General features: G+C 71.7%; 52 protein-coding genes and 3 tRNA genes (2 of these 55 cut by a window edge). 16 read left to right on the forward strand and 39 right to left on the reverse strand.

From position 1 onward, the window contains the following. The 7 genes from ACIGXW_RS27100 to ACIGXW_RS27130 all read right to left on the reverse strand — a co-directional run. Positions 1 to 1,299 carry the 5' portion of an MFS transporter gene (locus tag ACIGXW_RS27100; RefSeq protein WP_399575354.1) on the reverse strand. 120 nt of this gene lie to the left of the window's left edge, so only the first 1,299 of its 1,419 coding nucleotides appear in the window; its start codon is at positions 1,297 to 1,299; its stop codon lies beyond the left edge, outside the window. Positions 1,300 to 1,376: 77 nt separating this feature from the next. Further along, complete coding sequence (locus ACIGXW_RS27105; protein WP_399575355.1) at positions 1,377 to 1,925, reverse strand: TetR/AcrR family transcriptional regulator; 549 nt, start codon at positions 1,923 to 1,925, stop codon at positions 1,377 to 1,379. An 86-nt stretch (positions 1,926 to 2,011) separates the two neighbouring features. Continuing rightward, positions 2,012 to 2,446: a MaoC family dehydratase gene (locus tag ACIGXW_RS27110; RefSeq protein ID WP_071965748.1), complete on the reverse strand. Its 435-nt coding sequence runs from the start codon at positions 2,444 to 2,446 to the stop codon at positions 2,012 to 2,014. Next, the gene (locus ACIGXW_RS27115) at positions 2,446 to 2,898 is read right to left on the reverse strand and encodes a MaoC family dehydratase N-terminal domain-containing protein (protein WP_071965747.1); all 453 of its coding nucleotides are present in this window, start codon (positions 2,896 to 2,898) and stop codon (positions 2,446 to 2,448) included. Before ACIGXW_RS27115 ends, ACIGXW_RS27110 begins: the two co-directional genes overlap by 1 nt. A 91-nt stretch (positions 2,899 to 2,989) precedes the next feature. Next, positions 2,990 to 3,154, reverse strand: a complete 165-nt coding sequence (rpmG, locus tag ACIGXW_RS27120; RefSeq protein ID WP_030986111.1) for a 50S ribosomal protein L33 — start codon at positions 3,152 to 3,154, stop codon at positions 2,990 to 2,992. An 85-nt stretch (positions 3,155 to 3,239) separates the two neighbouring features. Then, positions 3,240 to 3,312, reverse strand: a tRNA-Met gene (locus ACIGXW_RS27125). 51 nt (positions 3,313 to 3,363) lie between these two features. Then, positions 3,364 to 3,436 (reverse strand) — tRNA-Thr (locus ACIGXW_RS27130). A 255-nt stretch (positions 3,437 to 3,691) separates the two neighbouring features. Here ACIGXW_RS27130 and ACIGXW_RS27135 point away from each other — a divergent pair. Together ACIGXW_RS27135 and ACIGXW_RS27140 are read left to right on the forward strand one after the other, a co-directional pair. Beyond that, positions 3,692 to 4,963: an amidohydrolase family protein gene (locus tag ACIGXW_RS27135; protein ID WP_399575356.1), complete on the forward strand. Its 1,272-nt coding sequence runs from the start codon at positions 3,692 to 3,694 to the stop codon at positions 4,961 to 4,963. 21 nt (positions 4,964 to 4,984) lie between these two features. Beyond that, the gene (locus tag ACIGXW_RS27140) at positions 4,985 to 5,647 is read left to right on the forward strand and encodes an NAD(P)H-binding protein (protein WP_399575357.1); all 663 of its coding nucleotides are present in this window, start codon (positions 4,985 to 4,987) and stop codon (positions 5,645 to 5,647) included. Between the two features lie 86 nt (positions 5,648 to 5,733). On the opposite strand, the gene ACIGXW_RS27145 is transcribed toward ACIGXW_RS27140, so the two are convergent. Next, a tRNA-Tyr gene (locus tag ACIGXW_RS27145) sits at positions 5,734 to 5,815 on the reverse strand. A gap of 183 nt (positions 5,816 to 5,998) precedes the next feature. Here ACIGXW_RS27145 and ACIGXW_RS27150 point away from each other — a divergent pair. After that, complete coding sequence (locus ACIGXW_RS27150; protein WP_071965857.1) at positions 5,999 to 6,487, forward strand: YajQ family cyclic di-GMP-binding protein; 489 nt, start codon at positions 5,999 to 6,001, stop codon at positions 6,485 to 6,487. A gap of 104 nt (positions 6,488 to 6,591) precedes the next feature. Here the strand turns inward: ACIGXW_RS27150 and ACIGXW_RS27155 are convergent, their stop codons facing one another. Beyond that, positions 6,592 to 6,984 (reverse strand): YccF domain-containing protein, encoded by a 393-nt coding sequence (locus tag ACIGXW_RS27155; protein ID WP_399575358.1) that lies wholly within the window; start codon positions 6,982 to 6,984, stop codon positions 6,592 to 6,594. 174 nt (positions 6,985 to 7,158) lie between these two features. Here ACIGXW_RS27155 and ACIGXW_RS27160 point away from each other — a divergent pair, with 174 nt between their 5' ends. Continuing rightward, positions 7,159 to 7,593, forward strand: coding sequence for a MarR family winged helix-turn-helix transcriptional regulator (locus ACIGXW_RS27160; protein WP_399575359.1), 435 nt, complete (start codon positions 7,159 to 7,161; stop codon positions 7,591 to 7,593). Between the two features lie 106 nt (positions 7,594 to 7,699). After that, positions 7,700 to 7,927, forward strand: coding sequence for a hypothetical protein (locus tag ACIGXW_RS27165; protein ID WP_399575360.1), 228 nt, complete (start codon positions 7,700 to 7,702; stop codon positions 7,925 to 7,927). A 23-nt stretch (positions 7,928 to 7,950) separates the two neighbouring features. On the opposite strand, the gene htpX is transcribed toward ACIGXW_RS27165, so the two are convergent. From htpX to ACIGXW_RS27220, 11 genes are all read right to left on the reverse strand, one after another. Then, on the reverse strand, positions 7,951 to 8,817 hold the full coding sequence (gene htpX / locus ACIGXW_RS27170; RefSeq protein WP_399575361.1) for a zinc metalloprotease HtpX: 867 nt from the start codon (positions 8,815 to 8,817) through the stop codon (positions 7,951 to 7,953). A gap of 132 nt (positions 8,818 to 8,949) precedes the next feature. Then, entirely contained in the window at positions 8,950 to 10,491 is a 1,542-nt protein-coding gene (locus ACIGXW_RS27175) for an NADH-quinone oxidoreductase subunit N (protein ID WP_399575362.1), read from the reverse strand. Next, on the reverse strand, positions 10,491 to 12,086 hold the full coding sequence (locus ACIGXW_RS27180; protein ID WP_399575363.1) for a NuoM family protein: 1,596 nt from the start codon (positions 12,084 to 12,086) through the stop codon (positions 10,491 to 10,493). Before ACIGXW_RS27180 ends, ACIGXW_RS27175 begins: the two co-directional genes overlap by 1 nt. Before the next feature lie 2 nt (positions 12,087 to 12,088). Then, positions 12,089 to 14,080: an NADH-quinone oxidoreductase subunit L gene (locus tag ACIGXW_RS27185; RefSeq protein ID WP_399575364.1), complete on the reverse strand. Its 1,992-nt coding sequence runs from the start codon at positions 14,078 to 14,080 to the stop codon at positions 12,089 to 12,091. Beyond that, positions 14,077 to 14,442, reverse strand: a complete 366-nt coding sequence (nuoK, locus tag ACIGXW_RS27190; RefSeq protein WP_071964465.1) for an NADH-quinone oxidoreductase subunit NuoK — start codon at positions 14,440 to 14,442, stop codon at positions 14,077 to 14,079. Before nuoK (ACIGXW_RS27190) ends, ACIGXW_RS27185 begins: the two co-directional genes overlap by 4 nt. Next, complete coding sequence (locus ACIGXW_RS27195) at positions 14,442 to 15,011, reverse strand: NADH-quinone oxidoreductase subunit J (protein ID WP_071964464.1); 570 nt, start codon at positions 15,009 to 15,011, stop codon at positions 14,442 to 14,444. The genes nuoK (ACIGXW_RS27190) and ACIGXW_RS27195 overlap by 1 nt, the downstream gene beginning before the upstream one ends. Next, a complete protein-coding gene (locus ACIGXW_RS27200) occupies positions 15,008 to 15,583 on the reverse strand; it encodes a NuoI/complex I 23 kDa subunit family protein (protein WP_399575365.1) in 576 nt (191 codons plus the stop codon). Before ACIGXW_RS27200 ends, ACIGXW_RS27195 begins: the two co-directional genes overlap by 4 nt. Next, positions 15,583 to 16,554, reverse strand: coding sequence for a complex I subunit 1 family protein (locus tag ACIGXW_RS27205; protein WP_071964462.1), 972 nt, complete (start codon positions 16,552 to 16,554; stop codon positions 15,583 to 15,585). Before ACIGXW_RS27205 ends, ACIGXW_RS27200 begins: the two co-directional genes overlap by 1 nt. Beyond that, entirely contained in the window at positions 16,551 to 17,885 is a 1,335-nt protein-coding gene (locus ACIGXW_RS27210) for an NADH-quinone oxidoreductase subunit C (RefSeq protein ID WP_399575366.1), read from the reverse strand. Before ACIGXW_RS27210 ends, ACIGXW_RS27205 begins: the two co-directional genes overlap by 4 nt. Beyond that, on the reverse strand, positions 17,882 to 18,493 hold the full coding sequence (locus ACIGXW_RS27215; RefSeq protein WP_399575367.1) for an NADH-quinone oxidoreductase subunit B: 612 nt from the start codon (positions 18,491 to 18,493) through the stop codon (positions 17,882 to 17,884). The genes ACIGXW_RS27210 and ACIGXW_RS27215 overlap by 4 nt, the downstream gene beginning before the upstream one ends. Further along, positions 18,484 to 18,900, reverse strand: coding sequence for an NADH-quinone oxidoreductase subunit A (locus ACIGXW_RS27220; protein WP_071964060.1), 417 nt, complete (start codon positions 18,898 to 18,900; stop codon positions 18,484 to 18,486). Before ACIGXW_RS27220 ends, ACIGXW_RS27215 begins: the two co-directional genes overlap by 10 nt. Positions 18,901 to 19,072: 172 nt before the next feature. Here ACIGXW_RS27220 and ACIGXW_RS27225 point away from each other — a divergent pair, with 172 nt between their 5' ends. The 8 genes from ACIGXW_RS27225 to ACIGXW_RS27260 all read left to right on the forward strand — a co-directional run bounded on the left by ACIGXW_RS27225 (position 19,073) and on the right by ACIGXW_RS27260 (position 30,543). Continuing rightward, the gene (locus tag ACIGXW_RS27225) at positions 19,073 to 20,287 is read left to right on the forward strand and encodes a sensor histidine kinase (RefSeq protein WP_071964061.1); all 1,215 of its coding nucleotides are present in this window, start codon (positions 19,073 to 19,075) and stop codon (positions 20,285 to 20,287) included. 149 nt (positions 20,288 to 20,436) lie between these two features. Further along, a complete protein-coding gene (locus ACIGXW_RS27230; protein ID WP_399575368.1) occupies positions 20,437 to 21,789 on the forward strand; it encodes a sensor histidine kinase in 1,353 nt (450 codons plus the stop codon). A gap of 149 nt (positions 21,790 to 21,938) precedes the next feature. Then, positions 21,939 to 22,598: a response regulator transcription factor gene (locus ACIGXW_RS27235; protein ID WP_071964098.1), complete on the forward strand. Its 660-nt coding sequence runs from the start codon at positions 21,939 to 21,941 to the stop codon at positions 22,596 to 22,598. 269 nt (positions 22,599 to 22,867) lie between these two features. After that, a complete protein-coding gene (locus ACIGXW_RS27240) occupies positions 22,868 to 24,817 on the forward strand; it encodes a 2-oxoacid:acceptor oxidoreductase subunit alpha (RefSeq protein ID WP_399575369.1) in 1,950 nt (649 codons plus the stop codon). Beyond that, positions 24,810 to 25,880: a 2-oxoacid:ferredoxin oxidoreductase subunit beta gene (locus tag ACIGXW_RS27245; protein ID WP_399575370.1), complete on the forward strand. Its 1,071-nt coding sequence runs from the start codon at positions 24,810 to 24,812 to the stop codon at positions 25,878 to 25,880. The genes ACIGXW_RS27240 and ACIGXW_RS27245 overlap by 8 nt, the downstream gene beginning before the upstream one ends. Positions 25,881 to 26,007: 127 nt before the next feature. Beyond that, positions 26,008 to 27,975, forward strand: a complete 1,968-nt coding sequence (locus ACIGXW_RS27250; protein WP_399575371.1) for an APC family permease — start codon at positions 26,008 to 26,010, stop codon at positions 27,973 to 27,975. A gap of 36 nt (positions 27,976 to 28,011) precedes the next feature. Continuing rightward, a complete protein-coding gene (rarD, locus tag ACIGXW_RS27255; RefSeq protein ID WP_399575372.1) occupies positions 28,012 to 29,076 on the forward strand; it encodes an EamA family transporter RarD in 1,065 nt (354 codons plus the stop codon). Between the two features lie 111 nt (positions 29,077 to 29,187). Beyond that, a complete protein-coding gene (locus ACIGXW_RS27260) occupies positions 29,188 to 30,543 on the forward strand; it encodes a M28 family metallopeptidase (protein WP_399575373.1) in 1,356 nt (451 codons plus the stop codon). Between the two features lie 66 nt (positions 30,544 to 30,609). Here the strand turns inward: ACIGXW_RS27260 and ACIGXW_RS27265 are convergent, their stop codons facing one another. The 6 genes from ACIGXW_RS27265 to ACIGXW_RS27290 all read right to left on the reverse strand — a co-directional run bounded on the left by ACIGXW_RS27265 (position 30,610) and on the right by ACIGXW_RS27290 (position 37,756). After that, positions 30,610 to 31,491: an ABC transporter permease gene (locus tag ACIGXW_RS27265; protein WP_071964068.1), complete on the reverse strand. Its 882-nt coding sequence runs from the start codon at positions 31,489 to 31,491 to the stop codon at positions 30,610 to 30,612. Beyond that, positions 31,478 to 32,440, reverse strand: a complete 963-nt coding sequence (locus ACIGXW_RS27270; RefSeq protein ID WP_399575374.1) for an ATP-binding cassette domain-containing protein — start codon at positions 32,438 to 32,440, stop codon at positions 31,478 to 31,480. Before ACIGXW_RS27270 ends, ACIGXW_RS27265 begins: the two co-directional genes overlap by 14 nt. A 32-nt stretch (positions 32,441 to 32,472) precedes the next feature. After that, on the reverse strand, positions 32,473 to 33,762 hold the full coding sequence (locus ACIGXW_RS27275) for a DUF2092 domain-containing protein (RefSeq protein ID WP_071964070.1): 1,290 nt from the start codon (positions 33,760 to 33,762) through the stop codon (positions 32,473 to 32,475). Positions 33,763 to 34,000: 238 nt separating this feature from the next. Next, on the reverse strand, positions 34,001 to 35,011 hold the full coding sequence (locus ACIGXW_RS27280; RefSeq protein WP_399575375.1) for a polyprenyl synthetase family protein: 1,011 nt from the start codon (positions 35,009 to 35,011) through the stop codon (positions 34,001 to 34,003). Positions 35,012 to 35,224: 213 nt separating this feature from the next. Further along, positions 35,225 to 36,430, reverse strand: a complete 1,206-nt coding sequence (locus ACIGXW_RS27285) for an NAD(P)-binding domain-containing protein (RefSeq protein WP_399575376.1) — start codon at positions 36,428 to 36,430, stop codon at positions 35,225 to 35,227. A gap of 57 nt (positions 36,431 to 36,487) precedes the next feature. Further along, complete coding sequence (locus ACIGXW_RS27290) at positions 36,488 to 37,756, reverse strand: ATP-grasp domain-containing protein (RefSeq protein ID WP_399575434.1); 1,269 nt, start codon at positions 37,754 to 37,756, stop codon at positions 36,488 to 36,490. A 229-nt stretch (positions 37,757 to 37,985) separates the two neighbouring features. Here ACIGXW_RS27290 and fahA point away from each other — a divergent pair, with 229 nt between their 5' ends. The 3 genes from fahA (at position 37,986) to ACIGXW_RS27305 (ending at position 40,477) form a co-directional block, all read left to right on the forward strand. Next, on the forward strand, positions 37,986 to 39,167 hold the full coding sequence (gene fahA / locus ACIGXW_RS27295; protein ID WP_399575377.1) for a fumarylacetoacetase: 1,182 nt from the start codon (positions 37,986 to 37,988) through the stop codon (positions 39,165 to 39,167). Positions 39,168 to 39,172: 5 nt separating this feature from the next. Beyond that, positions 39,173 to 39,892 carry a GPP34 family phosphoprotein gene (locus ACIGXW_RS27300; RefSeq protein WP_399575378.1) on the forward strand — a complete coding sequence of 240 codons (720 nt, stop codon included), beginning with the start codon at positions 39,173 to 39,175 and terminating at the stop codon, positions 39,890 to 39,892. A gap of 63 nt (positions 39,893 to 39,955) precedes the next feature. Next, a complete protein-coding gene (locus tag ACIGXW_RS27305; RefSeq protein ID WP_399575379.1) occupies positions 39,956 to 40,477 on the forward strand; it encodes a hypothetical protein in 522 nt (173 codons plus the stop codon). Positions 40,478 to 40,568: 91 nt separating this feature from the next. Here ACIGXW_RS27305 and nuoN read toward each other — a convergent pair whose 3' ends face one another. The 13 genes in view from nuoN to ACIGXW_RS27370 are tightly spaced (at most 38 nt apart) and all read right to left on the reverse strand, a layout consistent with a single transcriptional unit that may run on beyond the window. Further along, positions 40,569 to 42,224: an NADH-quinone oxidoreductase subunit NuoN gene (gene nuoN / locus ACIGXW_RS27310; protein ID WP_071964079.1), complete on the reverse strand. Its 1,656-nt coding sequence runs from the start codon at positions 42,222 to 42,224 to the stop codon at positions 40,569 to 40,571. Then, on the reverse strand, positions 42,221 to 43,843 hold the full coding sequence (locus tag ACIGXW_RS27315; protein ID WP_399575380.1) for an NADH-quinone oxidoreductase subunit M: 1,623 nt from the start codon (positions 43,841 to 43,843) through the stop codon (positions 42,221 to 42,223). Before ACIGXW_RS27315 ends, nuoN begins: the two co-directional genes overlap by 4 nt. Before the next feature lie 2 nt (positions 43,844 to 43,845). Beyond that, positions 43,846 to 45,738, reverse strand: coding sequence for an NADH-quinone oxidoreductase subunit L (gene nuoL / locus ACIGXW_RS27320; RefSeq protein ID WP_399575381.1), 1,893 nt, complete (start codon positions 45,736 to 45,738; stop codon positions 43,846 to 43,848). Positions 45,739 to 45,751: 13 nt separating this feature from the next. Then, the gene (gene nuoK, locus ACIGXW_RS27325; RefSeq protein ID WP_071964083.1) at positions 45,752 to 46,051 is read right to left on the reverse strand and encodes an NADH-quinone oxidoreductase subunit NuoK; all 300 of its coding nucleotides are present in this window, start codon (positions 46,049 to 46,051) and stop codon (positions 45,752 to 45,754) included. After that, positions 46,048 to 46,869, reverse strand: coding sequence for an NADH-quinone oxidoreductase subunit J (locus tag ACIGXW_RS27330; protein ID WP_399575382.1), 822 nt, complete (start codon positions 46,867 to 46,869; stop codon positions 46,048 to 46,050). Before ACIGXW_RS27330 ends, nuoK (ACIGXW_RS27325) begins: the two co-directional genes overlap by 4 nt. Then, positions 46,866 to 47,486 carry an NADH-quinone oxidoreductase subunit NuoI gene (gene nuoI / locus ACIGXW_RS27335; RefSeq protein ID WP_399575383.1) on the reverse strand — a complete coding sequence of 207 codons (621 nt, stop codon included), beginning with the start codon at positions 47,484 to 47,486 and terminating at the stop codon, positions 46,866 to 46,868. Before nuoI ends, ACIGXW_RS27330 begins: the two co-directional genes overlap by 4 nt. After that, entirely contained in the window at positions 47,479 to 48,807 is a 1,329-nt protein-coding gene (gene nuoH, locus ACIGXW_RS27340) for an NADH-quinone oxidoreductase subunit NuoH (protein WP_399575435.1), read from the reverse strand. Before nuoH ends, nuoI begins: the two co-directional genes overlap by 8 nt. 38 nt (positions 48,808 to 48,845) lie before the next feature. Beyond that, positions 48,846 to 51,356, reverse strand: a complete 2,511-nt coding sequence (locus tag ACIGXW_RS27345) for an NADH-quinone oxidoreductase subunit G (RefSeq protein WP_399575384.1) — start codon at positions 51,354 to 51,356, stop codon at positions 48,846 to 48,848. Beyond that, positions 51,353 to 52,723 carry an NADH-quinone oxidoreductase subunit NuoF gene (gene nuoF, locus ACIGXW_RS27350; protein ID WP_399575385.1) on the reverse strand — a complete coding sequence of 457 codons (1,371 nt, stop codon included), beginning with the start codon at positions 52,721 to 52,723 and terminating at the stop codon, positions 51,353 to 51,355. Before nuoF ends, ACIGXW_RS27345 begins: the two co-directional genes overlap by 4 nt. Then, positions 52,720 to 53,529, reverse strand: a complete 810-nt coding sequence (nuoE, locus tag ACIGXW_RS27355) for an NADH-quinone oxidoreductase subunit NuoE (protein WP_399575436.1) — start codon at positions 53,527 to 53,529, stop codon at positions 52,720 to 52,722. The genes nuoF and nuoE overlap by 4 nt, the downstream gene beginning before the upstream one ends. A gap of 17 nt (positions 53,530 to 53,546) precedes the next feature. Then, a complete protein-coding gene (locus ACIGXW_RS27360) occupies positions 53,547 to 54,890 on the reverse strand; it encodes an NADH-quinone oxidoreductase subunit D (protein WP_399575386.1) in 1,344 nt (447 codons plus the stop codon). Next, positions 54,890 to 55,639 carry an NADH-quinone oxidoreductase subunit C gene (locus ACIGXW_RS27365; RefSeq protein WP_399575387.1) on the reverse strand — a complete coding sequence of 250 codons (750 nt, stop codon included), beginning with the start codon at positions 55,637 to 55,639 and terminating at the stop codon, positions 54,890 to 54,892. The genes ACIGXW_RS27360 and ACIGXW_RS27365 overlap by 1 nt, the downstream gene beginning before the upstream one ends. Continuing rightward, a protein-coding gene (locus ACIGXW_RS27370) for an NADH-quinone oxidoreductase subunit B family protein (protein WP_071964089.1) crosses the window boundary here: on the reverse strand, positions 55,636 to 56,134 show its 3' portion. Its footprint extends 56 nt past the window's final position; the window shows 499 of its 555 coding nt (coding positions 57-555); the start codon falls outside the window, past its right edge; its stop codon occupies positions 55,636 to 55,638. Before ACIGXW_RS27370 ends, ACIGXW_RS27365 begins: the two co-directional genes overlap by 4 nt.

Here is a 56,134-nt window from a genome sequence, read left to right on the forward strand (position 1 = left end):
GTCCAGAAAGGTCGCGGCGGACTCGTAGCCGCCCTGCGCCGAGAAGACGGAGGCCATGACGGCCACGCCCAGGGCGCCGCCCACTTCGCGCAGGGCGTTGTTGGCGCCGGAGGCGATGCCCTGTTCGGCGGGGCGGACGCTGGACATCACCAGGTTCGCGGCGGGCGCGAAGTACAGGGCCATGCCGACGCCGCTGACGATCAGTGCGGGGAGCTGGGCCGCGTAGGAGACGTCGGCCTCGATCACCACGGCGAAGAGGGCCAGGCCCAGGGCCTGGAGGGCCAGTCCGGCGGTGACCACGGGGCGGCCGCCGATGCGGTCGGAGAGGTAGCCGGCGAGCGGCGCGACGATCATCGGCATGCCCGTCCAGGGCAGCATGCGCAGGCCCGCCTCCGTGGGCGAGTAGCCGCTCACGTTCTGGAGGAACTGGCTGAGCAGGAAGATCGACCCGAACATGCCCAGGAACATCAGGAGGCTCGCCGCGTTGATCGCGCTGAAGGCACGGTTGCCGAAGAGGCGCATGGGGAGCATGGGGGCCTTGTTGTGGAAGCCGTGGTGGACGAACCCGCCCAGGAGCGCGGCTCCGGCCAGGAAGCTGACGACCACCGGGGTGCTGGTCCAGCCGTCCGAGGGGGTCTTGACCAGGGCGTAGACGATGCCGAAGAGGCCGCCGCTGACGAGGAGCGTGCCGGGGACGTCGAGGCGGGCGCCGGGGGCGTACGACTCGTTCAGGCGGAAGCGGGCGAGCGGCAGGAGGACCAGGCCGAGCGGAACGTTCAGCCAGAAGATCCAGTGCCAGGAGACGTGCTCGGTGAGGCCGCCGCCGACGAGGGGGCCGCAGGCGACGGCGAGGCCGTTGACCGCGCCCCAGACGCCGTACGCCATGCCGCGCCGTGCGGCGGGGACGGCGGCCGTGAGGAGGGTGAGGGTCAGCGGCATCATGATCGCTGCCCCGGCGCCCTGGACGGCGCGGGCGGCGATGAGGCTGTCGATGCCGGGGGCCGCCGCCGCTGCTGCGGATGCGGCGGTGAATATCGCAAGGCCGGTGAGGAAGAGCCTGCGGCGGCCGAAGCGGTCACCCAGCGCCGCGCCGAGCATCAGCAGGACCGCGAAGGTGAGGGTGTAGGCGTTCACCGTCCACTCGAGCTCTTCCAGCCCTCCCCCGAGGTCCTTGCGGAGGGAGGGCAGCGCCGTGGTGACGACGAGGTTGTCCAGGGCCGCCATGAAGCCGGCGACGCTGGTGATGATCAGGGCCCAGATGGCGCCCGTGCGGGAGGTGGGTGGGTGCTGGTCCTGCACTGGATTTCCCCCTGTGATTAGTTATTGATTACTAACTCCTGTGGGCGTGCGGAGGCCGCCCCCTCCCCTGCTCCCGCCTAGTGGGGCTTGGCCAGGTGGAAGCCGGCCCAGACACGGTGATCGGCCGGGAAGCCCAGGGACAGCAGGGTGTTGATGAGCATCCCGTAGGCCCAGAACTCGGTGGTCTGCTTCTGGTCCGCCCCGAGCGAGAGGTGGACGGAGTCCCAGAACTCCAGCCAGCTCTCCCTGATGGTGCGGCCGAACTCGTGGTCGCCCGCGGCCTCGGCGGAGGCCACCGCCACGTAGATCTGCATCTGGAACAGCAGCTGCTCGGGATCGGTGTCCACCAGATAGGCCTCCGCCATCAGGCGGTGGGCCTCTTCGGGCGACGCGGCGTCCTTGCGCGCCTCCTCGAAGAGCAGCCGGGTCTCCTCCAGGCAGCGGTTGGCCGCGGCCAGGAAGATCGCCTGCTTGCCGGGGAAGAGCCGGAAGAGGTACGGCTGGGAGACCCCGACCCGGCGGGCGATCGCCTCGGTGGAGGTGCCGTGGTAGCCCCCGCGCGCGAACTCGGACATCGCGGCGCGGATGACACTCTCGCGGCGCTCTTCGGCGGTCATCCTGGGCATGGAGAGCAAGTTAGTGGCCACTCACTAACGAGTCAATGAGTAAGGGGCGCCCGCAAATGCGGGCGCCCCTTACTCGTGCCTGCTGATCAGGCGAGCTTGACCACGGCGCGGGCCATGCCCAGCACCTTCTGGCCGTCGCTCATGGCCACCAGGTCCACGCGGACCGTACGGGCCTCGTCGTCGAGCTTGGCCGCGACCTTGGCGCTGACCTCGACGGTCGCGCCCTTGTCGTCGTTCGGTACGACCACGGGCTTGGTGAACTTCGTCCCGTAGTCGATGACGGCGGCCGGGTCGCCGACCCAGTCGGTCACGACGCGGATCGCCTCGGCCATGGTGAACATGCCGTGCGCGATGACGTCCGGCAGTCCGACCTCCTTGGCGAACTTCTCGTTCCAGTGGATCGGGTTGAAGTCGCCGGAGGCACCCGCGTAGCGGACGAGGGTGTCACGGGTCACAGGGAAGGACTGGGCGGGCAGCTCGGTGCCGACCTCTACCGCGTCGTACGACATCGTGGCGGCCATCACGCCTCCTCGGCGGCGCGCGCCACCAGCTTCGTGTGGACGGTCACCACGTGCTCCTCGTTCGCGTCGTGCACCTCGCCGCGGACCATCAGCACGTCGTTGCCGGCCAGGGACTTGATCGACTCGATCGTGGAGGTGACCGTCAGCCGGTCGCCGGCGCCGACCGGGCGGGTGTAGGCGAACTTCTGCTCGCCGTGCACCACACGGTCGTAGTCGAGGCCCAGCTGGGGGTCCCTGAGGACCACCCCGGCGGCCCGGAAAGTGATCGCGAACACAAAAGTCGGCGGAGCGATCACATCCGGGTGCCCGAGCGCCCTTGCGGCCTCGGGGTCGGTGTACGCCGAATTGGCGTCGCCGATGGCCTCGGCGAATTCGCGGATCTTCTCCCGGCCGACCTCATAGGGATCGGTGGCCGGATAGGTCCGTCCGACGAAGGACTGGTCGAGCGCCATGGGCTCGGCACCTCCTGGACTGGGATTCCGTGGGTACATACGCCATGAGGCCGCCCCCAGAAGTTGGGGACGGCCTCATGAACGTTCGCGTTTAGCGGGTCTCGCGGTGAGCCGTGTGGGACTTGCAGCGAGGGCAGTGCTTCTTCATCTCAAGACGGTCCGGGTCGTTGCGCCGGTTCTTCTTGGTGATGTAGTTCCGCTCCTTGCACTCCACGCAGGCCAGCGTGATCTTCGGGCGGACGTCGGTGGCAGCCACGTGAGTGCTCCTTGACGGAATGGACGGATGAACGCATAAAAGAGTAGCCGATCGGAGGACCGACCCCACAATCGGCTACTGTGTGTAGCGGTGACCGGACTTGAACCGGTGACACAGCGATTATGAGCCGCTTGCTCTACCGACTGAGCTACACCGCTTTGATGAGGGAGAGTTTCCCCGCCCGAAGGCGAGGAAACCTCACACACCAGAGCCCCAAAACGGAATCGAACCGTTGACCTTCTCCTTACCATGGAGACGCTCTGCCGACTGAGCTATTGGGGCGAGCGAGGAAGACATTACACGGTCTGCCGCCGAAGGTGAAATCCGTATCGGGACGCCCCCGCGAGGGGTCGAACCGGAGGCGGGAGCGGGGCCCGCCGGAGATCGTCTTTCCGGCCCGTCGGCCCGCCCTCCCCCATCGGTCACGAGAGCCACACCAGTACGACTATTCGGCGCCTGCTCTGACCGGCCTCGTACGCGGCCTACGCTCGGGAGCGCTGCGTGATCATGCCCGCCCCGGCCACCCGGAGGATCGCGATGCCCGACAGTCAGCCGCAGCCCGCGAGAAGCCCCGACGGCGACGCCGCCACCACGCCCGGAGACGGCGTCCTGGTGCTGTGCGGCGCCCGGCTCGCGGACGGCCGCGTGGTGGACGTGCGCCTCAGCGGCGGGCGCGTGGAGGCCGTCGGCACGGCCGGCAGCCTCGCTCCCGGCCCGCGTGTCGACCTCTCCGGCTACGTCCTGCTCCCCGCCCCCGCCGAGCCCCACGCCCACTGCGACACCGCGCTCACGGCCGGCTCCGGCCCCCTCGCGTTCGGCGCCGAGGACGTCCAGCGCCGCACGACCGAGGCCGCCCTGCTGCAGCTGGGCCACGGCGCCACCGCGGTGCGCTCCCACGTCCGCGTCGGCGACGTCCAGGGGCTGCGCTCGCTGGAGGCCGTGCTGCGGGCCGGGCAGGCGCTGGCCGGGCTCACCGAGCTGAGCGTGGTGGCCGTCCCCCGGCTGCTGACCGGGGTGGCCGGCGCCGACGGCGTGGCGATGCTGCGGGACGCGGTCGAGATGGGCGCCACGGTGGTCGGCGGCTGCCCCGACCTCGACCCCGACCCGACCGGCTACGCCGAGACCGTGCTGGCGATCGCCGCCGAGCACGGCTGCGCCGTCGACCTCCACACGGACGGCGCCGACCCCCCGCGCCTGGCCCGGCTCGCCGCCATGGCCGGCGGGCTGCGCCCCAGGGTCTCCGTCGGCCCCTGCGGGGGCCTGGCGCGCCTGCCGCACGACCAGGCCGTACGGGCGGGCCAGCAGCTCGCGGCGGCCGGGGTGACGGTGATCTGCCTGCCGCAGGGCGACTGCGGCGTCATGGGCGGCGGCCACGGCGCCTGGTGCGCGCCCGTACGGCTGCTGCGGGCGGCGGGCGTACGGGTGGCCGCGGGCAGCGGCGCCCTGCGCGACGCCGCCAACCCCGTGGGGCGCGGCGACCCGCTGGAGGCCGCGTTCCTGCTGGCCTCGCACGGCGAGCTCGCCCCGGAGCAGGCCTACGAGGCCGTCAGCGGGCGCGCCAGGGCCGCGATGGGCCTCCCGGAGGTGCGGGTGGAGGCGGGCTTCCCGGCGGAGCTGCTGGCCGTGCGGGGCGGCGGGATCGCGGGGGTCCTCTCGCTCGGCTACAGCCGGCTCGTGGTCCACCGGGGCCGGGTGGTGGCCCGTACGAGCGCGGTGCGGGAGTACGGCGACGTCCAGGCCGACGACCGGGCCGCGGTGGCGCTGGACCTGCCCCGGCAGTCGCCGCGCGGCGGGGATCCCGAGCGGTGACGTGCGGCGTACGGTCGGATCATGCGCATTGTCATCGCTGGAGGACATGGTCGGATCGCGCTGCGGCTGGAGCGGCTGCTCGCCGGGCGCGGTGACGAGGTGGCGGGCATCGTCCGCCGCCCGGAACAGGCGGGAGACCTGCTGGCGGCGGGCGCCGAACCCGTGGTGGCGGACCTGGAGTCGGCATCCGTCGGGGACGTCTCCCGGCACCTGGAGGGGGCCGACGCCGCCGTCTTCGCGGCCGGCGCGGGCCCGGGCAGCGGCATCGAGCGCAAGGACACCGTCGACCGGGCGGCGGCCGGCCTCTTCGCCGACGCGGCGGAGGCCGCCGGGGTACGGCGCTTCGTGATCGTCTCGTCGATGGGCGCCGACCGTGAGCCCCCGCCCGGCACGGACCCGGTCTTCGCCGCCTACCTGCGCGCCAAGGCCGCTGCGGACGAGGACGTACGCGCCCGGGCGGGCCTCGACTGGACCGTTCTGCGCCCGGGCCGGCTGACGGACGATCCCGGTACGGGCCTGGTGGAGCTGTCGGCGGGCACCACGGGCCGCGGCGAGGTGTCCCGGGACGACGTGGCGGCGGCGCTGGCAGCCCTGCTGGACGAGCCGGGGACGGCGGGCCTGACGCTGGAGCTGATCGGCGGCGGGACGCCGGTAGCGGAGGCCGTCAGGGCCGTGGCGGGCTAGCGCGGGCCACGGCCTCCGGAACACCCCGGAACGCCCCGGACAACGAAAGAAGCCCCTGACCTTTGCAGGTCAGGGGCCTCATTCCGTGGCGGCGCCAGGATTCGAACCTGGGTAGGCTAAGCCGACGGATTTACAGTCCGCTCCCATTGGCCACTCGGGCACACCGCCATGGGTTGTCGTCTCGGTCGCTCTTTCGAGCGCTCCGGGGCAACGACGTAAACCATACCCGATGACCTGGGGTGGTCCGCCACTCGGTTCACAGCCCCTCGATCCCGCCCCGGGTGACTAGGCTTGCTGCGCGGCCACCGGCCGCGCCCCCTGATGGATCTACGTACGAGGAGCCAACTCAATATGGCCGACTCCAGTTTCGACATCGTCTCGAAGGTCGAGCGGCAGGAGGTCGACAACGCCCTCAACCAGGCCGCCAAGGAGATCTCGCAGCGCTACGACTTCAAGGGCGTCGGCGCCTCGATCGAGTGGTCGGGCGAGAAGATCGAGATGCGCGCCAACTCCGAGGAGCGGGTCAAGGCGGTTCTCGACATCTTCCAGTCCAAGCTGATCAAGCGCGGCATCTCCCTGAAGTCCCTGGACGCCGGCGAGCCGCAGCCCTCCGGCAAGGAGTACAAGCTCTTCGCCACGATCGAGGAGGGCATCTCCCAGGAGAACGCGAAGAAGGTCGCCAAGATCATCCGCGACGAGGGCCCCAAGGGCGTCAAGGCCCAGGTCCAGGGTGACGAGCTCCGCGTGTCCTCCAAGAGTCGCGACGACCTCCAGGCCGTCCAGGCCCTCCTCAAGGGCAAGGACCTGGACTTCGCGCTGCAGTTCGTCAACTACCGCTAGTCGACGGGCAGGCGGCACGCGCGGCACGCCAAAAGGGCGCGCCGGGAGCGGTTTTCACCACCGCTCCCGGCGCGCCCTTCGCCGCTTTCGGCCCGCCCGTTCGTTCAGCGGGTGGCGAACGGCCGGTCCGTCGGGACGATTTCACGGCCGAGCGGCATCAGCGAGACCGGGATCAGCTTGAAGTTCGCGATGCCGAGCGGGATTCCGATGATGGTCACACAGAGCGCGATGCCGGTGACGATGTGGCCGAGCGCCAGCCACCAGCCCGCGAAGACGAACCAGATGACGTTGCCGATGAGGGAGCCCGCGCCGGCGTCGCGGCGCTCGACGGTGGTCCGGCCGAAGGGCCACAGGGCGTAGGAGGCGATGCGGAAGCTCGCGATGCCGAAGGGGATCGTGATGATCAACACGCAACAGATGACGCCCGCGACGACGTAGCCGAGGGCCATCCAGAGTCCGCAGAGGACCAGCCAGATGATATTCAGGATGAACCTCATGATTTATAGCCTCCCACGTGACTGATTCTCCGGCTACTGAGACGCGCGTACGTCTCCGCCGGGTTGCAGGTTTTCGCAGGTGACAGACCCTGAGGAACTACCTAGGGGACGGCTGGGGGTTCGCCCGCTCCCGCAGCCCGGGTCGACGTGTGTTCGGACTGTAGGGTCCTCCCCATGGACATGGCCCCTGACAGCCGGCTCGGCCTGGACATCAAGCGCGCCGAGCACGCTCTGATGTCCGCCAAGAGCGGCGCGGTGAAGGCAGCCGACCTGACAGTCGCCCAGTACGCGGCTCTGCTGGCCCTGTCGCAGAACCCGGGCATGTCCGCGGCCGCCCTGGCCCGTGCCTGTCTCGTCACCCCGCAGGCCATGACGGCCGTGCTCAAGAACCTCGAAGGGCGCGGTCTCATCGAGCGGTCGGCGCATCCGTGGCACCAGAAGATGCTGGAGACCCGGCTGACCGACGCCGGCAGGCGGGCCGTCGAGCTCGCCGACCGGCAGGCCGTGCGCATCGAGCGGCGCCTCGCCGAGGAGTTCACCCCGGAGGAGCGGGAGAGCCTGCGCGCCCTGCTGGCGCGCTGCGTCCAGGCGATCCGCGGCGAGGGCTGAGCGGCACGCTCCGTTTCCCCGTACGGAGCAGCACGACGCGCGGTGTGCCGCCCCGTGTGGTCAAGGTGGGCCGAGCCTTCCCACGGGACGACGAAGAGGAGCTCCCATGCGTGTACATCGAACGGCCGGCGGTGTGCCGGCCATCGCCGCGGTGCTGGCGCTCGTGCCCGGCGCCGCCCATGCCGCGGCCGCCCCGAAGGACACCGACGTGCGGACGTGCATCGACGGTGGCGGCGTGCCCACCTTCACGCTCGACCCCGGCGGCGGTGTCCTGTCGCCGACGATCAAGAAGGTCTGCGAAGGCGGCAAGTACGACGGTCAGCCCCTCACCTAGCCCCGTCCGGCGGTGCGGTCGGCTCAGGGGTTGCGGTGGCCGGCCATCTGCTCCAGGCGGCTGATGCGCTCGCGCATCGGCGGGTGGGTGGAGAAGAGCTTCGACATGCCCTCCCCCGCGCGGAACGGGTTCGCGATCATCATGTGGCTCGCCGTCTCCAGCCGTGGCTCGGGCGGCAGCGGCAGTCGCTGCGTACCGGTCTCGAGCTTGCGCAGCGCGGAGGCGAGGGCGAGGGGGTCGCCGGTGAGCCGGGCGCCGGAGGCGTCGGCCTCGTATTCGCGGGAGCGGCTGACGGCGAGCTGGATGAGGGACGCGGCGACGGGGCCGAGGATCATCAGCATGATCATGCCGAGGAGGCCGGGGCCCTCCTCGTCGTCGGAGCGGCCGATGGGGATCAGCCAGGCGAAGTTGACCAGGAACAACACCACCGACGCGAGCGCGCCGGCCACCGAGGAGATGAGGATGTCGCGGTTGTAGACGTGGCTGAGCTCATGGCCGATGACGCCGCGCAGTTCGCGCTCGTCGAGGAGGCGCAGGATGCCGTCGGTGCAGCAGACGGCGGCGTTGCGCGGGTTGCGGCCGGTGGCGAAGGCGTTGGGGGCCTCTGTCGGGGAGATGTACAGGCGCGGCATCGGCTGGCGGGCGGCCGTGGAGAGCTCGCGGACCATGCGGTAGAGCTGGGGGGCCTCGAACTCGCTGACCGGCCGGGCCCGCATCGCCCGCAGGGCGAGCTTGTCGCTGTTCCAGTAGGCGTAGGCATTGGTGCCGAGCGCCACCAGGACCGCGACGATCAGGCCCGTACGACCGAACATGCTGCCGATGACGATGATGAGCGCGGACAGGCCCCCGAGGAGCATCGCTGTCCTGAGCCCGTTGTGCCGGCGGTGCACGGTACGCCCTCCAAATGGTGCGGCAGGGGAACCCTTGAACCAGTGGAACCTTTCGAACAGGTCAACGCCAGACGAGGGCCGCTAGTTCCCTTGTGCACGCCGCCGGGGGCCGCGCCATACGGGTGACGCCGCTTAGAGCAGCGCCTGCGAGGCGAAGCGCAGGACCGTCTGCGGGGCACCGGAGAGGGCCACGCCCAAGGCGGCCGCCAGGGTGATGGCCGCGGTGAGCGGGGCGGGGACGCGCGGCCGCGGCGCGGGGGCGGCGGCCTTCTCGGCGAGCTCCTCGGCGGCCTCTGCTGTGGGCTCCTCGGGGCGGAAGAGGACGGCCGTCCACTGGAGGTAGTAGTACAGGGCGATCACGACGTTGAGGGCCATGACCACCGCCAGCCAGCCCAGCCCGGCGTCGACCGCCACCGAGAAGACGGTGACCTTGGCGAAGAGCCCGATGACGCCCGGCGGCAGGCCCGCGAGGCAGAGCAGGAAGAAGCCGAGGGCGAGGGCGGCGAGCGGGTGACGGGCGTACAGGCCGCGGTAGTCGGCGATGCGGTGGGCCGGGCTCGTACGGGCGACCAGGGCGGCGACGGCGAAGGCGCCGAGGTTCACGGCGGCGTACATCAGGGCGTACGCGACGGTGGAGCCGATGGCGCGGGAGGGGTCGTCGGCGTAGCCGGCGGCGGCGATGGGGACGAGCAGGTAGCCCGCCTGGCCGACGGAGGACCAGGCCAGCAGGCGGACGGCGCTGTGGCGGCGGTCCGGGCGCTGGCGGAGGGCGGCGACGTTGCCGGCGGTCATGGTGAGCGCGGCGAGGACGGCGAGGGCGGGGGCCCACACCGCGGAGTACGAGGGGAAGGCGACGACGGTCACCAGGATGAGGCCGGTGAAGCCGACGGCCTTGCCGATGACCGACAGGTAGGCGGCGATCGGCAGGGGGGCGCCCACATAGGTGTCGGGCACCCAGAAGTGGAAGGGGGCGGCCGCGGTCTTGAAGGCGAAGCCGACCAGCGTCAGGGCGACGCCGGCCTTGGCGAGGACGGCCAGGCGCGGGTCGACGTGGGTGAGGCCGTCGGCGACCTGGGTGAGGTGCAGGGTGCCGGTGGCCGCGTAGACGAAGCTGACGCCCAGCAGCGTGACGGCGGTCGCGGTGACCGAGGAGAGGAAGAACTTCAGCGCCGCCTCGGAGGAGCGGCTGTCGCCGCGCCGGAGCCCGACGAGGGCGAAGGCGGGCAGCGAGGCCACTTCGAGGGCCACGACGAGCGTGGCGAGGTCGCGGGAGGCGGGCAGCAGGGCGGCGCCGGCCGCGGAGGACAGCAGCAGGAACCAGAATTCGCCCGCGGGAAGTTTGAAGTCGGCGATCGCACTGACGGACAGAAGCGCCGTCAGCAGGGCGCCGCCGAGGACCAGGAGCTGGATGACGAGCGTGAAGTGGTCCGCCGTGTAGCTGCAGGCGTTCCCGGCGTCCGTGCCGGTCAGGCAGAAGGTCGAGCGGTCGCCGTCCAGCAGCGGCAGGAGGCTCAGGCCCGCCAGGACGAGGCCGGCCATGGCGATCCACCCGAGCAGGGGCTTGCGGCCCTCGGGGAGGAAGAGGTCGGCCACCAGGATCGCCAGGGCCACGACGGCCGTGACGGTGGGCGGGGCGATGGCGAGCCAGTCGACGGACTGGACCAGGGAGCCCATCAGTTGCCTCCTGCGAGGAGCTGCTGAACGGCCGGGTCGCTGAGGCCGAGGAGGGCCGCGGGCCAGAGTCCGGCGAGAACGGTGAGGACGACGAGCGGGGTCCAGGCGGCCAGCTCGTACGGACGGACGTCGGCGAGCGGACCGGCCGGGCCGGGGGCGTTGGCGAGCGTGACGCCGCCGGCGTCCCCGTCGCCGCCCATGCACACCCGGCGGACCACGACCAGCATGTAGGCCGCCGTCAGCAGCGTCCCGAGGCCGGCCAGGGCCATGAAGGTGAGGAAGGCGGGGCGGCTGAGCCCCTCGGCGGGGCGGAACGACGCGAACATCGCGAGCATCTCGCCCCAGAATCCGGCGAGCCCGGGCAGTCCGAGCGAGGCGACGGCGCCGAAGGCCAGGAGGCCGCCCAGGCGCGGGGCCCGGCCGTAGAGCGCCGCACCCGTGGCGCCGGAGAGGCGGTCGAGGTCGCTGGTGCCGTAGCGGTCCTTGATGGCGCCGACGAGGAAGAAGAGGAGGCCGGTGATCAGGCCGTGGGCGATGTTGGCGAACAGCGCGCCGTTCACGCCGGTGGGGGTCAGGGTCGCGATGCCGAGCAGCACGAAGCCCATGTGGCCGACGGAGGAGTAGGCGATGAGCCGCTTGAGGTCGCCCTTGGCGCCGGAGCGGGCCAGGGCGAGGCAGACCAGGGAGCCGTAGACGATGCCGACGACCGCGAAGGCGGCGAGGTAGGGCGCGAAGGTGTGGGCGCCTTCGGGGGTGATGGGCAGGACGATGCGGACGAAGCCGTACGTGCCCATCTTCAGCAGCACGCCCGCCAGGAGCACCGAGCCGACCGTGGGGGCGGCGGTGTGGGCGTCGGGCAGCCAGCTGTGCAGGGGCCACATCGGGGCCTTTACGGCGAGGCCGATGCCGATGGCCAGAACGGCGATGACCTGCGTGGTGTGGCTGAGCCCGGACCCGTTGTCAGTGGCGAGTGCCACCATGTCGAAGGTGCCGCCCTTGATGCCGATGAGGAGGAGGCCGAGCAGCATCACGACGGAGCCGAGCAGGGTGTAGAGGATGAACCGCCACGCGGCGCGTTCCCGGCCCTCGCCGCCCCAGCGGGCGATGAGGAAGTACATCGGGATGAGCACCATCTCGAACGCGAGGAAGAACAGCATCAGGTCGAGGACGGCGAAGGTCGCGAGGGTGCCGGCCTCGAGGACGAGGAGCAGCGCGACGAATGCCCTGGGGGACGGGCCCGTGGGCATCTTGAAGTAGCTGTACAGCGCGCAGAGGAAGGTCAGCAGCGCCGTCAGGACGAGGAGGGGAAGCGAGACGCCGTCCACGCCGAGGTGGATCCGGATGCCGAGGGCCGGGATCCAGCTGATGTCGGTGGTCGCCTGCATGTGCGCCGGGCGGTCGTGGTCGAAGCCGGCGGCGAGGGCGACGGACAGCGCGAGCACGGCGCCCGTGACGGTGACGCCGTGGCGGAGCACGGCCTGGTCGGGGCTGCTGCCCTTGAGGCCGGGCGGGGCCGGGAGCAGGGCGGCGACGGCTCCGACGAGGGGGACGACGACGATCGCAGCGAGGAGGATCTGCATGACGGTGTGACTCATGGTCAGGCTCCGGTGGCTACGAGAACGGCGGCGACGGCCAGGACGACGGAGCCGGCGAGCAGGGCGCTGAGGTAGGTCTGCACATTGCCGGTCTGGGCGCGGCGGACGGCCGCGCCGAGCAGGCGGGGGGCGGTGCCCGCGCCGCGCACGTACGCCTCGACGACCTCGCGGTCGAGGAAGCGGGCGAGGCGGGCGGCGTCGCGCACGGGCCGGACGAAGAGCACCCGGTACACGGCGTCGAGGTGGAAGCCGCTGACGGCGTGCCGGTGCAGGGGGCCGAGGAGGAGCCGGCCGGGGTCGGCGGGGTCGGGGGCGCCCGCGATGCCGCCGTAGGCGGCCTCGTGGGAGGCGATGGTCTCTTCCTCGGAGACGTACGGCGCGCCCTCGGGGTCGGCCGCCACGGCGCCGAGCGGGGTGCGGGCGGTGAGCGCGCGGGCGCGGCGCCAGGCCGCGTACGTGACGATCAGGCCGGCGAGCGCACAGCCGGTGGAGAGGACGGAGGTGGTGAGCGTGGGGGTCAGGGAGCCGCCGTCGAACCAGTCGGGCAGCTTCCAGGCGGCCAGGCCGAGCGCGACGGTGGGCAGGAAGAGCACCCACAGCACGGCGGTCATGGCCAGGGGTTCCCGGCCGTGGTCGGCGGCTTCGGCGCCCTTGCCGTGGAAGGCGAGCAGCCACAGGCGGGCGGCGTAGCCGGCGGTGAGGAGGGCGGTGACCAGGCCGGCGATCAGGACGGTCCAGCCCGCCGCGCCGGGGATGCCGTGCCCGTCGCCGGTGGCGGCGTGCTCGGCGGCGCCGAGGACGGCTTCCTTGGAGAAGAAGCCGCTGAAGGGGGGGATGGCGGCGAGCGCGAGCAGGGCGACGGTCATCGTCCAGTAGGCGTCGGGGATGCGCTTGGCGAGGCCGTTCATGCGGGACATCGCGGCGAGCGAGTTGGTGCCGGCGGCGTGGATGATCACGCCTGCCCCGAGGAAGAGGAGTGCCTTGAACGCGCCGTGCGAGACGAGGTGGAAGACGGCGGCGCCGCGGTCGCCGACGGCCAGGGCACCGGTCATGTAGCCGAGCTGGCCGACGGTCGAGTAGGCCAGGACGCGCTTGATGTCGTCCTGGGCGAGGGCGGCGAGGGCGGAGCCGACCATGGTGACCGCGGCCATCACGGCGAGCACGACCAGGGCCGCCGCCGAGGCGGTGAAGACGGGCAGGAGCCGGGCGATGAAGTAGACGCCGGCCGCGACCATCGTCGCGGCGTGGATCAGCGCGGACACCGGGGTGGGGCCGGCCATCGCGTCGGGCAGCCAGGTGTGCAGCGGGAACTGCGCGGACTTGCCGGCGACTCCGGCGAGGAGCAGCAGCGCGACGAGGGTGGGGTGCTCGATGCCGCCGGAGGAGGCGGCGGTGAGGATGCCGTTGATCCGGAACGTTCCGGCGTCGGCGGCCAGCGCGAAGATGCCGATCAGGAAGGGGACGTCGCCGAGCTTGGTGACCAGGAAGGCCTTGAGGGAGGCGGCCCGTGCGGCCTCGGTCTCCCAGTAGTGGCCGACGAGGAAGTACGAGCAGATGCCCATGATCTCCCAGCCGACCAGCAGCACCATCAGGTCGCCGGAGTAGACGACGAGCAGCATCGCGGAGGTGAAGAGGGAGACGAGCGCCGCGTAGGAGGGGTAGCGGGGGTCGCTGCGCAGGTAGGCGGTCGAGTACAGCTGCACACAGGTCGCGACGACGCCGACGAGCACGGCGACCAGGACGGCGAAGCCGTCGAGGTTCAGGGCGAGGTCAATCGGCACGGACCCGGTGGGGGTGAGCCGGGTGGCGGCGGTCAGCGTCCCGCCCCCGCCCTGCCGCCAGGCGACGACGGCCGCGAGGACGGCGGCGGCGAGCGTCGGGAGCACGGCCAGGGGCCGGACGAGCCCGGGCGCGCGGCGGCCGAGCAGCAGTCCGGCGACGGCGCCGAGGAAGGGCAGCAGGGGGACGAGAACGGCGGTGGTCGTGGTGCTCACGCGGCGGCCTCGGCCTTCTCGTCGCGGTCTGCGCGTTCGGTTCCGGGTTCGGGGGCGTCCTCGTTCAGGTCGCGGAGGCGGTCGACGTCCGCGGTGCCGCGGTTGCGGTAGACGAGCAGGACGATGGCCAGGCCGATGCCGATCTCGGCGGCGGCGATGGCGATGGTGAAGAGGGTGAGCGCCTGGCCCGCGTGGAGCTCGTCGCGCAGCCAGACGTCGAAGGCGACGAGGTTGAGGTTGACGGCGTTGAGCATCAGCTCGACGGACATCAGGACGAGGATCGCGTTGCGCCGGGCCAGTACGCCGTACAGGCCCACGCAGAAGAGGAGGGCGGCGAGGACGGCCGGGTAGACGAGATGCATCAGCGCTCCTCGTTCTTCCTGCGGGAGAGGACGATCGCGCCGACGAGCGCGGCGAGCAGCAGTACGGACAGGGCTTCGAACGGCAGCACCCAGTGCCGGAAGAGGATCTCTCCGGAGACCTTGGTGGTGCCCTGCGGCGCGCCGTCGAGGCCGATCCAGGTCGCGCGGAAGGCGTCCACGACCACCCAGACCAGTGCGGCCGCGGCGGCGAGCGCCACGGCGAGGGCGGGCAGGCGGTTGCCGGAGTCGGCGTCCGGGGAGCGGCCGATGGGGGCCTTGGTGAGCATGAGCCCGAACAGCAGGAGGACCACGACGGAGCCGACGTAGATCAGCACCTGTACCCAGGCGATGAACTCCGCCGTCAGCAGCAGGTACTCCACGGCGAGCCCGCCGAGCGCCACCACGAGCCAGAGGGCCGCGTGCACCAGCTGCTTGGTGGTGACGGTGATGACGGCCGCGCCGAGGGTGACGATGCCGACGAGCAGGAAGGCGATCTCGACGCCCGTCGGGGAGAGGAATCCGTGCGCGTTCGCGGCGAGCGCGGTGGCGGCCGTTGCGGTGCCGGTCATGCCTCTCCCTCCTTCTCCTGCTTCTCCTGCTGTTCCGCCTGTGCCGCTTCCGCCTGTGCGGCCAGCTTCTCGGCCGCCTTGCGGGCCGTCGCGATCTCCTTCGGCTCCTCGGCCGCCGGGTCGAGCGCGGGCGGCTCGGGCACGGTCCACATCCACTCGCGGAGCTTGTCGCGTTCGTGGGTGAGGTCGTGGATGTCGGTCTCGGCGTACTCGAACTCCGGCGACCAGAACAGTGCGTCGAAGGGGCACACCTCGATGCAGATGCCGCAGTACATGCACAGCGCGAAGTCGATCGCGAAGCGGTCGAGGACGTTGCGGCTGCGCTCGCGGCCGCCGGGGGTGGCGGCGGGCACCGTCTCCTTGTGGGAGTCGATGTAGATGCACCAGTCGGGGCACTCGCGGGCGCACAGCATGCAGACCGTGCAGTTCTCCTCGAACAGCCCGATGACGCCCCGGGTGCGGGGCGGCAGCTCGGGCTGGACGTCCGGGTACTGCGCGGTGACCGAGCGGCGGGTCATCGTGCGGAGGGTGACGGCGAGGCCCTTGGCCAGGCCGGAGCCGGGAATGGGCATTACTGGGTCACCACCTTGACGACGCCGGTGAGCGCGATCTGCGCGAGGGCGAGGGGGATGAGGACGGTCCAGGCCAGCTTCTGCAGCTGGTCCTCGCGCAGCCGCGGATAGGTCACGCGCAGCCAGATGACGATGAAGGCCAGGACCGCGGTCTTGAGCAGCGTCCACAGCCAGCCGAGTCCCTCGGCCCCGAACGGGCCGTGCCATCCGCCGAGGAAGAGCACGGTCGTCAGACCGCACAGCACCACGATGCCGGCGTACTCGGCGAGGAGGAACATCGCGAAGCGCAGGCCGGTGTACTCGGTGTACGCACCGAAGATGATCTCCGAGTCGGCGACCGGCATGTCGAACGGCGGCCGCTGCAGCTCGGCGAGCCCGGCGGTGAAGAAGACGACGCCGCCGACGATCTGCCACGGCACCCACCACCAGTGGAAGGCGTCGACGATGCCCGGCAGCGACACCGTGCCCGCCGCCATGGCGACGGAGGCCGCCGCGAGCAGCATCGGCAGCTCGTAGGCCATCAGCTGGGCGGCGGTCCGCAGGCCCCCGAGGAGGGAGAACTTGTTCGCCGACGCCCAGCCGGCCATGAGCGAGCCGAGGACGCCGACGCCCATGACGGCGAGGACGAAGAAGATGCCGGCGTCGATGAACTGGCCGACGGCGTTGCCGGGCCCGACCGGGATCGCCAGGAGGACGAGCAGATAGGGCAGCAGCGCCACGGCGGGCGCGAGCTGGAAGATCTTGCGGTCCGCGCCCGCGGGCACGATGTCTTCCTTCTGCGCGAACTTCACACCGTCCGCGACGAGCTGCGCCCACCCGTGGAACCCACCGGCGTACATCGGGCCGAGGCGGCCCTGCATGTGGGCCATCACCTTGTGCTCGGTCTGTCCGATCACGAGCGGCAGCACGAGGAAGACGACGAACACGGCCAGCAGTCGCAGGACGACGTCGAGAGTGTCGCTGCTGCTCATGCGGGCTCGCCTCCGGCGGGGTTCGTGTCGTTGTCGGGCTCGCCACCGCTTCCGCCTTCGGCGGCGGGACCAGACTCGCCTGCGGTGCCGGGTTCGCCTGCCTGCTCGGCCGGGGCCTCGGGGATCGGGGTGCTCGGCGCCGCCGGGCTCCGCCGTGCCGGCTGGTCGCCGTCGCGGCGGGAAGGAGCGGGCTCGGGCTCGGCTTCCGGCTTCGTGGACGTCTCGTCGAAGGCCGGTACGGCGTGGTGCCAGGGGGCGTCGGCCGAGCGGGGCGCCGGGCGGGAGCCCGTGGCCCGAGGACCGGCGGTGTCCTGCTGGCTGGCCGAACCCTCGCTCGCGGACCGCGTACGCCGCGGAGCGGGAGCCGCACCCTCACCCTGCTGGCTCGCCGAACCCTCACTCGCGGAACGGGCACGCCGCGGCGCAGCAGCCGCGCCCTCCGTCGCCTGGCTCGCCGAACCCTCGCTCGCGGACCGCGTACGCCGCGGAGCGGGAGCCGCACCCTCACCCTGCTGGCTCGCCGAGCCCTCGCTCACGCTCCGCGCACGACGCGGCGCAGCCGCCGCGCCCTCCGCCTGACTGGCCGAGCCCTCCGCCACGCTCCGCGCACGCCGCACCGGGCGCTCCGCGCCTGCGGCACCGGCGGCACCGGCGGCGCGGGGGGTGCGGGCCGGGCGGGCGGGGGCCGGGGGGAGCTGGCCCTTGAGGGGGCCCCATTCGTTGGGGTCGGGGACACCCGGGGGAAGCATCTGGCGGCGTTTGGGGCCGCCCTCCGCCGACTCGCCCGGCTCCTTCGCGCCCGGCCAGGCCTTGACCACGCGGGCCGCGAGGACGAAGTCCTTGCGCAGCGGGTGGCCCTCGAAGCCCTCGGGCAGCAGCAGCGGCACCAGGTGGGGGTGGCCGGTGAAGCCGACGCCGAACATCTCGTGCGTCTCGCGCTCGTGCCAGGCCGCGCCGGCGTAGACGCCCACGGCCGTCGGCAGCGCCGGGGCGTCGTGCGGCACCGTGGTGCGCACGATCAGGCGGCGGACGTCGTTCCCACCACCCGGCAGGGCGGCCAGGTGCGCGCACACGCGGAAGCCCGTACCCGGCTCGTCGACGGCGCTCAGCCAGTCGAAGAACGTGCAGCCGAGCCGGTCCCGGGCGGTCTCCAGCGCGGTGATCCAGGACTCGGCGGGGACGTCGACCGTGAGCAGGCCGTACGCCTCCTCGGCGCTCGCGCCCTCGCCGAACAGCTCGGCGGCTCCGCCCGGCAGCCAGCCCACGGCCGGCTGGGGCTCGGCCTGCTGGGGCTCGGGCTCCGGCAGGTCCGGCGTCGTCGGCTCGCTCATCGGTCCGTCTCCTCCGCGGCCGGAGCCGCAGCCGAGGCCGTATCCGGCGCCGGAGGCGGCGTCACCAGGCCGCTGCGCAGTGCCGCCGCGGACGGCTGCGAGTAGCGCTCGCCCAGCGACTCCCGCGCGATCTTCTCCTGAAGCTTGATGATTCCCTGCAGCAGCGCCTCGGGCCGCGGCGGGCAGCCCGGTACGTACACGTCCACGGGGATGATCTGGTCGACGCCCTTGGTCACGGAGTACGAGTCCCAGTAGGGCCCGCCGCAGTTCGAGCAGGCGCCGAAGGAGATGACGTACTTCGGCTCGGGCATCTGCTCGTAGAGCCGCTTCACGGCCGGGGCCATCTTGTCCGTCACCGTGCCGGAGACGATCATGAGGTCGGCCTGGCGGGGGCCCGGCGCGAAGGGGATGACGCCGAGGCGGATGAAGTCGTGGCGCGCCATGGACGCGGCGATGAACTCGATCGCGCAGCAGGCGAGGCCGAAGTTGAAGACCCACAGGCTGTAGCGGCGGCCCCAGTTCAGGACCACCTTCATGGGCTCCGGGGCGAGGCGCGCCAGCGGCCCGAGGCGGCGGGGCTCGGGCAGGTCCACGGGTGTCACGTCCATTCGAGGACGCCCTTCTTCCATGCGTACAACAGGCCCACGGCGAGGAAGCCGAGGAAGATGAACATCTCCACCAGCGTCGCTCCGCCGAAGCCGGGAGCGGCGAACACCGTCGCCCACGGGAACAGGAAGATCGAGTCCACCGCGAAGATCACGTACAGGAAGGCATAGACGTAATACCGCACCTGCGTGTGCGCCCAGCCCTCGCCGACGGGGTCGACCCCGCACTCGTACGTGAGCAGCTTCTCGGGCGTCGGCACCACCGGCCTCAGCAGCCGTGAGGCGCCGAAGGCCACGGCGACGAAGAGTACGCCGACGACGGCGACCAGTCCCACCACCGTATAGCTGTGGAAGTAGTCCGCCGCGAGCTGGACATCGGCGCTCCTGGTGCGCACGGTCGCCTCCGGCACGTCCGCCCCTCGCTCCCTGTCCTGTTTGTTCGACGATCTGTACGCACGCGAGTCTAGGCCCTGCCACGCCCGGGGTGAGCAGCGCTGCCCGGCCGGAGGTGGGGATATCCCCACCCTTCCGCACCCATGACCCCCATGGCGGTGGCCCTGCCGCCCGGGGCAGGCTTGCGATATGACCGCCCATACCGTGACCGGCACGATCGCCCGTGAAGCCGGCCCCCAGGACGAGGACCGGCTGCCTCCCGTCCACTTCGCCTTCCGCTCCTGGACCTGGAAGGAGATCGCGCACCTCCTGATCAATCTGCCGGAGTCGATGCTCGGCTTCGTCTACGTCTCCACCTGGTTGTGGGCGGGAGCGGTGCTGTCGATCACGGTCGTGGGGCTGCCGCTGCTGGCGGTCGGCCTGATGGGCGCGCGGCTGCTGGGCCGGATGGAGCGGCGCCGGGCGCGCGCTCTGCTGGGCGTGCGGATCGACGAGCCCAGCCCGCTCCCCCGCGACCTGCGCCGCAAGGCGGGCGGCGGCGGGTTCTTCGGCTGGCTGTGGACGACGTTGAAGGACCCGGTGGCGTGGCGCAGCACCCTGTATTCGTTCATCCGTTTGCCATGGGGTGTTCTCACGTTCGCCGTCACTCTCGTCGCGCTGTTCGTGGCGTGGCCGGTTCTGGGCCATCTCGCGCGGGGTCTGACGAACCTGGACCGGGCGATGGTGCGCGGGCTGCTGTCGCCGTCGAGCGAGCTGGAGCGGCGGATCGCCGAGCTGGAGCAGGACCGCGGGGTGGTCGTGGACACGGCCGCCGCCGATCTGCGGCGCATCGAGCGTGACCTCCACGACGGCGCCCAGGCCCGGCTCGTCGCCCTGGCCATGGGTCTCGGTCTGGCGAAGGAGAAGCTGCTGGAGGACCCGGAGACGGCGGCCAAGATGGTCGACGAGGCGCACGGCGAGGTGAAGCTCGCCCTCCAGGAGCTGCGCGACCTGGCCCGCGGCATCCATCCGGCGATCCTGACCGACCGCGGTCTGGACGCGGCCCTGTCGTCGCTGGCGGGCCGCTGCACGGTCCCGGTGAAGGTGGCCGTGGACCTGCCGGCCCGCCCGGCGCCCGCGATCGAGGGCATCGCCTACTTCACCGTCTCCGAGCTCCTGCAGAACATCAGCAAGCACAGCCGGGCCCGGACGGCCGGCGTCGAGCTGTGGCGGCGCGGGGACCGGCTGATGCTGCAGGTCCGCGACGACGGCCAGGGCGGTGCCACGACCGGTTCCGGCAGCGGGCTGGCCGGGCTGGCGGAGCGGCTGGGCTCGGTGGACGGGGTGTTCGTCGTCGACTCCCCCGTCGGCGGCCCCACCGTCGTCACGGCGGAGCTGCCGTGGCGGGACCGTACGCCGGAGTAGCACCCGTCCCTGGGGGTGGGGACAGCCCCACCCCCAGGACACCGACCCGCCGCATGGTCCGGGAGCCGCCCGCCGAGGAGCCTTGTAGGGAACCGGAGAGACCGGGCGGGCACCGCCACCGGACGACGAGGACGGACGAGGACGAGGACATGGCCATCGACTACGGAACACCCCACGCGCCGGTGACGGCGTCCCGGTCCCACCGGGTGCCCGCCGTGCTGCGCGCGCCCGTGGAGGGCCGCACCTGGCGCGAGTTCCTCTACCTCCTGACGGGCCTGCCCGTCGCGGTCGTCATGTTCTCGTACGCCGTCACGCTGACCTCCCTCGGTGTCGGCCTGCTGATCACCTTCCTGGGGGTGCCGGTGCTGGCCGGCACGCTCGCCGGGGCGCGCGGACTGGGCGCGGTCGAGCGGATGCGGGCCCGGGCGCTGCTGCGGCTGGACGTCGCCTCCCCGGCGCCCGTACGGCCCCGGCGCCGGCCCGGGAGGGACGGGGGCGCCGGCCCGATGGGCTGGGTGGCGGCGTTCCTGAAGGACGGGACGTCCTGGCGGCACCTGCTCTACGGGGTGCTGTACCTGCCGTGGGCGATCTTCGGCTTCACTCTGGCCGTGGTGGCGGGGTCGCTGAGCTGGTCGCTGTTCCTCTACCCGGTATGGCAGTGGACGCTGCCGACGTACAGCGACCAGCCGGGCATCCAGGTGTTCGGCGACGACAGCGGCCGCGCCCTCTACCTCGACAACCCCTTCGAGATCGGGGTCACCAGCGCCGTCGGCCTGGTCCTGGTGCTGGTGACGCCGTGGCTGCTGCGGGGCGTCACGCAGGTGGACCGGCTGCTGGTGACGGGGCTGCTGGGGCCCTCGCGGCTGACGGAGCGGGTGTGGGAGCTGGAGGAGGACCGCGGGGTGGTCGTGGACACCGCCGCCGCCGATCTGCGGCGCATCGAGCGCGAGCTGCACGACGGCGCCCAGGCGCGGCTGTCCGCCCTCGCCGTGGACCTGGGGCTGGCGAAGGAGAAGCTGCTCCAGGACCCGGAGGCGGCCGCGAAGATGGTCGACGAGGCCCACGGCGAGGTGAAGCTCGCCCTCAAGGAGCTGCGCGACCTGGCCCGCGGCATCCACCCGGCGATCCTCACCGACCGCGGTCTGGGCCCGGCCCTGTCGGTGCTGGTGGCGCGCAGCGCCGTGCCGGTGCGGGCCGAGGTGGACCTGCCGGCCCGCCCGGCGCCCGCGATCGAGGGCATCGCCTACTTCACCGTCTCCGAGCTCCTGCGCAACGTCAGCAAGCACAGCGGCGCCCGCAGCGCCCGCGTGGACGTGTGGCGCTCGGCGGACCGGCTGATGCTCCAGGTGTGGGACGACGGCGACGGCGGCGCCTCGACCGTCGCCGGCAGCGGGCTGGCCGGGCTGGCGGAGCGGCTGGACTCCGTCGACGGGCTGCTGCTCGTCGACTCCCCGGCGGGCGGCCCGACCACCGTGACGGCGGAGCTGCCCTGGCGCGGCTGACCCTCGCCCCTCTCTTCCGCCACCCACCCCTTCGGCCCCGGAGCGCCCCGCTCCGGGGCCGGATGCTGCGATGCTGGGACCGCCCGCGCGCCGTGCGGGGTCAAGCCAGCGTCGTCAGGGGGCCGTGGATCGTGATCGTGGAGGACAGCGTGCGGGTGGTCATCGCCGAGGATTCGGTACTGCTTCGGGAGGGCCTGACCCGGCTGCTGACCGACCGCGGGCACGACGTCGTGGCGGGCGTGGGCGACGCGGAGGCGCTGATCAAGTCCATCAAGGAGCTCGCCGCCGAGGGCGCCCTGCCTGACGTCGTGGTCGCGGACGTGCGCATGCCCCCGACCCACACCGACGAGGGCGTGCGGGCGGCCGTGCAGCTGCGCCGGGACCACCCCGAGCTGGGCGTGCTGGTGCTCTCGCAGTACGTGGAGGAGCAGTACGCGACGGAGCTGCTGGCCGGCAGCAGCCGGGGCGTGGGCTATCTGCTGAAGGACCGGGTCGCGGACGTGCGCGAGTTCGCGGACGCGGTGGTCCGGGTCGCCCGCGGCGGCACCGCGCTGGACCCCGAGGTCGTCGCCCAGCTGCTGGGCCGCAGCCGCAAGCAGGACGTGCTGGCCGGGCTCACCCCGCGCGAGCGCGAGGTCCTCGGCCTGATGGCCGAGGGACGAACGAACTCCGCCATCGCCAAGCAGCTGGTGGTCAGTGACGGGGCGGTGGAGAAGCACGTCAGCAACATCTTCCTGAAGCTGGGCCTGTCGCCGAGCGACGGCGACCACCGGCGGGTCCTCGCGGTCCTGACCTATCTGCGTTCCTGACGGTTCATCACCTGACCGGCCCCGGCCACGGCGAGCCCGGCCGGGGCCCCACGCCCAAGGGACGAGCGGGCCCCCGGCGGCCGGGCGCCTTCAAAAGGCGGCTCCTGGGGCCTGCTAAACCATGACAAGCAGGGCATATCAGGGGCACCTCCTGCGGTTTATCCCTTGATCCCTCCCGTGAAGGCCACCCTTGCCCACGTACGATGGCCAGGGGAACGCCGGTCGGCGCCACCGAGTGCGCGGCGCCGCCATGAGGGAGGTCCGAAGCAGTGACCAGCCAGGTCAGCAGCCCGGCCGAGCAGGCCGATTCCGCCGATCAGCGCGGCCAGACCGCGCCCGGGGCCGAGCCCCCCGCAGGCACCAAGGAGGTGCGCCGGCTCGACCGGGTGATCATCCGTTTCGCGGGTGACTCCGGTGACGGCATGCAGCTCACGGGAGACCGTTTTACCTCCGAGACCGCGTCGTTCGGCAACGACCTCTCGACGCTGCCCAACTTCCCCGCCGAGATCCGTGCCCCCGCCGGCACCCTCCCGGGCGTCTCGTCGTTCCAGCTGCACTTCGCGGACCACGACATCCTCACGCCCGGTGACGCGCCCAACGTCCTGGTGGCCATGAACCCGGCCGCCCTGAAGGCCAATCTGGGCGACGTACCGCACGGCGCGGAGATCATCGTCAACACCGACGAGTTCACCAAGCGCCCCATGGCCAAGGTGGGTTACGACGCCAACCCCCTCGAGGACGGCTCGCTGGCGGCGTACAACGTGCACCCGGTGCCGCTGACGACGCTGACGATCGAGGCGCTCAAGGACTTCGGCCTCTCCCGCAAGGAGGCGGAGCGCAGCAAGAACATGTTCGCGCTCGGCCTGCTGTCGTGGATGTACCACCGGCCCACCGGGAGCACCGAGTCGTTCCTGCGCAAGAAGTTCGCGAAGAAGCCGCAGATCGCGGAGGCGAACGTCGCCGCCTTCCGGGCGGGCTGGAACTTCGGCGAGACGACGGAGGACTTCGCGGTCTCCTACGAGGTCGCCCCCGCCACCGCCGCCTTCCCGCCCGGCACCTACCGCAACATCTCCGGCAACCTCGCCCTGTCCTACGGCCTGATCGCCGCCTCCCACCAGGCGGACCTGCCGCTCTACCTCGGCTCGTACCCGATCACCCCGGCCTCGGACATCCTGCACGAGCTGTCGAAGCACAAGAACTTCGGCGTGCGCACCTTCCAGGCCGAGGACGAGATCGCCGGCATCGGCGCGGCGCTGGGCGCGGCCTTCGGCGGCGCGCTGGCGGTGACCACCACCTCGGGCCCGGGCGTGGCCCTGAAGTCGGAGACCATCGGGCTCGCGGTCTCCCTCGAACTGCCCCTGCTGATCGTCGACATCCAGCGCGGCGGCCCCTCCACCGGCCTGCCCACCAAGACCGAGCAGGCCGACCTGCTGCAGGCCATGTACGGGCGCAACGGCGAGGCCCCGGTCCCGATCGTGGCCCCCAGGACGCCGGCCGACTGCTTCGACGCGGCGCTGGACGCGGCCCGCATCGCGCTCACCTACCGCACGCCCGTCTTCCTGCTGAGCGACGGCTACCTCGCCAACGGCTCCGAGCCCTGGCGCGTCCCGGAGGTCGACGAACTGCCCGACCTGAGGGTGCAGTTCGCATCCGGCCCCAACCACGAGCTGGCCGACGGCACCGAGGTCTTCTGGCCGTACAAGCGCGACCCGCAGACCCTGGCCCGCCCGTGGGCCGTGCCCGGCACGCCCGGCCTCGAGCACCGCATCGGCGGCATCGAGAAGCAGGACGGCACCGGCAACATCTCCTACGACCCGGCCAACCACGACTTCATGGTCCGCACCCGGCAGGCCAAGACCGACGGCATCGCCGTCCCGGACCTCGAGGTCGACGACCCCTCCGGCACGGCGACGACCCTGGTCCTGGGATGGGGTTCGACCTACGGGCCGATCACGGCGGCCGTACGGCGCGTGCGCGCCGGGGGCGACGGCGTCGCCCAGGCCCATCTGCGCCACCTCAACCCCTTCCCCGGGAATCTCGGGGAGACGCTGGGGCGTTACGACAAGGTGGTCGTACCGGAGATGAATCTCGGTCAGCTCGCCACCCTGCTGCGAGCGAAATACCTGATCGACGTCCGCTCCCACACCCAGGTGAGCGGAATGCCGTTCAAGGCCGAGCAGCTCGCCAATGTGCTGAAGGAGGCCATCCACCATGGCTGAAGCGACCGAGACGACGATCGAAGCGCTTTCTCTCGTCCCCAAGGCCGAGGCCGCGCAGTCCATGAAGGACTTCAAGTCCGACCAGGAGGTGCGCTGGTGCCCGGGCTGCGGTGACTACGCCATCCTCGCCGCCGTCCAGGGCTTCATGCCCGAACTGGGCCTGGCGAAGGAGAACATCGTCTTCGTCTCCGGCATCGGCTGCTCCTCCCGCTTCCCGTACTACATGAACACCTACGGGATGCACTCCATCCACGGCCGTGCCCCCGCCATCGCCACCGGCCTGGCCTCCTCGCGCCGCGACCTGTCGGTCTGGGTCGTCACCGGCGACGGCGACGCCCTGTCCATCGGCGGCAACCACCTCATCCACGCGCTGCGCCGCAACGTCAACCTCAAGATCCTCCTGTTCAACAACCGGATCTACGGGCTGACCAAGGGCCAGTACAGCCCCACCTCCGAGGTCGGGAAGATCACCAAGTCGACGCCGATGGGCTCGTTGGACGCGCCCTTCAACCCCGTCTCGCTGGCGCTGGGCGCGGAGGCCTCGTTCGTCGCCCGCACCGTCGACTCCGACCGCAAGCACCTCACCGAGGTCCTGCGCCAGGCCGCCGCCCACCCCGGCACGGCCCTCGTCGAGATCTACCAGAACTGCAACATCTTCAACGACGGCGCGTTCGAGGCCCTCAAGGACAAGCAGCGGGCGCAGGAGGCGGTCATCCGCCTCGAGCACGGCCGGCCCATCCGCTTCGGCGCGGACGACGCGAAGGGCGTCGTCCGCGACACGCTGACCGGCGACCTCAGGGTCGTCGAGGTCACGGAGGAGAACGAGGCCGGGATCCTGGTGCACGACGCCCACTCCCCGTCCCCCACCACCGCCTTCGCCCTCTCCCGGCTGGCCGACCCCGACACGCTGCACCACACGCCGATCGGCGTCTTCCGCAGCGTGGACCGGCCGGTGTACGACACGCTGATGTCGGACCAGCTGGAGGCGGCGATCGAGCAGCGCGGCAAGGGTGACCTTGCTGCGCTGCTGGCCGGCGGCGACACCTGGACGGTGGTCGGCTAGTACCGCGCTGCGCGCGGCGTCCTCAAACGCCGGACGGGCTCGATTCGAGCCCGTCCGGCGAGGGAAAGATCCCGTCCGGCCGGAGCGGCGGACGGCCCGGCGGCGGGGTAGCCGCTCTCATATGGATATGGCCGCCCCCGAACCCGTCGTCGTACCCGACCGGCTCGCCTACCGCGTCAAGCGACTCCTCCTCGGCCCGCCGCTCGTCACCGAGCAACTCTCCCGCGAGAAGCTCTCCAACCCGATGGCGCTCGGCGTCCTGGCCTCCGACTGCATGTCCTCCACCGCGTACGGCAGCGAGGAGATGCTGCGCATCCTCGTGCCGGTGGCCGGGGTCGCCGCGTTCACCCTGCTGATGCCGGTGACCGGCGCGATCCTGTTCGTCCTGCTCCTGCTGACGCTCTCCTACCGCGACGTCGTCTCCGTCTACACGCGCGCCGGCGGCTCGTACGTCGTCGCCCGGGAGAACTTCGGCCCGCGCGTGGCGCAGATCGCGGCGGTGGCGCTGCTCGTCGACTACATCGTCACGGTCGCCGTGCAGACCGCCGCCGGCACCGACGCGCTGATCTCCCTCGCCCACCTCACCGGCAAGGGCTACACCGGCATCGACCACCTCAAGCTGCCCATCACCGCGGGCGTGGTGCTGGTGCTGGCGTACGGGAACCTGCGCGGGCTGCGGGAGGCGGGGCGGACGTTCGCGGCGCCGGCGTATCTGTTCATGCTCGCGGTCGCCCTGATGCTGGGCGTCGGTCTCGCCCGGGCCCTGAACGGCGGGCTGCCGCACGCGGACGTCCACGCGCCGGGGGCCGTGCCGCTCGGCTCGCCGGGCTCCGGCTGGCTGTACGGGGTATCGCTGTTCATGGTGCTGCGTGCGTTCGCGAACGGCGGCTCCTCGCTGACGGGCCTGGAGGCGATCTCCAACAGCGTCTCCGCGTTCCGCCGCCCCCAGGGCGTCAACGCCCGCCGCACCCTGACCGTCATGAGCTGCGTCCTGGGCGTCATGGTGCTGGGCGTCTCCACGCTGGCCCACTACACGCACGCCATTCCCTACGTGGACGGCAACCCGACCGTCATCGCCCAGGAGGCCCACCTGGTCTTCGGCCACGGCTGGCCGGGGACCGCCGGGCTCGTGTACGTCCAGCTGGCCACGGCCCTCATCCTCTACACGGGCGCCAACACGCCCTTCACCGGCTTCCCCTTCCTCGCCAGCTTCGTCGCCGAGGACCGCTTCCTGCCCCGGCAGCTGACCCGGCGCGGCCACCGGCTCACCTTCTCCAGCGGCATCATCTGGCTCACGGTCGTCTCGCTGGCGCTGCTGCTGGCGACGGGCGCCAACGTCGACAAGCTCGTCGCGCTGTACGCCATCGGCGTCTTCACCGGCTTCACGATGGCCGCGGCCGGCATGAGCGCCCACTACTGGCGGCGCCGGGAGAGCCACTGGAAGATCGCGGTGAACCTGGTGGCCGCCGTGGTCTCGGCGCTGGTGGTCGTGGTCTTCGCCATCACGAAGTTCACCGAGGGGGCGTGGCTGGTCGTGGTGGTCTTCCCGCTCGGGGTGTGGGCCCTGATCCGCATCAACCGCGAGTACCGGGAGGAGGCCGCGGCCCTGGAGAACGTCCCCGCGTACACCTCGGACCGGCCGCACTGGCGCCGCCACGTCGTGTACGTCCTCGTCGAGAACCTGGACCTCGCCGCGGTCAAGGCGCTGCGGTACGCGCACGAGCTGCGGCCCGACGAGGTGCGGGCGGTGCACATCGTCATCGACGAGGCGCGGGCCCGGCACCTGGTCGAGCGCTGGGACGCGTCCGCGGGCACGACCGTCCCCCTGGAGCTCGTCGACTGCCCCGACCGCCGGCTGCGCCACGCCGTGGCCTCCCTGGCCGCCCGGGTGACGGCCGGCGGCACGACCGCCCTGACCCTGCTGATTCCGCGCCGCACGTACACGCTCCCGATGGGCCGGCTCCTGCACCGGGACACCGGCGAGCAGATGGCGAAGACGCTGGAACAGCTGCCGAACGTCGCCGTGACGATCCTTCCGTTCGACGTCGCGACGGCCATCGAACGGCTGCGCGCCTCGGGGCGCTCCGCCGGCTGACCGCACCCCCTGTCATGACCGTCATGCGATACGCGTATGACACATGCGTGGGTGCGGCGTTACCTTCGCAAGGTCGTCGTGGGCATCGGCGCCCCTGGGAGGAAACACGTGGAGCCGCAGAAGTCGAGGAACGAGACCCGCACCGGGCTGGTGTGCGGCGTTCTGGCCTATGGAATCTGGGGGCTGTTCCCCCTCTACTGGCCGCTGCTGGAACCGGCCGGCGCGCTGGAGATACTCGCGCACCGCATGGTCTGGTCGCTGGCCGCCGTCGTGATCGTGCTGGCCGTGACGCGGCGCTGGGGCTGGATACGCCCGCTGCTGCGGCAGCCCGGGCGCCTCGCGATGGTGGCGCTCGGCGCGCTGGTCATCTCCACGAACTGGGGGATCTACATCTGGGCCGTGAACGCCGGCCATGTGGTGGAGACGTCCCTGGGGTACTTCATCAACCCCCTCGTCACCATCGCCCTCGGCGTCCTGGTGCTGCGCGAGCGGCTGCGCCCGGCGCAGTGGGCCGCGGTGGGGGTCGGCGTGGCGGCCGTCGTCGTGCTGGCCGTCGGTTACGGCAAGCCGCCGTGGATCGCCCTCGCGATCGCGGCCACGTTCAGCACGTACAGCCTCGTCAAGAAGAAGGTCGGGCTGGACGGCCTGGAGTCGATGGCCGCCGAGACGGCCGTGCAGTTCCTGCCCGCGCTGGGACTGCTGCTCTTCCTGGGCGCCCGGGGCGAGTCCACCTTCGCCGCCGAGGGCGCCGGGCACATGGCGCTCCTGCTGGGCACCGGCGTCATCACCGCGCTGCCGCTGATCTCCTTCGGCGCGGCGGCCGTGCGGCTGCCGCTGTCGGTGATCGGCATGCTGCAGTACCTCGCTCCCGTCTTCCAGTTCGCGCTGGGCCTGGCGGTCTTCCACGAGGCGATGCCGGCCGAGCGGTGGGCGGGCTTCGCGCTGGTCTGGCTGGCGCTGGCGATGCTGACCTGGGACGCGCTGCGTACGGCCCGTCACGCTCGGGTGGAGCTGAGGGCCGCTCAGGAGCGGGCGGCCATTGGTAACACAGAAAACACAATTGCCCCGCAGGCAACAGAAGCCACAGCTCAGCCCAATTGAGCCTGCGCCCGATATCCGGAAAGCGGTGTTCGGTGTCCGAAATCCACCCTTGACGGAGTTTCAGGGGGCCCTCAACATCATGGCCACGTCAAATGGAGTTGGGAGCCCCCCATGCTTGAACTCAACGGACCCACCCTGCCGCGAAGATCTCGACGGACCGCCGCCCTGCTCGCCACCGGCGCAGCCGTCACGGCCACCCTGCTCGGCGTCTCCTCCGTCCCGGCGCACGCGGTTCCCACCGCCGCGGTCGCCCACGCCAAGAGCGCCGCGGCACCCGACATATCCGTCGCCAACGTCAAGGCGCATCTCAATCAACTGCAGTCGATAGCCACCGCCAACGGCGGCAACCGCGCGCACGGCCGCAGCGGCTACAAGGCCTCGATCGACTATGTGAAGGGCAAGCTGGACGCCGCCGGCTTCACCACCACCGTCCAGCAGTTCACCTCGAACGGCGCCGTCGGCTACAACCTCATCGCCGACTGGCCCGGCGGCGACGCGAACCACGTCGTCTTCGCCGGAGCCCACCTCGACTCGGTCTCCCGGGGCGCCGGGATCAACGACAACGGCTCGGGGTCCGCCGGCATCCTCGAGGCCGCCCTCACCGTCGCCAAGCAGGGCTACAAGCCCGACAAGCACCTGCGGTTCGCCTGGTGGGGAGCCGAGGAGCTGGGCCTGGTCGGCTCGCAGAACTACGTGCGGCAGCTGCCCGCCACCGAGCGCCAGAAGATCGACGCCTATCTGAACTTCGACATGATCGGCTCGCCCAACCCCGGCTACTTCGTCTACGACGACGACACCAAGCTGGAGGGCGTCTTCAAGGACTTCTTCGCCACCCGGAACATCCAGACCGAGATCGAGACCGAGGGCGACGGCCGCTCGGACCACGCGCCCTTCAAGAACGCGGGCGTCGCGGTCGGCGGTCTCTTCAGCGGCGCCGACTACACCAAGACGGCCTCGCAGGCGGCCAAGTGGGGCGGCACGGCAGGCCAGCCGTTCGACCGCTGCTACCACTCCTCCTGCGACACCACGGCGAACATCAACGACACCGCGCTCGACAACAACAGCGACGCCATCGCGCACGCCATCTGGACGCTGAGCGGCGGCTCCACCACGCCCGGTGGAAAGATCTTCGAGAGCAAGTCGGCGGTCGCCATCCCCGACGCGGGCGCGGCCGTCGAGTCCCCGATCACCGTCAGCGGTGTGACGGGCAACGCGCCCAAGGCGCTCAAGGCCGGGGTCGACATCAAGCACAGCTACCGCGGTGACCTGGTCGTCGACCTCGTCGGGCCGAGCAACCGCAGCTACCGGCTGAAGGACTCGAGCAGCAACGACTCGGCCGCGAACGTCGTGGCCACGTACACGGTCGACGCCTCGGCCGAGCCGGCGAACGGGACCTGGAAGCTTCGCGTCCAGGACGTCGCGGCCCAGGACACCGGCAGCATCAACGGCTGGAAGCTCACCTTCTAGCCCCGGCGTCACCCGGGGAAGCGCAGCATGCCAGGCGGGCCCTGCGAGGGCCCGCCCGGCATCGGCTCAGGCCGTGACGTCCTTCGTCGTGAAGCGCGCCCACGCCGCCGAGCCGAACACCGCCACGTACAGCGCCTGCAGGCCCAGATTGCGCAGCAGCTGGTCCCAGTAGACCGGGTCGCGCAGCAGGTCCGCGAAGCTGAGCCAGTAGTGCGGGAAGAGATAGGGCTGGACGGCGCTCAGCTGCGGGAACTGGTCGAGGATCTGGACCGTGATCAGCAGCCCCACCGTCGTGGCCATCGCGGCGATGCCGCTGCCGGTGAGCGTGGAGACGAACAGACCCAGCGCCGCGAGGCCGGTCAGCGAGGCCGCCACCACCGCCGCGACCAGCAGCATGCGCAGCAGCCCCTCCGTGAACGGCACCGTCGTACCGCTGATCAGCGTGACCTCGCCGACCGGGAAGAGCAGCGCGCCCACCGCCAGCGCCGAGAGGGCGACGACGAGCGTGGCGGCGCAGCAGAAGGCGACGACCGAGGTGAACTTGGCGAGCAGCAGCCTGGTCCGCCCTGCGGGCGCCACGAGCAGATAGCGCAGCGTGCCGGAGCCCGCCTCGCCCGCGATGGCGTCGCCGGCGACCACTCCGATGGCCATCGGCAGGAAGAACGGCAGGGTCGCGGCGAGCGAGGTGAAGACCAGGAAGAGGCCGTTGTTGGTGACCTGGCTGATGAAGGCCGGGCCGCCGCCCCCGTGGCCGGCCGCGCCGCCGTCGCCGGTGTGGACCTTCACCGCGATGCCCACCAGCACCGGCACGGCGGCCAGCACCCCGAGCAGGGCGAGGGTGCGCCAGCGGCGGAAGACGGTGGTGATCTCGCTGCGGAAGAGGGACAGCGCCCACAGCGGGCTCGGAGCGCGGCCCCCGGCCACGCCGGCCGGCTCAGCCCGCGACATCGAAGCCCTCCCCGGTCAGGGCGACGAAGGCGTCCTCCAGGGAGGCCCGCTCGGTGCCGAAGGCCCGTACGCGCACGCCCGCCCGGACGAGCGCGGCGTTGAGGTCGGCGAGCTCCACGGCCTCCCCGGCCGGGAGCTCTCCGCTCACGCGGTCGTCGAGGACCGCCAGGTCGTTCACTCCATGCTCCTTGAGGACGCGGACGGCGTCCGCCGTGTCGGGGGTGGTGACGGTCAGCCGGCCGCGGGTGGAGGAGGCCAGCTCGGCGACGGGGCCCTGGGTCAGGAGCCGGCCCCGGGCCATGACGGCGGCGTGCGTGCAGACCTGCTCGATCTCGTCGAGGAGGTGGGAGGAGAGGAAGACGGTGGTGCCCTCCGCGGCGAGGCCGCGCACCAGGGAGCGGATCTCGCGCATGCCCTGGGGGTCGAGACCGTTGGTCGGCTCGTCGAGGACCAGCAGCTCGCGGGGCTGGAGCAGGGCGGCGGCCAGCCCCAGGCGCTGCTTCATGCCCAGGGAGTACGCCCGCGCCTTCTTTCCCGCGGCGCCCGTGAGCCCCACCCGCTCCAGGGCGACGGCCACCCTGGCCGCGCGGGTGCGGGGGTCGGCCCGCGGGTCGGCGGCGTCGAACCGCAGGAGGTTGTCGCGGCCGGTGAGGAAGCCGTAGAGCGCGGGGCCCTCGATCAGGGCCCCGACCCTGGGCAGCACCCGCCGCACGGCGCGCGGCATCTCCTCGCCGAGCACCCGGGCGCTGCCGGAGGTGGGCTCGATCAGGCCCATGAGCATCCGGATGGTGGTGGTCTTCCCCGACCCGTTGGGGCCGAGGAAGCCGAAGACGCTGCCGCGGGGCACGACGAGGTCGAGCCCGTCGACCGCGAGCTGCCCGCCGCCGTAGCGCTTGGTGAGCCCACGCGTGGCGATCACCGCTTCCGTGGCGGCGGACGGCTCCTGCATCCCATTCCCCCCATACCGGCTGCGCCGCGGGCCTACTTGGCCGCGTTCGCCGCCTTGACCAGTGCGTCCTTGGAGACGGCGCCGATGTAGACCTTGCCGTCGTCCGTCATCAGGGCGTTGACGATCCGGGTGCTGAAGACGCGGCCGGAGCCGAAGTCGCCCGAGACCTTGGAGCCGAAGCTGTCCAGCAGCGCCGCGGCGTCGCCGTTCTTGCCGGCCGCCTTGCCCGCGCTCTTGCCCTTGCCGGACAGGGCGCCGCCGGCGTCCTTGCCCGCGTCGAAGGCGGCGATGGAGGCCCAGCCCTCGCCGGTGACCTTCGGCTCGCCGCCGCCGGTGCCGGGCAGGCCCAGCGCCTCGGGCAGCTTGCCCTTGCGGTCGCGGTCGGCGGACGGGGCGCCCTTGGCGTCGCCCTCGGTCACCTTGGCGCCCTTGGGCGGGGTGAAGGAGAAGGTGTCCGCGCCCGGCTTGCCGAAGTCGACCTTGGTGAAGGCCGCGTCGACGACCGCCTTGCCGCCACTCTTCGGGGCGAGCGTGAACTTCAGCGGCACGCCGTTCTTGGCGTCGATCGCGATCCGCACCGAGCCGACCGTGGACTCGGCCTGCTTCGGCTTGATCACCAGCTGGTAGGCGTCCCGGCCGGCCACCTTGGCCGTGCCGTCGACGGTCATCGTCGTCGAGGAGTCAGCGGCCTCGACGACCTTCTTGGCCAGCTCCTGCGGCGAGGCGCCGGCCAGGTCCTTCGGCAGCTCGCCGGAGGGCTTGTGCGCACCGTCGGCGCCCTTGCCCCGGGGCGCCTTGGAGTGGACGGCGGTGTTGCTGGCGCTGTCGTACGCCCAGACCTCGCCGGCGTTGTGGATGACGCTGTACTCGGCGGCGCGCTCGACGAGCGACAGGCGCTGCCTGTCGGGGCCGTCGACAGCCATGCGCAGCGTGTGGGTGCCGGAGAACAGGGAGGTCAGCTTGGACTCCGGGGAGGGCGCCGGGCCATCCTTCTTGCCGCCGCTGCCGCCGTCCAGGCCGAAGCCCGAGGGCATCGAGGGCAGCCCCAGATCGGTGGTGATCTTGACCGAGCCGGACATCTGCTGGGTGTCGGACGCGGCCATCTTGGCTATGAGGTCCTGCGCGCTGATCCTGGGCAGGTCCGGGTCGCCGGTGCTGGCGAGCGCCGAGCCGATGCCGATCGTGGCGGCGGCGATGCCGGCCACCGCGACCGGTACCGCGTAACGGACGGCCTTGCGGCGGCCCGTGGCCGCCCGGGACGCGCCGCCCTCGCCCGTACCGTCGGCCCCGTCGGTGCCCGGTGTCGGATGGATCCGTGACATGTGCTCTACCTCCGTCGTCGGCGGCGGTCTGTAGCGTCGTGCACTCGCCCACACCCAGGCTCATTGTGGCCCGACCGCTCAATGGTGGCGCGGGAGTCCGGGGTTTCCCCCGGAGAAGACGCTTTCCATTCCACCAAAACGGCCACGCGCAGTCGTCAGCCGACGGGATCAAGTCACCGTACGTCTCCGGTATGACGCCCCCTAAGGGCACCACCGCCGGAAGACGGAGCGGCCGGGCTCAGCCGGCCCGGTGCACCACCGCGTCGCAGAGCTGCTCGAGCGCCGTCTTCGCGGAGCAGTCGGGCAGCGGCGCCAGCGTCGCGCGCGCCTCCTGGGCATAGCGGACGGTGTCGCGCCGGGCCTGCTCCAGGGCGGGGTGGGCGCGCAGCCGGCGCAGCACCTCGGCGAGCAGGTCGTCGTCGGCGAGGTCGCCGTCGAGCAGCTCGCACAGCTCCAGGTCCTCCGGCGCGCCCGTGGCCGCGGCTCTGGCGCGCAGGTGCAGCACCGGCAGGGTCGGGATGCCCTCGCGCAGGTCCGTGCCGGGGGTCTTGCCGGACTCGTGGGAGTCGCTGGCGATGTCCAGCACGTCGTCGGCGAGCTGGAAGGCCACGCCGAGCCGCTCACCGTAGTGGGTGAGGATCTCGACGATGCGCTCGTCGGCGCCGGACATCATCGCGCCGTACCGCCCGGCGACGGCGATGAGCGAGCCGGTCTTGCCGGCGATGACGTCGAGGTAGTGCTCGATCGGGTCGCGCCCGTCGCGCGGCCCCGCCGTCTCCAGGATCTGGCCGGTCACCAGGCGCTCGAACGCCTCGGCCTGGATACGGACGGCCTCCGGGCCCAGGTCGGCGAGTATCCGCGAGGCGCGGGAGAAGAGGAAGTCGCCCGTGAGGACCGCCACGGAGTTGCCCCAGCGGGCGTTGGCGCTGTCCACGCCGCGCCGCACCTCGGCCTCGTCCATGACGTCGTCGTGGTAGAGCGTCGCCAGGTGGGTGAGCTCGACGACCACGGCCGAGGGCACCACGCCCGGGGCGTACGGGTCGCCGAACTGGGCGGCCAGCATCACCAGCAGCGGGCGGAACCGCTTGCCGCCGGCCTGCACGAGGTGCTGGGCGGCCTCGGTGATGAAGGGGACGCCGCTCTTCGTCGCCTCGAGGAGTCCCTCCTCGACAGCGGCCAACCCGGCCTGGACATCGGCTTCAAGAGCCTGGTCCCGCACGCTCAGCCCAAAAGGCCCGACGACGGTCACGAGGGGTACTCCTGTCTGCCTGCGAACACGGGGATTGTCGATGTGTCGCTGTCTTGCCAAAAGTCAGCGTATCCGGTCGGCTGTCGATCACCGTGGCCGCCTGCCTATTCGATCGCTCTCCGCCGACCGTCCCCGTGCTGGGTACCCCCGTGTCCTCAAGGGCCGGACGGGCTGGATTTCCAGCCCGTCCGGCCCTTGAGGCGGAGCCTTCGGTCACATCGCCGCCACCGCCCTGGCCAGACGGGGCGAGGCGTACTCGGTGCCGCACACGAACCGCATCACCGGGCCGAAGCTGGCCGCCGCCGGCAGGCCGGTGAAGAACAGCCCCGGCACCGAGGAGTGGTAGCCGGCGCCGAGCCGGGGGCCGCCCGCGCTCACCGCGAGCCGGGTGCGCAGCCCGGGCCCGAGGAAGTCCAGGGCCGCCACGTCCACGCGGTAGCCGGTCGCCGCGATGACGTGGTCGGCGCGCAGCTCGTTCTCCGGGCCGTCCACGTCGCCGGCCAGGGTCAGCACCGGGCGCCCGGCCTCCACCCGCGCCCGCACGATCTGCTTGCCCTCGGTCACCTGGACCCGGCCCACGAACCGATCCCGCAGCCACCACGCCCCCAGCGGCCCCAGCACCCGGCGCACCAGGAAGGCCCGGGTGGGCGCCGGAAGGTGGCGGAAACCGTCCGCGTGATACGAGAACGCGTACAGCGACCAGGCCCGCCCGAACGGGGTGTCCGGCTTCAGCGGCGACTGCCCGTCCGGGGCCGCCCCGAACCGCACCGCACCGCGCCGCCGCGCGAGAACCCGCACCGAGCCCGCGCCCGCCTCGGCCAGCAGCACCGCCGTCTCCAGCGCGGACTGCCCGGCGCCGACGACCACCACGTCCCGGCCGGCGAAGACCGACAGGTCGCGGTGTTGCGAGCTGTGCGAGAGGGGGCCGCTCGCCGAGGGCCCGTCCGGCACGGCCGCGGCCAGCTCGGGCGGCAGTTGCGCGAACCCGCTCAGGCCCGTGGCCACCACCACGGCCCGCGCGGCGAACTGCTCCCCCGAGTCCAGCTTCAGCTCGAAGCCCGAGCCCGAGGTGCGCCGCTCCACCGACACCACGCGCTCCCGCTCCAGGGCGGGCACCAGGCGCTGCTGGAACCACAGGCCGTAGCTCGCGAACGTCTCGACCGGAATGGCGTCCCAGTCCGATTCGTACCGCCGCTCCCCCATGTCCTGGCAGAAGTCGAAGAGGGTGTGGCCCGGCTGCGGGGCGTCGATGTTCGAGGCGACGGGGGTGGATTTGAGCAGCATCCCGGCGGGCATGTGCTCCCGCCAGCTCACCATCGGCGAGCCGAAGACGCGCGTCGGCACGGAGCGCGCCTTCAGATGAGCTGCGGTCGAGAGGCCGTACGGACCGGCCCCGATGACGGCTACGGGAAGTGTCACGGGTCCCCTCCCAGGGCGTGACCCGGCGGCGGGCCGGGCGACGTCGATACGCGGTTTTCAGTCGGCTTGCTCGGCGACGGCGGCGGAGCGGCGCCTGGAGCGCCACAACTGCCACAGATGCCGCGCGCCCGGCCGCACGAACCGGGCGAGCATGGTGAAGAACGGCTTCATGTCGTCACGGGCCACCCACGCCAGCTCCGTGCCGCTCGCCCGGGCGGGGGCGTGGGGGGTGGTGTAGCCGCTGCGACGGTAGGCGGCGAAGGCGGGCAGGTCGATGTTCTCCACGATGAAGCGGCGGCCCGTGAGCTGCTCGGCCTCCGGGACGGGCCGACCGGTCAGGTCCAGGTGCTGGGCCCGTACGACGTCGATGCCGGCCTCGTTCTCGAAGAGCCGGAACTGGGCTCCCATCCGGGGGTTGAAGTCCAGCAGCTTGTACCGGCCGTCGCGCCGGTCGAACCGCCAGTCCAGGTCGATGATTCCGCAGAAGCCGATCTGCTTGATGAACTGCGCGGCCATGGCGGCCAGTTCCGGATTGTCCACGACGTAGGCGTTGGCGGTCATGCCCGCGTGGGGCGGCCAGGAGCGCACCTTCACGCCCGTGAACATCGCCAGCGGGGTGCTCTCGGCGTCGAAGTAGGCGTGGACGATCCAGTCCTCGGCCTCCTCACGGGGCAGGTACTCCTGCAGGATCACCCCCGGCGAGGGCCCCCAGCCGCGCGCCAGCTCCAGCAGCTCGCGCGGGCCGCCGATGCGGGTCGTGCCGTGCACGGCGGGGTGCGAGCGCCGCTCGAAGGCCTCGCGGTTCTTGGCCACCAGCGGGAAGGAGGCGACCGAGGCGTACTTCTCGATCTCCTCGTACGAGGCCGGGAACAGCGCGGAGGGGGAGGGCACCCCGTGCTCCGCGCACAGCTCGTGCAGCCCCTGCTTGCTCGCCAGGCGGCGCGGCAGCGCCCGCTCGACGGGCGGGAAGAGGAAGGAGCCCGCCAGGGCCTCGGCGTGCTCGGCGATCAGCACGGCCGCTTCCTCGTCGGTGGGGATCAGCACCGCCGGCCGGCCGATCCTGCGTCCGATCCGCAGCAGACCCGCCACCAGCTCCTCCGGACGCTCGGTGCCGGTGGTCGGCCAGACGAAGCCGGAGCGCAGATAGCGGGAGAGGGCGGCGGGAGTCCATCTGTCCTCGGTGACGGCGTACATCGGGACACCCAGCCGGCCCAGGCTCCGGATCGCGCCCACCCCGCCGTGGTGCAGGGGATAGTCGCCGATCTTCACAATCAGCCCGGGTACGGACCGGTCCGCCGCTACGGGCGCGCTCCTGCTCGCCACCAGCACCCCCCTCGGCCACCCAGCCTCAGCGGCCCCCCACTGTGTGTGACCCGACTTAGGACGCTACTTCGGAATCGCCGCGTCCAGCAAGGAGTTACCGGACATTGCCTTCCCTTTGGCCTCCGGTCGGACACCTGTCGGACAGCTCTTGCCCATAAGCGGTCACCACGTAATGTGTGGATCGGCCCACAGGTTCGCAAGGAGCGTCCAGGAGAAGGCGAGGCAGCGTCCCATGCCCCAGCACCACCCCCGTGAGCTGCCCGAAGGCGACCCCTTCGGCGCACACACTCTCCCGTACGGCGTCTTCACCACCGCGGACGCGCCCGACCGCCCGCGCATCGGAGTCCGCTACGGCGCGCACGTCCTCGACGCGGCCGCCGCGGCCGCCGCGCACGGTTCCGCTTACGCCCCGCTGCTGGCCGCGCCGACCCTCAACCCGCTGATGGCGGCGGGGCGGCAGGTGTGGCAGGCGGTACGGACGGAGATCCGCGGCTGGATCACCGGCGAGGCGCACTTCCACCCGCTCGCGGACGTGACGCTGCGCCTGCCGTTCGAGGTCGCCGACTACGTCGACTTCTACGCGAGCGAGCACCACGCCACCAACGTCGGCCGCATCTTCCGCCCGAACGGCGAGGCGCTGACCCCGAACTGGAAGCACCTGCCGATCGGCTACCACGGCCGCGCCGGCACGGTCGTGGTCTCCGGCACGGACGTCGTGCGCCCCCAGGGCCAGCGCAAGGCCCCCGCCGACGATGCCCCCTCCTTCGGTCCCTCCCTCCGGCTGGACATCGAGGCCGAGGTCGCCTTCGTCGTCGGCACCCCCGCGCCGGACCACACGCCGGTGCCGCTCGACGCCTTCCGCGAGCACGTCTTCGGCGTCTGCCTCCTCAACGACTGGTCGGCCCGCGACCTGCAGGCCTGGGAGTACGTGCCGCTCGGCCCGTTCCTCGGCAAGTCCTTCGCGACGTCCGTCTCGGCGTGGGTCACCCCGCTGGACGCCTTCGACGAGGCGCGCACGGCGCCGCCGGAGCGCACCCACCCGCTGCTGCCCTACCTCGACGACTCCGCCGCCGAGCCCGGCGGCATCGACCTGCGCATCGAGGTGAGCATCAACGGCGAGACCGTCTCCCGGCCGCCGTTCGCCGCCATGTACTGGACGGCCGCCCAGCAGCTCGCCCACATGACGGTCAACGGGGCCTCGCTGCGCACGGGCGACCTCTACGCCTCGGGCACGGTCAGCGGCCCCGAGCCCGACCAGCTGGGCTGCCTGCTCGAGCTGACCCAGGGCAAGGGCCCCTGGCTGGCGGACGGCGACGAGGTCACGCTCACCGCGTGGGCCCCCGGCCCGGACGGCGCCCGCATCGGGCTCGGCGAGGTCTCCGGCCGCATCGTGCCGGCGCGCACGGCGGGATAGGGCGCGTGAACGGGGGACTCACGCTGCCGGAGGAACTGCTGCTGCTCGCGCACGACCCGGTGGACGGAAAGAAGCTGTGCGCGTCCCGGGACCTTCAGTACGGCCTGGCCGGGGCCGTACTGGCGGAGCTGGAACTGCACGGCTGCATACGGCAGGAGGACGGGCGACCGGTGGCGGTCGCCGGGGCGGCCTCGCCGGCCAGTGCCCTGCTCTCCGTGCCGCTGTGGAGGCTGCGCTCGCCCGGCGGGCGCGGCCCGAAGACCTACAAGTGGATACGGACCAACGCCAAGGGCCAGGAAGAGGCCTGGGTGATGGGGCTGCTGCAGCGGGGGGCCCTGCGGGTGGAGCGGCGGTTCGCCGGCATCGTCCGGCGGTCGCGCTACCCGGTGGGCACGGTCGACCTCACCACCCCGGCGCGCGCCTCCTTCGACGCGGCCCTGCGCGCGGGCTTCCCCGATCCGCGCAGCCGGGCGCTGGCCTCGCTGCTGTCCGCGACCGGCATCGCCAGGGTGCTCTACCCGGGTTGGGGCGCGCGCCGGGACCGCAAGGCCATGCGCCGTCTCATGCGCGACGGCTGGATCTCCTACGCCGTGCACCGCAACGTCGTGGCGGGCTCCGGCTCGTCCGACGGCGGCAGCGGCGGTGACGGAGGCGGCGGAGACAGCTGTGGCGGTGGCGGCGGCTGCGGCGGTGGGGGCGGCTGTGGGGGAGGCGGCGGCGACTGACCGCTGCTAGCTTGTCGTGTCCAGTTCCAACCGGGGCCGGACACGACGAAGGAGAGAGCGCACGTGCGCAAGGCAGTACAGATCACGGGGGCGGCGCTCATCGCCGCTGTGCTGATGACCGGTTGCAGCAAGAGCAGCGACGACGGTGACAAGAAGACGGACGCCAAGCCCAGCGCGGACGCCGGGCAGCAGACGCCCGGCGGCGAGGCCCCGAAGGACAAGCCGGCGGACAAGCCGGCGGACAAGCCGGAGGGCAAGCCCGTCACGGCCGCCGAGCTCGCGGGCGGCTGGTCGAACGGCGGCAAGCTGACCGACAAGAGCATGGTCATCCTGTCGTTCGCCCAGAACACGGTGATGCTCAGCGGCAAGACCGCCTGCTCGGGCACGCTCGTCGACAACTCCCAGCCGGCGACGATCACCATCAAGCACTGCCAGGACGGCAGCACCGACTACTCCAAGGGCACCATCAAGAACTTCGACGGCAAGTCCTTCACGGTGGCCTGGGCCTCCGGCAAGGAGGACAAGATGTCCAAGGCTGTGGGCGGCGACGGCAAGCCCGTCGTCCCCGTGAAGCCTGCCGGCTGAACTCACCGGCATCACCGGCACCCGCAGACATGCCGCCGCCCGGCGCCCCTCCACTGGGACACCGGGCGTCGGGATGAGCGGTGTCCGGCGGCTACCTCACGAACGTCCCCGCCTGGCCCGCCAGCTCGAGGAAGTACTGAGGCGCCACACCGAGGACGACCGTGACCGCGACGCCCACGGCGATGGCCGTGGACGTCAGCGGGCTCGGCACGGCGACGGTCGGGCCGTCGGCCTTCGGCTCGCTGAAGAACATCAGCACGATCACCCGGATGTAGAAGAACGCGGCGATCGCCGACGACAGCACGCCGACGATGACCAGCGGCGCCGCCCCGCCCTGCGCGGCCGCCTTGAAGACGGCGAACTTGCCGGCGAAGCCGCTGGTGAGCGGGATGCCCGCGAAGGCCAGCAGGAAGACCGCGAACACCGCCGCCACCAGCGGCGAACGGCGCCCGAGCCCCGCCCACTTGGCCAGGTGGGTCGCCTCGCCGCCGGCGTCGCGCACCAGCGTCACCACCGCGAAGGCGCCGAGGGTGACGAAGGAGTACGCGGCCAGGTAGAAGAGCACCGAGGAGATGCCGTCGGGGGTGGTGGCGATGACGCCGGCGAGGATGAAGCCGGCGTGGGCGATGGAGGAGTAGGCCAGCAGCCGCTTCACATCGGTCTGGGTGACGGCCACGATCGCGCCGACCAGCATCGTGACGATCGCGACGCCCCACATCACGGGCCGCCAGTCCCAGCGCAGCCCCGGCAGGACGACGTACAGCAGCCGCAGCAGGGCGCCGAAGGCGGCGACCTTCGTCGCGGCCGCCATGAAGCCGGTGACCGGCGTGGGGGCGCCCTGATAGACATCGGGCGTCCACATGTGGAACGGTACCGCCCCCACCTTGAACAGCAGTCCCATCAGCACCAGGGCGCCGCCGATCAGCAACAGGGCGTCGTTGCCCATCGTGCCGGCCAGCGCGGGGTCGAGGGTGCGGGTGGCGCCGCTGACGACGTCCGCGATGCCGGAGTAGGTGACCGTGCCGGCGTAGCCGTACAGCAGCGCCACCCCGAAGAGAAGGAAGGCGGAGGAGAAGGCGCCCAGGAGGAAGTACTTGACCGCCGACTCCTGCGAGAGCAGCCGCTGGCGGCGGGCCAGGGCGCACAGCACGTACAGCGGGAGGGAGAAGACCTCCAGCGCGACGAAGAGCGTCAGCAGGTCGTTGGCGGCGGGGAAGACGAGCATGCCGCCGATCGCGAAGAGCGTGAGCGGAAAGACCTCGGTGGTCGCGAGGCCCGCCCGGACGGCCTTGCGCTCGGCTTCGCCGCCGGGCACGGCGGCTGCCTGGGCGGCGAAGGAGTCCACCGGCCGGCCGTGCGCCGCCGGGTCGAGCCGGCGCTCGGCGAAGGTGAACACCGCGACCACGCCGACCAGGAGCACGGTGCCCTGGAGGAACAGCGCGGGGCCGTCGACGGCGACCGCCCCCATGGCGGCGATGTGCGCCTTGTCCGAGGCGTAGCCGCTCGCCGCCAGCGCGACGACGGCGGAGAAGGCGGCGGCCAGGCCGACGACGGTCAGCAGGAGCTGGGCGTGGTAGCGGGCCCGGCGCGGCAGGAAGGCCTCGGCGAGGATGCCCAGGACGGCGGCGCCGAGCACGATCAGTGTCGGCGAGAGCTGGGCGTACTCGATGTGCGGGCCGGGGATTTTCTTCGGCGCCTCGGCCGCCGCCAGTGTCCACAGGCTGTGGACAGATGCTGCGTGGCTCACTTCGCGGCCTCCACATCGTTCACACGACGGTCATTCACTGGGCTGGCGGGCTCGGGGTCGCTCTTCTCCACCTGCGACAGCGTGTGCTCGACGGCGGGGTCGAGGATCCGGGTCACCGGCTTGGGATAGACGCCGAGGAAGAGCAGCAGCGCGATCAGCGGTGCGACGACCGCGAGCTCGCGCACCCGCAGGTCGGGCATCGTGCGCACCGCCTCCTTCACCGGGCCGGTCATGGTGCGCTGGTAGAGCACCAGGACGTAGAGCGCGGCCAGCACGATGCCGACGCTCGCGATGACGCCGACGACCGGATAGCGGCTGAACGTGCCGACCAGGACGAGGAATTCGGAGACGAAGGGCGCGAGCCCGGGCAGCGACAGCGTGGCCAGACCGCCGACGAGGAAGGTGCCCGCCAGGACGGGTGCCACGCTCTGGACGCCGCCGTAGTCGGCGATGAGCCGGGAGCCGCGCCGGGAGATCAGGAAGCCCGCGACCAGCATCAGCGCGGCCGTGGAGATCCCGTGGTTGACCATGTAGAGCGTGGCGCCGGCCTGGCCCTGGGTGGTCATCGCGAAGATGCCCAGGACGATGAAGCCGAAGTGGGAGATCGAGGCGTAGGCGATCAGGCGCTTGATGTCGCGCTGGCCGACCGCGAGCAGCGCCCCGTAGAGGATGCTGATCAGCGACAGCACCAGGATCACCGGAGTCGCCCACTTCGACGCCTCCGGGAACAGCTGGAGGCAGAAGCGGAGCATGGCGAACGTGCCGACCTTGTCGACCACCGCGGTGATCAGCACCGCGACGGGGGCGGTGGCCTCGCCCATGGCGTTGGGCAGCCAGGTGTGCAGCGGCCACAGCGGCGCCTTGACGGCGAAGGCGAAGAAGAAGCCGAGGAACAGGGCGCGTTCGGTGGTGGTCGCGAACTCCAGCTTGCCGTCGGCGCGGGCCTGGACGATCTCCGTGAGGGAGAAGGTGCCGGTGCCCAGCTGGTGAGCGGTGACGGCGTAGAGCCCGATGACGGCGGCCAGCATGATCAGTCCGCCGACGAGGTTGTAGAGCAGGAACTTCACGGCGGCGTAGCTGCGCTGGGCCGCGCTCTCCGCCTCGCCGCGCTCCCCCGCCCGGTCGCCGAAGCCGCCGATGAGGAAGTACATCGGGATGAGCATGGCTTCGAAGAAGATGTAGAAGAGGAAGACGTCGGTGGCCTCGAAGGCGATCACCACCATCGCCTCGACCATGAGGATCAGCGCGAAGAAGCCCTGGGTGGGCCGCCAGCGCGTCGAGGTGTCCTCCAGGGGGTCGGCGTCGTGCCAGCCCGCCAGGATGACGAACGGCACCAGCAGCGCGGTCAGTGCGATGAGCACCACCGCGATGCCGTCCACGCCCAGGTCGTACCGCACCCCGAAGTCCTCGATCCAGGCGTGCGACTCGGTGAGCTGGAACGGGCCCTTCGCGCCGGGGTCGAAGCGCACGAGCTGGGCCGCCGCGAGCGCCAGGGTGGCGAGCGAGAAGGCCAGGGCCAGCCACTTGGCGGCCGTGCGGCGCGCGGCCGGTACGGCGGCGGTGGCGACCGCCCCGAGGGCGGGCACCGCCGCCGTGGCCGTCAGCAGGGGAAATGACATGACTAGACCGCCCTCATCAGCAGGGTCGCGGCGATGAGCAGCGCCGCACCGCCGAACATCGAGACCGCGTAACTGCGCGCGAAGCCGTTCTGCAGCCTGCGCATCCGGCCTGAGAGCCCGCCGACGGAGGCGGCGGTGCCGTTGACGACGCCATCGACCAGCGTGTGGTCGACGTAGACCAGGCTCCGAGTGAGGTGCTCGCCGCCGCGGACCAGCACGACGTGGTTGAAGTCGTCCTGCAGCAGGTCACGTCGGGCGGCACGCACGAGTGCGTTGCCGCGCGGCGCGGTGACCGGCACCGGCCCGCGGCCGTACTGCGCCCAGGCGAGCGCGACGCCTACGAAGAGGACGACCATGGTGGCCGCGGTGACCTGCACGGCGGTGACCGGCGAGTGACCCTCGGCGTGCCCGGTGACGGGCTCGAGCCAGTTCAGGAAGGCGTCGTTGACGCTGAACAGGCCGCCGGCGAAGACCGATCCGAAGGCGAGCACGATCATCGGGACGGTCATCGTGCGCGGCGACTCGTGCGGGTGGGGCAGCTCGCCCCGCTCGTCCGGCTGCCAGCGCTTCTCGCCGAAGAACGTCAGGAGCATCACCCGCGTCATGTAGTACGCGGTGATGGCGGCGCCCAGCAGGGCCGCCCCGCCCAGGATCCAGCCCTCGGTGCCGCCCTTGGCGAAGGCCGCCTCGATGATCTTGTCCTTGGAGAAGAAGCCGGACAGGCCCGGGAAGCCGATGATCGCGAGGTAGCCGAGGCCGAAGGTCACGAAGGTGATGGGCATGTAGGAGCGCAGGCCGCCGTAACGCCGCATGTCGACCTCGTCGTTCATGCCGTGCATCACCGAGCCGGCGCCGAGGAAGAGCCCGGCCTTGAAGAAGCCGTGGGTGACCAGGTGCATGATCGCGAAGGCGTAGCCGACCGGCCCCAGCCCGGCGGCGAGGATCATGTAGCCGATCTGGGACATCGTCGAGCCCGCCAGGGCCTTCTTGATGTCGTCCTTCGCGCAACCGACGATCGCACCGAAGAGCAGCGTGACCGCGCCCACCGTGACGACCGCGGTCTGGGCGTCCGGCGCCCCGTCGAAGATCGCCCCGGACCGGGTGATCAGATACACGCCGGCGGTCACCATCGTCGCCGCGTGGATGAGCGCGGAGACCGGCGTCGGGCCCTCCATCGCGTCCCCGAGCCAGCTCTGCAGCGGCACCTGGGCCGACTTGCCGCAGGCGGCAAGCAGGAGCATGAGCCCGATGGCGGTCAGCTTCCCCTCGCCGGCCCGGTCCGCGCTCTCGAGCACGGGCCCGAAGGCGAAGGTCCCGAAGGTCGTGAACATCAGCATGATCGCGATGGACAGGCCGACGTCGCCGACGCGGTTGACGAGGAAGGCCTTCTTGGCGGCCGTCGCCGCGCTCGGCTTGTGCTGCCAGAAGCCGATCAGCAGGTACGAGGCGAGGCCGACGCCCTCCCAGCCCACGTACAGCAGGAGGTAGTTGTCGGCGACGACCAGGAGCAGCATCGCGGCGAGGAAGAGGTTGAGGTAGCCGAAGAAGCGCCGGCGGCGCTCGTCGTGCGCCATGTAGCCGATCGAGTACAGGTGGATCAGCGAGCCGACGCCCGTGATCAGCAGCACGAAGGTCATCGACAGCTGGTCGAGCTGGAAGCCCACGTCGGCGCGGAAGCCGCCGACGGGCACCCAGCTGAAGACGGTCGCGCCCAGCTCGCGGTCCTCGGCGTCGCGGCCCAGCATGCCGGCGAAGAGCACCGCGCCGATGACGAAGGACAGGGCGGCGAGCAGCGTGCCGATCCAGGGGGCGCTGCTGTCGAGCCGGCGGCCGCAGAGCAGCAGGCCCGCGCCCAGCAGGGGCACCAGGACGAGCAATCCGATGAGGTTCTCCACCGTCAGTGTCCCCTTACAGCTTCAGCAGGCCGGCGTCGTCGACCGAGGCCGAGTGGCGGGAGCGGAAGATCGTCACGATGATCGCGAGACCGATCACGACTTCGGCGGCGGCCACGACCATCGTGAAGAAGGCGATGATCTGGCCGTCGAGATTGCCGTGCATCCGGGAGAAGGTGACGAACGCCAGGTTGCAGGCGTTCAGCATCAGCTCGACGCACATGAAGATGACGATCGCGTTCCGCCGGATGAGCACGCCGGCGGCGCCGATGGTGAACAGCAGGGCCGCCAGATAGAGGTAGTTGACCGGATTCACTGGGCACCCTCCTGCGAGCGGTCCTTGTGCCGGCCCAGCCGCTCCTCCGCGCGCTGCTCCAGCGCCGCGAGGTCCGCGAGCGCGTCGGCGGACACGTCGCGGATCTGGCCCCGGGCGCGCAGCGTGGGGTTGACGGTGAGCTCGGACGGCGTCCCGTCGGGCAGCAGGCCGGGGACGTCGACGGCGTTGTGCCGGGCGTAGACGCCGGGCGCGGGCAGGGGCGGCAGGTGCTGGGAGCGCACGCGCGCCTCGGACATCTCGCGCTGGGTGGCGGCCCGTTCGGTGCGCTCGCGGTGGGTGAGGACCATGGCCCCCACGGCCGCGGTGATGAGCAGCGCGCCGGTGATCTCGAAGGCGAAGACGTACTTGGTGAAGATCAGTGCGGCCAGCCCCTGGACGTTGCCGCCGGAGTTGGCCTGGCCCAGGCCGTTGAACCGGTCCAGCGAGGCGTTGGCGATGCCGGCCGCGAGCAGGATGCCGAAGCCCAGCACGCACAGCCCCGCCAGCCAGCGCTGGCCTCTGATCGTCTCCTTCAGCGAGTCCGCGGCCGTGACGCCGACCAGCATCACGACGAACAGGAACAGCATCATGATCGCGCCGGTGTAGACGACGATCTGCACGATGCCGAGGAAGTAGGCGCCGTTGGCGAGGTAGAAGACCGCCAGGACGATCATCGTCCCGGCGAGCGACAGCGCGCTGTGCACGGCCTTCTTCATCAGCACCGCGCCCAGGGCGCCGGCCACGGCGACGACCGCCAGCAGCCAGAACTGGACCGCCTCGCCGGTCGACGTCGTCGAGGCGGCGGCAGCGACGCTCATGCCTCCACCTCTTCCTCGTGGTTCTCCTGCGGCTTCTCGCCCTTGGAGACGGCCACTTGCCGCTCCGTGCCCGGCGCGGCCTCGGTCACCAGACCCCGGTAGTAGTCCTGTTCGGTCATGCCGGGGTAGATCGCGTGCGGGGTGTCGACCATGCGGTCCTCCAGCCCCGCCAGCAGCTGCTCCTTCGTATAGATGAGCGACTCGCGGCTGGCGTCGGCCAGTTCGTACTCGTTCGTCATCGTCAGCGCCCGGGTCGGGCACGCCTCGACGCACAGGCCGCACAGGATGCAGCGCAGGTAGTTGATCTGGTAGACGCGGCCGTAGCGCTCGCCCGGGGAGTAGCGCTCCTCGTCGGTGTTGTCCGCGCCCTCGACGTAGATGGCGTCCGCCGGGCAGGCCCAGGCGCACAGCTCGCAGCCGATGCACTTCTCCAGGCCGTCGGGGTGACGGTTGAGCTGGTGGCGGCCGTGGAAGCGCGGCGCCGTGTGCTTCTTCTCCTCCGGGTACTGCTCGGTCAGCCGCTTCTTGAACATGGCCTTGAAGGTCACGCCGAAGCCGGCCACGGGATTCTGGAAGGGGGTCCGGGGGGCGTCCCCCCGGGAAGACTCGCTAGACACCGTCGGCCTCCTCTCGGTCACTGTGAGTGTCCACCCCGCCACTGACAATCAGCTCTGCGTCACGGCGCGACCGGCGCCGGGGCACGGGCGGCAGTGTCTGACCGGGCAGCGGGGGCACGGGGAAGCCGCCCGCCATCGGGTCGAACGGAGGCGCCGGCTCCGCGGCGGCCTCCTCCCCGGCCTTGTCGCCGTCGCGCCCGCGGAAGACGTCGACGAGGAGCGAGAGCAGCAGGATCGCGAGGACCGCGCCCCCGACGTACAGCACGATGTCCTGGAAGTCGTAGTTCTCGTTGCGCAGCGCCCGTACGGTCGCGACGAGCATCAGCCACACCAGCGAGACCGGGATGAGCACCTTCCAGCCGAGCTTCATCAGCTGGTCGTAGCGGACCCGGGGCAGCGTGCCGCGCAGCCAGATGAAGAAGAACAGCAGCAGCTGCACCTTGATGACGAACCACAGCATCGGCCACCAGCCGTGGTTGGCGCCCTCCCAGAACGCGGAGAGCGGATACGGGGCCTGCCAGCCGCCCAGGAAGAGCGTGACCGCCACCGCCGAGACCGTCACCATGTTCACGTACTCGGCCAGCATGAACATCGCGAACTTGATGGAGGAGTACTCGGTGTTGAAGCCGCCCACCAGGTCGCCCTCGGACTCCGGCATGTCGAAGGGGGCCCGGTTCGTCTCCCCGACCATCGTCGCGATGTAGACGAGGAAGGAGACCGGCAGCAGCAGCACGTACCACCGGTCGTGCTGGGCCTCGACGATCGTCGACGTCGACATCGAGCCGGAGTAGAGGAAGACCGACGCGAAGGCGGCGCCCATCGCGATCTCGTAGGAGATCATCTGCGCGCAGGAGCGCAACCCGCCGAGCAGCGGGTACGTCGAGCCCGAGGACCAGCCGGCCAGCACGATGCCGTAGATGCCGATCGAGGCGACCGCGAGGATGTACAGGATCGCGATCGGCAGGTCGGTCAGCTGCATCGTCGTGCGGTGGCCGAAGACGGAGACCTCGTTGCCCGCCGGGCCGAAGGGGATCACCGCGATGGCCATGAACGCCGGGATCGCGGCGACGATCGGCGCGAGGACGTAGACGACCTTGTCGGCGCGCCGGACGACCAGGTCCTCCTTGAGCATCAGCTTGATGCCGTCGGCCAGCGACTGCAGCATGCCCCAGGGGCCGTGCCGGTTGGGGCCGATGCGCAGCTGCATCCAGGCGACGACCTTGCGCTCCCAGACGATGGAGAAGAGCACGGTCAGCATCAGGAACGCGAAGCAGAAGACGGCCTTGACGACCACCAGCCACCACGGGTCCCTGCCGAACATCGACAGGTCCTCGACGGCCAGTCGGCTCAGCGCAGGGTTCACGACCGCACCTCCCGTCCCGCGCCCTCGGCGCCCTCATCGACGGACGCCCCGATCCGTACGAGCTCTCCCGGGCACGCCCCGGTGTCGGAGGCGACGCCGCCGCCCACCGAGTTCAGCGGCAGCCACACCACCCGGTCCGGCATCGGCGTGACGCACAGCGGCAGCCGGACCGTGCCGGCCGGGCCGGTCACCGCCAGGTACTCGCCGTCGCGCACGCCCGCCTCGGCCGCCGTGGCCGCCGAGAGGCGGGCGAGGGCGGCGTGCCGGGTGCCGGCCAGCGCGTCGTCGCCCTCCTGCAGCCGGCCCAGGTCGAGCAGCAGCCGATGCCCGGCCAGCACCGCCTCGCCGGGCTCCGGGCGCGGCAGCGGCCGGCCCGGTTCCGACGGGCCGGCGGCCCGCTCACCGCTCCAGCGGCCCAGGCGGGCCATCTCCGCCCGTACGGCCGGTACATCGGGCAGGGCGAGGTCGACGCCCATCGCGTCGGCCAGCATGTGCAGCACGCGCGCGTCCGGCAGGGCGTGCCGGCGGGTCAGCTGGTCCGGCTTGACCGCGGCCTCGAACGGCCGTGCCCGGCCCTCCCAGTTGAGGAAGGTCCCGGACTTCTCCACGACGGCCGCGACGGGCAGCACCACGTCGGCCCGGTCCGTCACCTCGCCCGGCCGCTGTTCCAGGCTGACGAGGAAGCCCACCGCGTCCAGCGCCTCCCGGGCGCGCGCCGGGTCGGGCAGGTCCGCGACCTCCACGCCGCCCACGACCAGGGCCGCCAGCTCGCCGGTGACAGCAGCCCCGACGATCTGGCCGGTGTCCCGGCCGGGGCTGCGGGGCAGTTCGGACACGCCCCAGGCCGCCGCCGTCTCCTCCCGCGCCCGCGGGTCGGTGGCCGGCCGGCCGCCCGGCAGCAGCCCCGGCAGGGCTCCTGCCTCGACCGCGCCCCGCTCCCCCGCCCGGCGCGGCATCCACACCAGCTCCGCGCCCGTCGCCGAGGCCGCCTCCACGGCGGCCGTCAGCGCGCCCGGCACGCCCGCCAGCCGCTCGCCGACCACGATCACCGAGCCGGCGGCGCGCAGCGCCTCCGCGGCCGCCCGGCCGTCGGTGTCCAGGCCCGAGGCCCCGGCCAGCGCCCGCAGCCACTCCGTCTCGGTGCCGGGCGCGGCCGGCAGCAGCGTGCCGCCGGCCTTGCGCAGGCCGTCACTCGCGTGCGTGGCCAGCGCGAACGTACGCTGCCCGCGCTTGCGCCAGGCCTTGCGCAGCCGCAGGAAGACGCCGGGCGCCTCCTCCTCGGCCTCCAGACCGGCCAGCAGCACGGCGGGCGCCTTCTCCAGCGCCGTATACGTCAGCCCCTGCCCGTCCAGGTCCCGGCCCCGCCCCGCCACGTGGGAGCTGAGGAAGTCGGCCTCCTCACCGCTGTGCACCCGCGCCCGGAAGTCCACGTCGTGCGTGTCGAGCGCCACGCGGGCGAACTTGGCGTAGCCGTAGGCGTCCTCCACGGTCAGCCGGCCGCCCGCCAGCACCCCGGCCCGGCCCCGCGCCGCCGCGAGCCCCCGGGCCGCGGCCTCGAGCGCCTCCGGCCAGCTGGCGGGCTCCAGCGCCCCGGCCTCGTTGCGGACCAGGGGCGTCTCGATGCGCTCCGGCCGCTGCGCGTAGCGGAACGCGAAGCGGCCCTTGTCGCACACCCACTCCTCGTTGACCTCGGGGTCCTCGGCGGCGAGGCGGCGCATCACCTTGCCGCGCCGGTGGTCCGTGCGCGTCGCGCAGCCGCCCGCGCAGTGCTCGCAGACCGACGGGGAGGAGACGAGGTCGAAGGGGCGGGCGCGGAATCGGTACGCCGCCGACGTCAGCGCGCCCACCGGGCAGATCTGGATGGTGTTGCCGGAGAAGTACGACCGGAACGGGTCGCCCTCGCCCGTGCCCACCTGTTCCAGCGCCCCGCGCTCCAGCAGCTCGATCATCGGGTCGCCCGCGATCTCGTTGGAGAAGCGGGTGCAGCGCGCGCACAGCACGCACCGCTCGCGGTCCAGCAGGATCTGCGCGGAGATCGGCAGGGGCTTGGTGTAAGTGCGCTTGCGGCCCTCGAAGCGGGTGTCGGCCTGCCCGGCGCTCATGGCCTGGTTCTGCAGCGGGCACTCGCCGCCCTTGTCGCAGACGGGGCAGTCGAGCGGGTGGTTGATCAGCAGCAGCTCCATCACGCCGCGCTGCGCCTTCTCGGCGACGGGCGAGGTCAGCTGCGACTTGACGACCATGCCGTCGGTGCAGGTGATCGTGCAGGAGGCCATCGGCTTGCGCTGGCCCTCGACCTCGACGATGCACTGTCGGCAGGCGCCGGCCGGGTCCAGCAGCGGATGGTCGCAGAAGCGCGGGATCTCGATGCCGAGCAGCTCGGCCGCCCGGATGACGAGCGTGCCCTTGGGCACGGAGATCTGGATGCCGTCGATGGTGACGGACACCAGGTCCTCCGGTGGGACGGCCGCGTTCCCTCCCGGGGAGGGGGCGGACGTGGTGACGGTCATGCGTTCACCCCCAGGTGAGCGTGCTGGTGGTTGGCGGGGCCGTCGGCCCACACCGTCGACTTCGCCGGGTCGAAGGGGCAGCCGCGGCCCTTGATGTGCTGCTCGTACTCGCCGCGGAAGTACTGCAGCGAGGAGAAGATGGGGCTGGCGGCGCCGTCGCCGAGCGCGCAGAAGGACTTGCCGTTGATGTTGTCGGCGATGTCGGCGAGCTTGTCGAGGTCGGCCATGCGGCCCTTGCCGGCCTCGATGTCCCGCAGCAACTGCACCAGCCAGTAGGTGCCTTCGCGGCAGGGCGTGCACTTGCCGCAGGACTCGTGGGCGTAGAACTCGGTCCAGCGGGTCACCGCCCGCACCACGCACGTCGTCTCGTCGAAGCACTGCAGGGCCTTGGTGCCGAGCATCGAGCCCGCCGCGCCCACGGCCTCGTAGTCGAGCGGTACGTCGAGGTGCTCGTCGGTCAGCAGCGGGGTCGAGGAGCCGCCCGGCGTCCAGAACTTGAGCCGGTGGCCGGGGCGCATGCCGCCGCTCATGCCGAGCAGCTGGCCCAGGGTGACGCCGAGCGGCGCCTCGTACTGGCCGGGGCCCGCGACATGGCCGCTGAGGGAGTAGAGCGTGAAGCCCGGGGACTTCTCGCTGCCCATCGAACGGAACCATTCCTTGCCGCGGTTGAGGATCGCGGGGACCGAGGCGATGGACTCGACGTTGTTCACGACGGTGGGGCACGCGTACAGGCCCGCGACGGCGGGGAAGGGGGGCCTCAGCCGGGGCTGGCCGCGCCGGCCTTCGAGCGAGTCGAGGAGGGCGGTCTCCTCGCCGCAGATGTAGGCGCCCGCCCCCGCGTGCACGGTGACGTCGAGGTCGAGTCCGCTGCCGAGGACGTTCCGGCCGAGATAGCCCGCCGCGTACGCCTCGCGCACGGCCTCGTGCAGCCGGCGCAGCACGGGGACGGTCTCGCCGCGCAGATAGATGAAGGCGCGGCTGGAGCGGATCGCCCAGCAGGCGATCACCATGCCCTCGATGAGGGAGTGCGGGTTGGCGAAGAGGAGGGGGATGTCCTTGCAGGTGCCGGGCTCGGACTCGTCGGCGTTGACGACGAGGTAGTGCGGCTTGCCGTCGCCCTGGGGAATGAACTGCCACTTCATGCCGGTCGGGAAGCCGGCGCCGCCGCGGCCGCGCAGCCCGGAGTCCTTGACGTAGGCGATGACGTCGTCGGGGGTCATGGCGAGGGCCTTGCGCGCGCCCTCGTAGCCCTCGTGGCGCAGATAGGTCTCCAGCGTCCAGGAGCGGGGCTCGTCCCAGAAGGCGCTCAGGACGGGCGCGAGCAGCTTCTCGGGACTGGTCTCGAAGATCTCGGGTGCCACGGTCATCCCTCCCCCTCCTCGGTGACCGGTCCGCTGGGGTGATCGGGGTCCGAGGCGGATGTCTGCTGAGGCGCGTCGTGGGAGCTCAGGTGCTCCGGGGGGCGCTCGTCATGCGGGGGCGCGCCCCGCGGGGGGCCGACGCGGGCGGTGCCGTTGTCGCCCTTGGCCAGCCGCAGCCCGGCCAGCGAGGCGGGGCCGGCGCCGCCGCTCGCCTCGACGGCGCCGGGGCGCCGGTCGGGGAAGCCGGCCAGGATGCGGGCCGTCTCCCGGTACGTGCACAGGGGGGCGCCGCGCGTGGGTTCGGCGCCGCGGCCGGCCCGCAGTTCGTCGACGAGCCGGATGGCGCTCTCGGGCGTCTGGTTGTCGAAGAACTCCCAGTTGACCATCACCACGGGCGCGAAGTCGCAGGCCGCGTTGCACTCGATGTGTTCGAGGGTGACCTTGCCGTCGTCGGTGGTCTCGCCGTTGCCGACGTCCAGGTGGCGCTTGAGGGCGTCGAAGATGGCGTCGCCGCCCAGCACCGCGCACAGCGTGTTGGTGCAGACGCCGACCTGGTAGTCGCCGCCGGGCTTGCGCCGGTACATGGTGTAGAAGGTCGCCACCGCCGTGACCTCGGCCGTGGTGAGCCCGAGTAGCTCCGCGCACAGGCGGATGCCGGTGCGGGTGACGTACCCCTCCTCGGCCTGCACGAGGTGCAGCAGCGGCAGCAGGGCGCTGCGGCTGTCGGGGTAGCGGGCGATCACCTCCCGGGCGTCCGTCTCGAGCCGGGCCCGTACGTCGGCGGGGTAGTCGGGCGCGGGGAGTTGCGGCATCCCCAGCTGTACGTCGGTCACCGGTCTACGCCTCCCATCACGGGATCGATCGAGGCCACGGCGACGATGACGTCGGCGACCTGGCCGCCTTCGCACATGGCCGCCATGGCCTGCAGGTTGGTGAAGGAGGGGTCGCGGAAGTGGACCCGGTAGGGGCGGGTGCCGCCGTCGCTGACCACGTGCACGCCGAGCTCGCCCTTGGGGGACTCCACGGCCGTGTACGCCTGCCCGGGCGGCACCCGGAAGCCCTCCGTCACCAGCTTGAAGTGGTGGATCAGGGCCTCCATGGAGGTGCCCATGATCTTCTTGATGTGGTCGAGGGAGTTGCCGAGCCCGTCCGGGCCCAGCGCCAGCTGCGCGGGCCAGGCGATCTTCTTGTCCGCGACCATGACGGCGCCGGGCTGGAGCCGGTCCAGGCACTGCTCGATGATCCGCAGCGACTGGCGCATCTCCTCCAGCCGGATCAGGAAGCGCCCGTAGGCGTCGCAGGTGTCGGTGGTGGGGACCTCGAAGTCGTAGTTCTCGTAGCCGCAGTAGGGCTGGGCCTTGCGCAGGTCGTGCGGGAGGCCCGCGGAGCGCAGGATGGGCCCGGTGGCGCCCAGCGCCATGCAGCCGGTGAGGTCGAGGTGGCCGACGTTCTGCATGCGGCCCTTGAAGATGGGGTTCCCCGTGGCGAGCTTGTCGTACTCGGGGAGGTTGCGGCGCATCTTCTTCACGAACTCGCGCACCTGGTCCACCGCGCCGGGCGGCAGGTCCTGGGCGAGGCCGCCGGGGCGTACGTAGGCGTGGTTCATGCGCAGGCCGGTGATCAGCTCGAAGATGTCGAGGACGAGCTCGCGGTCCCGGAAGCCGTAGATCATGATCGTGGTGGCGCCGAGCTCCATGCCGCCGGTGGCGATGGCCACCAGGTGGGAGGAGATGCGGTTGAGCTCCATGAGCATGACGCGGACGACCGAGGCGCGGTCGGGGATCTGCTCCTCGATGCCCAGCAGCTTCTCCACGCCCAGGCAGTACGCCGTCTCGTTGAAGAACGGCGTCAGGTAATCCATGCGCGTGACGAACGTGGTGCCCTGGGTCCAGTTCCGGAATTCGAGGTTCTTCTCGATGCCGGTGTGCAGATAGCCGATGCCGCAGCGGGCCTCGGTGACCGTCTCGCCGTCGATCTCCAGGATGAGGCGCAGCACTCCATGGGTGGAGGGGTGCTGGGGGCCCATGTTGACGACGATGCGCTCGTCGTCGGCCTGCTTGGCGGCGGAGGCGATCTCGTCCCAGTCGCCGCCGGTGACGGTGTAGACGGCGCCCTCGGTGGTCTCGCGGGGACCGGCGGCGGCGTCGTGGGGAGTGGAGGACGGAGTGGACATCAGCTGTACGACCTCCGCTGGTCCGGAGCCGGGATCTGGGCGCCCTTGTACTCGACGGGGATGCCGCCGAGGGGGTAGTCCTTGCGCTGCGGGAAGCCCTGCCAGTCGTCGGGCATCATGATCCGGGTGAGCGCCGGGTGGCCGTCGAAGACCAGGCCGAAGAAGTCGTACGTCTCGCGCTCGTGCCAGTCGTTGGTCGGGTAGACGGCGACGAGGGACGGCAGGTGCCGGTCGTCGTCGGGGACGCCGACCTCCAGCCTGATCAGCCGGTTGTGGGTGATCGAGCGCAGGTGGTAGACCGCGTGCAGCTCGCGGCCCTTTTCCCCGGGGAAGTGCACTCCGCTCACGCCCGTGCACAGCTCGAAGCGGAGGGCGGGGTCGTCGCGCAGGGTGCGGGCGACGAGCGGCAGGTGCTCGCGGGCGATGTGGAAGGTGAGCTCGCCGCGGTCCACGACGGTCTTCTCGATCGCGTTCTGCGGGACGAGCCCCTGTTCCTCCAGGGCGCCCTCCAGCTCGTCGGCCACCTCGTCGAACCAGCCGCCGTACGGGCGGGGGGTCCCGCCGGGCAGCCGTACGGTGCGTACGAGGCGGCTGTAGCCGGTGGTGTCGCCGCCGTTGTTCGCGCCGAACATGCCGTGGCGGACGCCGATGACCTCGCCGTGGTCCAGGCGCTGGCCGGGCAGGTTCTGGGTGCCGAGGTCCTTGTCGGGGTTGACCCCGTTCGGTCCCTTGGGGTTCTTCTCGCTCACCGGAGCAGCCCCTTCATCTCGATCAGCGGCAGGGCCTTGATCGCCCTCTCCTCCGCCTCCCGCTCCGCCTCCTCGCGGTGGGCGCCGAGCTTCTCGGACTGGATCTTCTTGTGGAGCTTGAGGATCGAGTCCAGGAGCATCTCGGGCCGGGGCGGGCAGCCGGGCAGGTAGATGTCGACCGGCACGATGTGGTCGACGCCCTGCACGATCGCGTAGTTGTTGAACATGCCGCCGCTGGAGGCGCAGACGCCCATGGAGATCACCCACTTGGGGTTGGGCATCTGGTCGTAGACCTGCCGCAGCACGGGCGCCATCTTCTGGCTGACCCGGCCGGCCACGATCATCAGATCGGCCTGCCGGGGCGAGCCGCGGAAGACCTCCATGCCGAAGCGGGCCAGGTCGTAACGGCCGGCGCCGGTGGTCATCATCTCGATGGCGCAGCAGGCCAGGCCGAAGGTGGCCGGGAAGACGGATGCCTTGCGCACCCATCCCGCG

This window comes from Streptomyces sp. NPDC053079, from assembly GCF_044546695.1.
In the GTDB taxonomy this organism is placed as follows: Bacteria; Actinomycetota; Actinomycetes; order Streptomycetales; family Streptomycetaceae; genus Streptomyces.

Coding starts and splice junctions, on each gene's coding strand:
- ACIGXW_RS27105 (WP_399575355.1), bottom strand. CDS start 1,925: ATGCCCAGGATGACCGCCGAAGAGCGCCGCGAGAGTGTCATCCGCGCC.
- ACIGXW_RS27110 (WP_071965748.1), bottom strand. CDS start 2,446: ATGGCCGCCACGATGTCGTACGACGCGGTAGAGGTCGGCACCGAGCTG.
- ACIGXW_RS27115 (WP_071965747.1), bottom strand. CDS start 2,898: ATGGCGCTCGACCAGTCCTTCGTCGGACGGACCTATCCGGCCACCGAT.
- ACIGXW_RS27135 (WP_399575356.1), top strand. CDS start 3,692: ATGCCCGACAGTCAGCCGCAGCCCGCGAGAAGCCCCGACGGCGACGCC.
- ACIGXW_RS27140 (WP_399575357.1), top strand. CDS start 4,985: ATGCGCATTGTCATCGCTGGAGGACATGGTCGGATCGCGCTGCGGCTG.
- ACIGXW_RS27150 (WP_071965857.1), top strand. CDS start 5,999: ATGGCCGACTCCAGTTTCGACATCGTCTCGAAGGTCGAGCGGCAGGAG.
- ACIGXW_RS27155 (WP_399575358.1), bottom strand. CDS start 6,984: ATGAGGTTCATCCTGAATATCATCTGGCTGGTCCTCTGCGGACTCTGG.
- ACIGXW_RS27160 (WP_399575359.1), top strand. CDS start 7,159: ATGGACATGGCCCCTGACAGCCGGCTCGGCCTGGACATCAAGCGCGCC.
- ACIGXW_RS27165 (WP_399575360.1), top strand. CDS start 7,700: ATGCGTGTACATCGAACGGCCGGCGGTGTGCCGGCCATCGCCGCGGTG.
- ACIGXW_RS27175 (WP_399575362.1), bottom strand. CDS start 10,491: ATGGGCTCCCTGGTCCAGTCCGTCGACTGGCTCGCCATCGCCCCGCCC.
- ACIGXW_RS27180 (WP_399575363.1), bottom strand. CDS start 12,086: ATGAGTCACACCGTCATGCAGATCCTCCTCGCTGCGATCGTCGTCGTC.
- nuoK (WP_071964465.1), bottom strand. CDS start 14,442: ATGCATCTCGTCTACCCGGCCGTCCTCGCCGCCCTCCTCTTCTGCGTG.
- ACIGXW_RS27195 (WP_071964464.1), bottom strand. CDS start 15,011: ATGACCGGCACCGCAACGGCCGCCACCGCGCTCGCCGCGAACGCGCAC.
- ACIGXW_RS27200 (WP_399575365.1), bottom strand. CDS start 15,583: ATGCCCATTCCCGGCTCCGGCCTGGCCAAGGGCCTCGCCGTCACCCTC.
- ACIGXW_RS27205 (WP_071964462.1), bottom strand. CDS start 16,554: ATGAGCAGCAGCGACACTCTCGACGTCGTCCTGCGACTGCTGGCCGTG.
- ACIGXW_RS27210 (WP_399575366.1), bottom strand. CDS start 17,885: ATGAGCGAGCCGACGACGCCGGACCTGCCGGAGCCCGAGCCCCAGCAG.
- ACIGXW_RS27215 (WP_399575367.1), bottom strand. CDS start 18,493: ATGGACGTGACACCCGTGGACCTGCCCGAGCCCCGCCGCCTCGGGCCG.
- ACIGXW_RS27225 (WP_071964061.1), top strand. CDS start 19,073: ATGACCGCCCATACCGTGACCGGCACGATCGCCCGTGAAGCCGGCCCC.
- ACIGXW_RS27230 (WP_399575368.1), top strand. CDS start 20,437: ATGGCCATCGACTACGGAACACCCCACGCGCCGGTGACGGCGTCCCGG.
- ACIGXW_RS27245 (WP_399575370.1), top strand. CDS start 24,810: ATGGCTGAAGCGACCGAGACGACGATCGAAGCGCTTTCTCTCGTCCCC.
- ACIGXW_RS27250 (WP_399575371.1), top strand. CDS start 26,008: ATGGCCGCCCCCGAACCCGTCGTCGTACCCGACCGGCTCGCCTACCGC.
- rarD (WP_399575372.1), top strand. CDS start 28,012: ATGACACATGCGTGGGTGCGGCGTTACCTTCGCAAGGTCGTCGTGGGC.
- ACIGXW_RS27260 (WP_399575373.1), top strand. CDS start 29,188: ATGCTTGAACTCAACGGACCCACCCTGCCGCGAAGATCTCGACGGACC.
- ACIGXW_RS27265 (WP_071964068.1), bottom strand. CDS start 31,491: ATGTCGCGGGCTGAGCCGGCCGGCGTGGCCGGGGGCCGCGCTCCGAGC.
- ACIGXW_RS27270 (WP_399575374.1), bottom strand. CDS start 32,440: ATGCAGGAGCCGTCCGCCGCCACGGAAGCGGTGATCGCCACGCGTGGG.
- ACIGXW_RS27275 (WP_071964070.1), bottom strand. CDS start 33,762: ATGTCACGGATCCATCCGACACCGGGCACCGACGGGGCCGACGGTACG.
- fahA (WP_399575377.1), top strand. CDS start 37,986: ATGCCCCAGCACCACCCCCGTGAGCTGCCCGAAGGCGACCCCTTCGGC.
- ACIGXW_RS27315 (WP_399575380.1), bottom strand. CDS start 43,843: ATGTCATTTCCCCTGCTGACGGCCACGGCGGCGGTGCCCGCCCTCGGG.
- ACIGXW_RS27330 (WP_399575382.1), bottom strand. CDS start 46,869: ATGAGCGTCGCTGCCGCCGCCTCGACGACGTCGACCGGCGAGGCGGTC.
- nuoH (WP_399575435.1), bottom strand. CDS start 48,807: ATGTTCGGCAGGGACCCGTGGTGGCTGGTGGTCGTCAAGGCCGTCTTC.
- ACIGXW_RS27345 (WP_399575384.1), bottom strand. CDS start 51,356: ATGACCGTCACCACGTCCGCCCCCTCCCCGGGAGGGAACGCGGCCGTC.
- nuoF (WP_399575385.1), bottom strand. CDS start 52,723: ATGACCGTGGCACCCGAGATCTTCGAGACCAGTCCCGAGAAGCTGCTC.
- nuoE (WP_399575436.1), bottom strand. CDS start 53,529: ATGCCGCAACTCCCCGCGCCCGACTACCCCGCCGACGTACGGGCCCGG.
- ACIGXW_RS27360 (WP_399575386.1), bottom strand. CDS start 54,890: ATGTCCACTCCGTCCTCCACTCCCCACGACGCCGCCGCCGGTCCCCGC.